The sequence below is a fragment of the Microbacterium sp. BWT-B31 genome, from assembly GCF_041379855.1.
Classification (GTDB): Bacteria; Actinomycetota; Actinomycetes; order Actinomycetales; family Microbacteriaceae; genus Microbacterium.
Genome location: NZ_JBFECU010000001.1, coordinates 285,745 through 343,415, shown reverse-complemented (window position 1 = coordinate 343,415; position 57,671 = coordinate 285,745). Strand labels below are relative to the sequence as shown.

Sequence of the window (57,671 nt, the reverse complement as noted above, 5' to 3'; positions counted from 1 at the left end):
TTGTAGATGTAGATACCTGGCACGTCGGTGACGAAGCCCGGACCAGACCCGGCCATGGCGACGACCAGGTCGAAGATCTTCAGGGCGACGTGCAGCAGGAGAACAAGGCACGTGACTGTCGAGGGCCACAGTTGCGGCAGAACGACGTGCCGAATCCGCTGCCAGGCGTTGGCGCCATCGACGTTGGCGGCTTCGAGGTGTTCGTCAGGAATCGAGGCGAGGCCCGCGAGATACATCGCCATGGCGAAGCCCATGAGCTGCCAGGCGGCCGCGATCACGATGGGGATAAGTGCAACGGGGATGCCGAGTTGGATTTTCAGCCAACTGCTGTCGTCGGGTGTCAGCAACTCCCCGCCGAGGATTCTGGTGTCGGTGGTCCAGCCGGGTGGGTCCGTGATACCGATCGCTCTGAGGATCTCGTTGATGCCGGTAGACGGTGCGAAGATCCAGCGCCACGCGACACCGGTGACGATGAAGGAGAGGGCGTACGGCAACAGGAAGATCGTGCGAAACAGGCCCCGGGCGACGGCAACGTGGTGCACCAGAAGCGCAAGCAGAAGTCCGCCGATGACTGCGGCAACGAGGAACAGCACCGTGAAGACGATGACGTTCCGGATATCTGCTTGGGCTCGTTGTTCCTGGACGATTTCGGCGTAGGTGGCCCCGAACGGCTGGCGGATATCGAGATCCTGATTCGTGCCGATCTTCCACTCCGAGAAGGAGATGTAGATCGTGAAGCCGATGAAGATGTAGACGAACACGAAGCTCAGCAGCAGCGTTGGAGCCAGGAATGCTGCCGCCTTGCGGTGGGTCTTGACGAGATGCGGTGTCCGCTTGTGGGGCATCGTTGATCCTCCGTAGTGCGGGGGTGTGCCTGCGTGCCAGCAGCCACACCCCCGACTGGATTGCTGCTATCCGAGCTGGCTGGCCTGCGCGCCGCTCAGGGTGGCCACGAAGGCGTCGGTGTTGCCATCGCCGTTGAACGTCGTCACTGCGTCCGCGTAGGTCTGCGAGAACTCACCAGTGGCGACCTGCCCGTGTGCCAGCGACGAAACCACGGCGGCCTTGGCGAAGCTCGCCGCAGCCTCCTGCTGGTACTCCGACAGGCTGGAGGTGTCCGCGGTGGTTAGCGCGGGGATGGAACCCTTCTTGGCGGCGAAGGCCGTCTGGACGTCGGGGTCCATGAGCGTCTTCAGCCACAGTTCGGCTGCCTCAGGGTTGGGAACGTTCTCCGCAGCGATCGAGAAGCCATCGCCGACGTAGTCGAAGATGTCCTCGTCACCCGGGAAGGTCACCCAGCCGAAGTCGGTCTTGGCTTCGAAGCCAGCGTTGATCAGCTCGCCGTATGCCCAGTCGCCCATCAGGTTGACTGCGCACTCGCCTGCGCCAAGCTTCTTGGCAGCCTCGTCCCAGGTGAGGGCCGAGTGGTCCGAGTTGGACAGCGAGAGGAGGAGCTTGTAGTCCTCCAGTGCCTGTCGGACCTCGCGCGAGTCGAACGAATAGTCATTCGTGAAGAGCTGGTCCCACTTCTCCGAGCCCAGTCGCGACATCAGAATCGACTCCAGGAGTTCTGCCGAGGCGAAGACGTCCTTGTCGCCGAGGCAGACCGCGGTGGTTCCGCTGTCCGCGACCTTCTGAAGCGAGTCGAGCAGGTCGTCGAGCGATCCGCCTGGATCGATGCTCACGCCGGCGGCTTCGAGGACGCTCGGGTTGGTCCAGAGCACGTTGCCGCGGTGGACGCCGATCGGCACGGTGTAGTACTTGCCGTCGACTTGCTGTGCCGCCGCAACGCCCTCGGGGACGTCAGCCTCCCAGCCGTTGTCCTCCCACAGCATGCTCAGGTCGCCGACCTGGTTGCCTGCGACGTAGCTGGCGAGCTGCCCTGCCGGGTGGAGCTGCCAGGCGTCCGGCGGGTCGCCGGCCTGGAGTCGCGCGGCCAGCGCTTGACGGGCGTTGGCGCCACCGCCGCCAGAGACTGCTGCGTTCTCGACCGTGAGGCCGGGGTCGGCCGTCTTGACCGCGTCGATGAGCACGTTGAGCGCGTCGGCCTCCGAACCGGAGGTCCACCACGAAGTGATCTCCAGCTTGTTCTCGCCGTCGCCGCCGCCCGGATCTCCGTTCGCCGCGCAGCCGCTGAGCGCTGCGATGAAGAGCGCCGTGGAGCCAAGCGCGATTGCGGCGCGCTTCGTTCGTGTGATGTGCATGGTTCCTCTCTCCGTTGAGTAGTGCGGTTCCCCTGCAAGGTGGTAGATCGATCTCACAATATGGGCAAATACACCGACTTGCGCATCGCCCTGCGTCTGATACTGTGACACCACATTCCCGGAATCGCAAGTTTCGAAGCGGTTCAACCCGGGAGTATCTCGATCTACCAAACAGGCTCGAAAACGCAGAATTCGGGCGACGAAAGCGGTGCCGACGATGGGACGAGTGACGCTCAACGAGGTCAGTGAGCGCGCAGGCGTATCGCGCGCCACGGCGTCGCTCGTGCTACGGGGCAGCCCCAAGATCTCAGTCGCCACTCGCGAGCGTGTTCAAAAGGCGATGGCCGATCTCGGCTACGTCTACAACCGCCAGGCCGCGAACATGCGCCAGAGCCGGTCGATGGCCATCGGGGTCGTCGAGACTGACATCCGCAACCCGTACTTCGCTGAACTGACCATGGCGATCGAGGAGGCTGTTCATCAGGCCGGCTTCACTCTCTTTATCGGCTACAGCCGAGACCGACTGGAGCGTCAGCGTGAGCTACTCGATGCGATGGTCCAGCGCCAGGTCGACGGAATCCTCCTCCTCCCGGCCATTGGAACCACGATGGAGAACGTCGGCCCGGTGACGGGCCAGTTCGGGCCACCGCTCATTCAGATCTCCCGCTACTTCACCGACCAGTTCGATTACGTCGGCCCAGACAATCTCGTCGCATCCGACGAGTTGGCCGAACACGTGTCGTCGCTCGGTTGCTCTACGGCGATCCTCGTCGGAGGACCCGATGGCTCGTCGGCCCGCCGGGAGCGTCTGGAGGGATTGCGGCGCAGTTTCGAGGCCACACCCACGGCTTTCGACGCCGATGACTCCGTGACGACGCTCAACAACGCCGATGATGGTGCTCGCGGGCTCGCCGAGGCGCTCGACCGCGGAGCGCTTCCCGACGCGATCATCGCCTACAGCGACGCAGTCGCCCAGGGCGTCTATGCCGAACTCCGGCGCAGGAACCTCACTCCCGGCACCGATGTCGCCGTCGCAAGCTTCGACGACATCCCCCTCGCCGCACTTCAGATGCCCCCGCTGACCTCAGTCGCAACCAGCGCCGATGAGGTCGGTCGGGCGGCATCCCGGCTGCTCCTGGCTCGCCTCGAGGGCGCCGGCGCCGAACACCAGTCTCTTCTCATCGAACCCACGCTGAAAGTGCGGGCGTCCACAGCGCTGTGGCGCCCCCGGATCTCCGGAGGCCAGTCGTGACCACCGCTCTTCGCTGGGCGCTCATCGGCGCAAGCGACATCGCGTCAACGCGAGTCGTTCCCGCCATGCGCGCGCTGGGCCACTCGGTCGACGCCGTCTACAGCGGATCTGCGGAACGCGCCCAACGGTACGCCGCGGACAACGGCATTGCATTCGGATCGTCCGACCTCGCTGAGCTGCTAGCCCTCGACATTGACGCCGTGTACGTGTCGAGCCACAACGACCTCCACCACTCGCAGGCGATCGCGGCGATCGCGGCGGGCAAACACGTCCTGTGCGAGAAGCCGCTGGCGCTGAGCATCGACGACGCTGAGAACATGGTGGCTGCGGCCGATGAAGCTGGCGTTGTCCTCGCAGTGAATCACCACCTGCCCTTCAGCCCGGTGCATCAGAGGGTTCGCGAACTCGTCCAGAGCGGCGCAATCGGCAAGGTGCTGTCCGTGCGCATCGGTCACGCCGTGCTGCTTCCCGAGCGACTCCGCGGCTGGCGGACGGGCGGCGCCCGCGGCGGTGGGGTTGCGCTGGACATCACCTGCCACGACGCATCCGTGCTCAACCCTCTCCTGGGCCGCGCGCGCCGCGTCACTGCGCTGGGCGTCAAGCAGGGCCCATGGGCTGGCGACACCGCCGACGCGATCATGACCGTCATCGAGTACGACAACGACGGCGATGCCGTCATTGCACAGACCCACGATGCGTTCACCATCGCGTTCGACACGACTTCGTTCACCGTTCACGGCTCTGAGGGCTCCCTGTTCGGTCGAAACGCGATGACGCAGGACTCGGCGGGAACCCTCGAACTCGTTGACGAAAGCGGCCGCTCCGAAGTGCCCCTCGAGCTCGGGCGGAACCTCTACGAGATCATCCTCACCGCCTTCGCCGCAGCAACACGGGGCGAAGGTGCCCCAACCGTCAGCGGTCGAGACGGCGTCGAGACGCTTCGCGTCGCGCTCGCCGCCCAGGAATCCATCACGACTGGCCAGACCATCCATCTGTGCTAACAGGGAGCAACATCATGCAAGCCGTACGAGTGCTCAGCGCACGTGAAGCCGCGGACCTCATTCAAGATGGCGACATCGTCACCGTCAGTTCGTCGAGCGGGCTCGGATGCCCCGACGCCGTGCTCGCGGGCATAGGGCAGCGATTCGAGGAAACCGCATCACCCCGCGCGCTGACAACCATCCACCCCATCGCCGCCGGCGACATGTACGGCATCAAGGGCATCGATCACCTCGCGCGCCCCGGGCTGTTGTCCAAGGTCATCGCCGGCTCCTACCCGTCAGGCCCATCTTCGATGGAGCCGCCGCGGATCTGGCAGATGATCGAGAACGAGGAAGTCGCCGCATACAACTTCCCGTCGGGGGTGCTCTTCCAGATGCACCGCGCGGCCGCCGCACGTCAGCCCGGAGTGTTCACCCAGGTGGGCGTCGACACCTTCATCGACCCGCGTCGAGAAGGCGGGCGCATGAACGAATCGACACCTCGGGATCACGTCCGAGTTGTCGATGTCGACGACCAGGAGTGGCTCTTCTACCCGAGCATCGTGCCCGACGTGGCCATCATCCGGGCAACCACCGCCGACGAGTACGGGAGCCTCACCTTCGAAGATGAGGGCTCACCGCTGGGTGCGCTCGACCAGGCCTACGCCGTGCACAACAACGGCGGGCTGGTGATCGCGCAGGTGCGCCGACTCGCCAAGGGTCGCAGTCTCCACCCGCAACACGTGCGCGTACCGGGCATCCTCGTCGATGTCGTGGTTGTCGCGGAAGGTCAGCTTCAGACCACCCAGACGCAGAACGACCCCACCATCTCCGGCCAACTGAGGAGTCCCGTCGGGCAACTGCCGCATGTGGACTTCTCGCTGGAGAAGGTGATAGCCCGTCGGGCGGCGAAGGAGCTTCAAGCAGGCGAGATCGTCAATCTCGGATTCGGCGTCTCTGCGCTGGTGCCACACATCCTCGTCGAAGAGGGGCTCGCCCAGGAAGTGAGCTGGGTCATTGAGCAAGGTGCAGTCGGAGGTGTACCGTTGCTGGACTTCGCGTTCGGCTGCGCGCAGAACCCCGACGCGATCATGCAGAGCGTCGACCAGTTCACCCTCCTCCAAGGCGGCGGATTCCACCGTTCGATGCTGTCCTTCCTGCAGGTAGACAGCCACGGCAACGTCAACGTCAACCTCCTCCCCGGCAAGCGACATGTCACCGCGGGAGTCGGCGGTTTTGCAGACATCACTTCGTCGGCACCCGAGATCGCGTTCATCGGATCCTTCACTGCCGGTCGTCGGGACATCTCACTCGACGGCGGGCAGGTCGACATCCGGTCTGACGGTGCGCACAAGTTCGTGAAGGATGTCGCATCTGTCACGTTTTCCGGCCAGCGCGCCCTCGCCCGCGGACAGCGCGTGAAATACATCACTGAACGCTGCGTGATCGAACTCACCCCGGACGGCCTGCGCGTCATCGAGATCGCGCCGGGTGTCGATCTCGACCGCGACGTCCTCGCGCAGGCGGACTTCGACCTCACCGTCTCTCCCAACCTTCGGTTGATGGACGACTCCCTCTTCGCACCTGCGCCGCTCGGCCTGGTGCTCTCACCACTCAGGCTCCATGACCGCGTGGACGCTCACGCCGCATTGGCAGTTCCCGTTCCCCAGCACGTCTAGTAAGACTCAGGAGAAAGCACCATGTCTACCGACCGATACGACTACATCGTCGTCGGAGCCGGGGCTGCCGGTAGCGCCGTCGCCAACCGCCTCAGCCAGGACCCGAACACGTCCGTCCTGTTGCTGGAAGCAGGTGGCAAGGACTCCTCCTTCCTGGTTCACATCCCCGTCGGCTTCACGAAGCTGGGCGGCCCCCGCTACAACTGGGGCTTCGAAACGGTTCCGCAGCCCGAACTGAACAACCGCACCATGTGGTACCCGCAGGGTCGACTGCTGGGCGGTAGCACGTCGATCAACGCGATGATCTACATCCGCGGCAACCGCTACGACTACGACCGGTGGGCGGAACAGGGCAACGACCAGTGGGGTTTCGAGCAGGTTCTCCCGTTTTTCCGCAAGGCTGAGCACAATGAGCGCCTGAATGACCGCTACCACAGCTCTGATGGCGCCATGAATGTGACCGAGCAGGTCGCACACAACGAGCTCAGCAAGGCATTTGTGCGTGCCGCCCAGGAGCTCGGGCTGCCATTCACCCCCGACTTCAACGGCGCCGAGCAGGATGGCGTTGGCTACTACGACGTCACCCAGAAGAAGGCGCGCCGCGAAAGCGCCGCGACCGCCTACCTGAAGCCGGCGAAGAAGCGCCGCAACCTCACCGTCCAGACGCAGGCGCTCGCCACCAAGGTGCTCGTTGAGAACGGTCGCGCGATCGGCCTGCGCTACACGGTGAACGGTCGCGAGCGCGTCGCCTACGCCGATCGCGAGGTGGTGCTGTCCGCAGGCGCGGTGAACTCGCCCCGCCTGCTGCTGCTGTCTGGCATCGGCCCGGCTGAAGAACTGAAGGCGCTCGGCATCGAGGTCGTCCACGACCTGCCGGGTGTGGGCAAGAACTACCAGGACCACATGGATGTGTATCTCACGGCGGAGACGACCCCGGTGAGCTACAACCGCTCCGACCGGCCGGTGCCTGCGGTTCTCGCCATGATCCAGTACATCCTCTACCGCACCGGGCCGATCACCGCCTCGGTATGCGAAGCGGGGATGTTCGTCCGCAGCAGCAGCGAAGTCCCTGCCCCCGACATCCAGATGCACTGCCTCCCCGCGTATGTGATCGACCACGGTCGACTCCGGGTCAAGGGCCACGGCATGACGATCAACACCTGCAACCTCCGGCCGAAGAGCGTCGGCTCGGTCACTCTGCGGTCGTCCGACCCTGCTGTGCCTCCGGCCATCGACCCGGCGTTCCTCAGTGACCCGTACGACTGGAAGATCTCGCTCGAAGGATTCAAGTGGGGCCGCGAGATGCTGGCGACGAAGGCATACGCGCCCTACGTCAAGAAGGAGCACATGCCTGGCGCCGATGTGAAGACCGACAAGGAGATCCGCGAATACGTCAAGCAGTGGTCCAAGACGGACTACCACCCGGTCGGCTCTTGCAAGATGGGTGACGACGAACTCGCGGTAGTCGACCAGCAACTCCGAGTGCACGGCATCGACAGGCTCCGAGTCGTCGACGCATCGATCATGCCCACCCTCATCAGCGGCAACACCCAAGCGACCTCGATCATGATCGGCGAGAAGGGCGCGCACCACATCCTGCACGGCCTGGAGCCGCTGACCACCGAGTCACTGTCCGCGGCAGGTGCGAGCAGATGACCGTCCCGGACGGAGAGATCACCCTCTCCATCTCCGGCGACGGAGAGGTCGCGACGATCTTGGTCGATCGCAGCCAGAAGCTGAACGCGCTCACGCTTCCCATGCTCGATCAGCTCAGCGCGGTGTGCGATGACATCGACCGGTCGAAGGCCCGAGTGGTGGTGGTGCGAACCGCCGGCGAGCGGGCGTTCTGCGTCGGTGCCGACATCACCAATTTTGAGAAGCTCGACTCCGTGGAGATGTGGTCCACGTGGATTACGACCGGCCACCGCGCGTTCGACAGGTTGGCGAACCTCCGTCAGCCGACTGTCGCCATCATCGACGGTGTCGCCGTCGGCGGCGGCCTCGAACTCGCGCTCGCCTGTGACCTCCGCGTCGTCAGCAGCAAGGCGCGCCTCGGCCTGCCCGAAGCCGGGCTCGGAACGGCTCCCGGCTGGGGCGGCACGATAAGGCTCCCTGAGTTGATCGGGCGGGCCCGCGCGCTCGACCTGATGCTCACCCGGCGCCAACTCACCGCCGCCGAAGCCATCGAGTGGGGGCTCGCCTCCCGCATCGCAGACCCTCACTACCTCGAATCGACCGTGGAATCGCTCGTCGGCGACCTGCTCGCATCCGCACCTCTCGCCTCGCAGTTCATCAAGCAGATCGTGGTCGCCGGTGGCACCGGAGGTCCTTCCTCGCGCGTACTCGAAGCATTCGCCGGCGCCCTCGCGGCACCTACATACGACCTCCGCGAAGGAATCGCCGCCTTCCACGAGAAGCGCGCACCGAAGTTCACCGGCGCCTAACCGGACAACCCAGAAGAAGGACGACATGACTACCGGCAAGGACTACACGACCGACGAGGTCGTCGTGTGCAACCACACTCTGCTCATTGACGGGAAAGACGTGGAAGCCTCTAGCGGCGACCGGTTCACCCGCACCAGCCCCGCGCACAACATCGAAGTCGGCACCTACGCCAACGCTTCGGCTGCCGACGTGGATGCTGCGGTGAAAGCCGCGCGCACTGCGCTCGATGGCGGGTGGCGCTTGTCGTCGGGCGCGGTCCGGTCGAAGCTGCTCTATCGCGTCGCACAGCTCGTCCGCCGCGACGCGGAGCAGCTCGCCCTCGCGGAAACCCTCGACACCGGCAAGCCGATCAGCCAGTCGCGCAACGAGGTCGAATCCACGGCGGAGCTGTGGGAGTATGCGGCAACGCTCGCGCGCCACTCGCAGGGGGATGCCCACAACGGGCTCGGTGCCGACACCTTCGCGCTCGTCGTCAATGAACCCGTCGGCGTCATGGGCATGATCACGCCCTGGAACTTCCCGATCCTGATCATCTCGCAGAAGCTTCCCTTCGCCCTCGCCGCCGGCAATACCGCTGTGGTGAAGCCGAGTGAGTTCAGCCCGACGACGACCATCATGCTCGGCGGCCTCATCCGCGAGGCGGGGTTCCCCGACGGCGTCGTCAACGTGCTGACCGGATCAGGAAGCCTCGGAACTGCCATCGTCAGCCACCCCGGCATCGACATGATCAGTTTCACTGGCTCCACCGAGGTCGGCCGCAAGATCGCAGGCACCGCCGGTGCCGACCTGAAGAAGGTTGAACTGGAACTGGGTGGGAAGAACCCCCAGATCGTCAGCCGGCACGCGGACCTTGCCGCCGCCGTGGACGCCGCAGTCTTCGGTGGATACTTCAATACCGGCCAGTGCTGCAACGCGGGAAGTCGCCTTCTGGTGCATCGTTCGATCGTCGACGACTTCACCGCTGCTGTCGCCGAGCGCACGAAGCTCGTTCCCGTGGGAAACCCCCTCCTCAGCTCCACCCAGGTCGGTTCGCTCGTCAACGCCCAGCAACTCGCCGTCGTCGAGCGCTACGTGGGCGAAGGTGTCGCCTCCGGAGCAACGCTCGTGACCGGTGGAGCCTCGTTCGGACCGGACTCGCTCTTCTTCGAGCCGACCCTGTTCACGAACGTCACGCCCGACATGAGCATCGCATCGGAGGAGATCTTCGGCCCGGTTCTGTCGATCCTCGCCTTCGACGAGCTGTCGGAAGCTGTTCGGATCGCCAACAGCACCAACTACGGTCTCTCGGCGGGTATTTGGACACAGGACATCGACGAGGCGCTCACCGCCTCCCGCGACCTGCGCGCAGGAACCATCTGGGTGAACCGATGGATGGATGGCTACCCCGAGGTCCCGTTCGGCGGCTACGGCGCCAGCGGAATCGGACGCGAACTGGGACGCCAGGCCCTCGCCGAGTTCAGCGAGGCCAAGACCATTCAGCTCCAGGTCGGATCTCGAATCAGCCGGTGGGTCGACGCCCCCGACGGAGTCGGAGCATGAGCCGCTCAGTACTCCCTACGATGCTGCCGGTCGTCCTCCCGCGCGACTACGTCGTGCCGGCGGGATTCGCCGACGTCGCCCGTCGAGTGTGGGACACCGCCGAAGCCAAGGTCGCCGGCCTCATCTCCGCACATCCCGACCAGTTCCCCCTGTACACCGAAGACGGAAAGTGGGTCGTTGATGGCGAGGTGTGGACCAACTGGTGTGAGGGCTTCCTCGGAGGGCAGCTCTGGATGCTGTCGCGCCGCGCAGGCGACCCCGCCCATCGAGACAGCTTCCGTTCAGCAGCCGAGCACTACTCCAGCCTCCTGGAAGAGCGACAGCACGATGACTCCGTTCACGACCTCGGCTTCATCTTCTGGTCGACGTATCGCCGTTGGTACGAGACGACCGGCGAGCAGTCGCTGAAGGACGTGCTCGTGCAGGCAGGTCGTACGACCGCCAGCCGGTACCGGCCCATCGGGAACTACATGCCAAGCTTCCGCGAGCCGGCGTCTCTGTTCATCGACATCATGATGAATATCCACATGGCGTTCTATGCGTCGCAGCAAACCGGCGACGACTCGCTCGCCGACGTCGCGACGCAGCACTGTCTGACGACTCGCCGCCACCTCATCCGAGGAGACGGTTCGGCGTCGCATGAAGCCATGTTCGACCTCGAAACGGGCGACTTCATCGCTCAGACGACCCAGCAGGGCTTCTCCGACACCGGCTCCTGGGCGCGTGGACAGGCGTGGGCGCTCTACGGATTCGGCACCGTCTACAGATTCACCGGCGACCGCCGCTTCCTCGACACAGCTCGCGCAACGGCCGATTTCTGGATCGAGAAGACCCGCACTCAGCTCGTGCCGCCGAACGACTGGGAGGAGCCGAACCCGGTGCGGCCGTACGAGAGTTCCGCTGCGGCCGCGGCCTCGGGTGGTCTCTGGCAACTCGCCGGGCTTGTCGATAACCCCGCGCTGGCTCGCGCGTACGCAGACCACGCTGTTCGCACCCTTGCGGCTCTTGCGGCCGATGATTTCCTCGCCAGCCCCGTCGAGGACTGGGAGGGCGTGCTGAAGCATGGCACCTATCACGAGGGCAAGGGCCTCGGCGTCGACGAGTCAGTCATGTGGGGCGACTACTGGTTGCTCGACGCAGTCGACACCATCCAGCAATACGCGGAGGGCGCGGAATGACTGGTACCGCAACGGAGGTCGAAGCGAGCGGTTGGGATTCCCCTGGCGCTGTCGCCGGCGAGACCATCGATACGGACGTCTTGATCGTCGGAAGTGGCATGGGCGGAGGCACACTCGCATACGCCCTTCGTGATTCAGGCTTCCGTGTCCTCATCGCCGAACGCGGACAGCGACTCCCGCGCGAACCGGAGAACTCCAGCCCCTCCGAGGTCTATCTGAAGCATCGCTATCAAAACGCCGACATCTGGTACAACGGCAAGACCGGGGCGCCGTTCAAGCCCGGTGTTTACTATTACGTCGGAGGCAACACCAAAGTCTACGGCGCGTGTCTTCCACGGTTCCGCGCGTCGGACTTCCTGGCGACACCGACCGCCGACGGTATCTCGCCGGCGTGGCCTTTCAGCTACTCGGATCTGGAGCCCTACTACTCCGAAGCCGAAGCGCTGTACCAGGTGCGCGGTGACACTGGTGCCGATTCGACCGAGCCACCGCGATCGCAGCCCTTCCCGCACCCGGCGCTCGACCACGAGCCTACGATCGCCAGGCTCGCTGCCTCTTTCGAGAGCCAGGGTCTGCATCCGTTCCGTATGGCGTCGGGCATGCAGCTCGACAGCCAGCGAGACCGAGAACTGTGCACGACCTGCGATGGCGCACCTTGCGAAACGGGGCACAAGTCGGACGCCGAAAACCGGGCCATCGACCCGGCGCTCACGTCAGCTTCAGTCACCCTCGAGACCGGCCTGCGCATCGACCGCCTAGAGACCGACAGCTCGGGCAGGCGTGTCGTCGCCGCGCTCGCAGTGAAGGACGATGGCACCCTCGTTCGCGTCGAAGCTCTCACTTTCGTGCTGGCCGCCGGTGCGGTCAACTCGTCCGTCGTCCTGCTCCGCTCTGCGTCAGAGGCACACCCGGCCGGGCTGGGCAACTCCTCCGGGCTCCTGGGTCGCAACTACATGGTCCACGACAGCACCTTCGTCGTCGCGCTGAACCCGTTCCGTCGCAACAAGACGGCCTGGCAGAAGACGCTCGGCATGAACGACTGGTATGAGAGCGGGCCGGGACGAAAGCACCCCCTGGGCAACGTACAGATGCTCGGTAAGCTCGCCGGGCCAATGCTTCGTATGGGTGCCCGCATCGTGCCGATTTGGCTACTCGATCTCGTCTCCAAGCGCACCGTAGACCTCTATCTCACGACGGAGGACTTGCCGCGCAAGGAGAACGGTGTCGTCCTCTCATCCGGACGGATCGAGATTCACTGGACACCAACCAACGTGAGTGCCCACCAGACGCTCGTCAAGAGGATGCGGACGGCGCTTCATAAGGCGGGATACCCGTTCGTTCTCACCAAGCGCATGGGAATCGAGACCAACTCCCACCAGTGCGGCACCGCAGTCGCTGGACACGACCCAGCGACCAGTGTGCTGACGCCGGAGTGCAGAGTTCACGACGTCGACAATCTCTTCCTTGCAGACAGCTCCTTCTTCCCCTCCTCGGCAGCGCTCAACCCTGCGTTGACGATCGCGGCGAACGCATTGCGGATCGCCCCCACCGTCGCCTCGTCCACGAAAGCGCTCTTGCGCGGAGGTATCAACGCGAGTTGACCGCTGGAGCCCCGAAGTAGGCGAGGAATAGGGGGCTCGCCTCTGTGGTGGAGGCGGGTCTCACCCTTCACCTGTACGGCAGTTCGAGCAGCTGTGCGCTCCAGGCCGAACTGTCGCACGCGCGCCAAATCGCCACGACGGTGTCGTCGGGATCCATCTCAGCTTGCATCAGTGAGTATTCGCTCTTCTGAGCGCCACCAGTATTGCCTTTGAGCGCCACCCCGCGATCTGCGTCGTTCGTCAGCTGAACGCCACCGCGTGCTGCACCTGCCGAGGAGCGCGGGGCGACCCGCGCAGCCGAGGGCCGGGCGCGTCTCGAGACACCTGAGCGGGGACAGTTCCGCTCACCGCGCACGCCTCGCCATGGCTGCCGCGGGCAGGCGGCGCCTGCCCTTGCCCTCGACGACGGGGACACGCGGTGGGGTCATCGATGCGTCCTGCAGCCGTTCGAGGCTCCGGTCGAGGCCGCGTCCAGCCGCGGTCTTGAGCACAGTCCTCGAGGGTGGTGCTCAAGAGCAATATTGGGTGGCGCTGAACGCGAATATCGTGTGGCGCCGAACCGCAATATCTGGTGGCGCTCAAGGGTCCAAATACTCACATCAGTAGGCCTGCTACTCCGCGGCGGATGTAGCGCCAATCGAGGCCCTGGGTCGGCGCCGCGCATTCGGGAGCTGCCGGGGTGAGATAACCCTCGGGGCGCGCGGCTGCGATCCAGTCCCTTACCTCCGCTTCGGGGCGAGCGAAGCGTGTCGAGAACGCTTGAGGAGGCCGACGCCGTCCGCTGCCTCTTCGAGGCAGGCACCGGGCGAGCCGCAGCCGAGGACGACGTCGTCGAGTTCGTACGGATCGAGCCCCGGCGCCGTGACAACGGCGGCGCGCTGAGGCGAAGGCGAGATCCTCGGGGCGTTCCGTCGCGGGCGTCCCCTTCTCGGCGCGGCCGATCGGGGTGCGGGCGACGGCGAGGCCGACGTTGAGGCCGGTCTTCATTCGAACGGCTTCGGTGATTGTGAAAAGGGCAGCGACTCCTGAGCCGACGGAAACGGGCGCGAGGAATCGCACTCTGTCGAACCCGTAGTTGATGGCGACCGTGTCCCGGACATCGATCACGCTGGGGAGTAGTCGGGGCAACAGGGAGAGGGTCGGCATGCCGGGGCGAAAGCACCTCCTCGCGCGCCGGTCGGGCGGGCTGGCGCCGCGGCACGGGTGCCGCGGGCCACCGGGGTCGGGCAGGCATCGCGTCCGGGGCGATCGGTAACCTTGCCGATATGCCGCCCATCGAGCCTTCGACCTCGCTCGAGCGCACCTACCGGTACCTGCGCATCGGCGTGGCCAGCTGCGTGATCGTCATCTTCGTGTCGGTCGCGGTGGCCGCGGCATCCGTCGGCTGGCTCACCTCGGTGAGCGACTACTTCTACACGTCCGCCCGCAACGGCTTCGTCGGCGCGCTCATCGCCGTCACCCTCGCCCTGATCGCCCTCTCGGGAAGCGGCGCCGAACGGTTCCTGCTCGATGCGGCCGCCCTGTTCGCTCCGCTCATCGCCCTCGTGCCGACCACCGTCGCCCCGCGCACGATCCCGGGCGTGACGGCGCCGTGCCGCTTCCGGTGCTTTCCTGCGGAATACGAAGCGGATGCCGCCAACGGCGTGACCACCTACCTCGTCGTCGGCACGCTCTTCGTGCTGGTCACCGTGCTGCTGATCGCCCTGCGGCAGGCATCGCTCAAGACCCTGTGGCTCTCGCTCGTCGTCACCGTCGCCGTGCTGGCCGCGGTCGGCCTGACGTGGACCCTCGCCCGCGACGCGTTCCTGCAGCAGGGGCACTTCGCCGCGACCATCGCGTTCTTCGGGCTGTTCGCCGCCGTCGCCGTCCGCAACGCGTTCCCCCGCCCGGGCACGGCTCCGGCGACCGTGTTCCGCGTGCTCTACACCGTCATCGCCGCCGCTCTCGGGGGCGTGCTCGTGCTCTACGTCGTGCTGCTGCCGCAGGCCGAGCGCAACGGCCTGCCCATCGTGCTGATCGCCGAAGCCGCCGCCCTCGCGCTGTTCTGCGCGTTCTGGGTGGTGCAGGGCATCGAGAAATGGCACGACGACGACCCCACGTTCGCGCTGCGCGACGCCGGAGCACGCGAACGGGTCGGCTGAAGCCGCCGCGTTGCGATAGGTCTCGGTCGCGATCGCCGTCGCCGTCACCGCAGTCGCCCTCCGCTGCCGCCCGATCACCGCAGACAGCATGCGAGAGCGCGTCGCGTGCCAACGGGGCTGATCGCCCACCCCACGCCACTGCGGGTGTTACTGCCGTGTGAACTCTTTGTTGCGCTATGCCCGGGCAGGTGTGCGCGCGCGGTCGATGCCCCCATGCTTGAAGGGACTCCTCTTCAGGCGGAGCGAACGACCCGTTCGTCCAAGCGATCGACCGAGAGGAAGACGAATGGCCGACGACCGCATCTGGCGCACACGAGCGAGCCGCCGGGCATTCCTCGGGCTCCTCACCGCCGCGCCCGTGGCCGCTCTGGCCGCGTGCGCCGCCGACCGCCCGCCGCTTCCCCACGCGGTGCCGGCCACCGCCGCGCCGACGCCCGGCACCGCGACGACCGGCGTGCCGACCGCGGCGAGCGCTCGTCCCGTCGTGGTGCCGTCCTTCGGCCCCAACGGCACCCACTGGCCCGAGCACACGCCGTGGCTCGGCGAGGCCGTCGCGCACATCATCGAGGTCGGCTGCACGTGGCCTGCGATCGCCACCGCCCTCGCCCGCGTCACCCCCGCGCAGGCCGCCGCGGGCGTTCACCTCAAGGTCCTGCCCGGAACCCTCACCGGCACCGGATCGTCGTCGGGCTCCAAGGCCGTGCTGCAGGGCCTGGGCAGCGCCGACTGGGCCAAGAACGTGCTGGTCTCCCCCCGCGACGGCCGCGGCACCGTGACGATCAGCGGCCCGGCGAGACTGCGCGACGTCAAGGGCATCACCTTCGCCCGCATCGACGCCGACGACCTGCTGCTGACCAACTGCACCCGCACCGCGTGGGCGCACGCGAAGATGTCCAAGGGCCTGCGCATGGCGTCTTCTTATAACTCGACGACCCGCGAGTGCGGCGCATACGAGATCGTCATGGCCGACGCCAAAGCCGACATCTCGGATCCCCTCGGGTACGCGGCCGGAGAGGGCTGCACCCTCACCGACTGCGTCTGGGACGGATGCTACGGCGCGCCGGTCTTCCGCCCGAACGGCGCCACCGACCACGTCGACACGCTGCAGATGTACGGCTCGGGGTGGTACCGGGGCCTCACCGTGCGCGACACGACGTTCTTCGGTTCGCTCAACTGCGCGCTGCAGATCGGCGGATCGCGGCCGGACGACCCCGGGCTCGGAACCGCGTTCCTCACCCTCGAGCACAGCATCATCACGTCGCAGGCGACCGCGATCCGCGTGCGCTACCCGGTGCCCGACGGTGCGCAGACCCCCAGCATGGACCAGGCGCTCAACGGCATCGGCGAGCCCGGCCAGCTGCACGCGAAGGACTCGTACATCTTCGGCTCGATGTACAAGAGCCAATGGGGCCGCGTGCAGAACACGCACGTCTCGTACGTCCGAGCCCTCGACAACAACCCGGTCGCCGACGGCGAATGGACCTACGACTCCTCGCTGGCGTCGTGGGGCGCCGCCGATTTCGACCGGCTCACGCCCACCCCGACCCCCGAGTTCCTCGCCTCGATCTGGACCTGAAGTGAGCGCATCCCCCACCCCCGACCAGGGCGCCGGCCTCGCCCATCGCGCGTCGCGCGGCATCGCCATCACGATGGGCGGAATGTGGTCCAAGACCCTCATCCAGATGGCTGCGATCGTGCTGCTCGGGCGCCTGCTGACCCCCGACGACTTCGGCCTGGTCGCGATGGTCACCGCCATCTCGGGCGTGCTCGACCTCGTGCGCGACTTCGGGCTCACCGGCGCGATCATCCAGGCGCGCGAGATCAGCGCGCGCAGTTGGCGCAGCCTGTTCTGGCTCGCCCTCGCGTTCGGCACGGTGCTCGGCGGAATCCTGGCCGCGTGCGCACCGCTCATCGCGGCCCTCTACGGCGATGAGCGTCTGATCGCGATCACCCTGGTGATCGCTCCCAGCCTCATCGTCAACGGGCTCACCATGCCCCTGCAGGCCCGAGCCACGCGAGATCTCGAGTTCGGGCTGCTCGCGCGCATCGACGTCGTCACGATGGTGGTGGGTGTGATCCTGGCGATCGCCGCGGGGCTGCTCGGCTTCGGCTACTGGTCGCTCATCATCATGGTCGGCAGCGGCCTGGTCGTGCGCCTGATCATGCTGTGGATGGCGATCCGGCCCCATCCCGGATGGCCGCGTGTGCACCGCGACGTGCTCCCGCTGCTGTCGCGCGGAGGCAGCATCTTCGGCGCCGAGCTGCTCAACTACCTCGAGCGCAACGCCGACACCGTGATCGTCGGCCAGCAGTTGGGCGCGGCCACCCTCGGCCAGTACTCGCGCGGCTACGCGCTCTTTCTCATGCCGCTGCAGCAGCTGAACGGGCCGATCGGCCGGGTCGCCCTGCCGGTGCTGAGCAAGCTCCAAGACGACCCCGAGCGCTACCGCCGCTACATCCGCGGCGCGCTGCTCGTGATCGGCTACCTCACGCTGCCGACGTACGCGATCCTCGCGACCGTCTCTCAGCCCCTGTTCGCGCTGCTGCTCGGACCCGGATGGGACCAGGCCGCCACGATCTTCAGCATTCTCGCGATCGCCGGCATCGCGCAGGGCATCGGCAAGGTGCGAGGCTGGCTGTTCATCACGATGGGCCGCTCGCACCAGCAGTTCGCCTACGACCTCGTCGCCCGCCCACTGGTGGTCGTCGGCTTCATCGTCGGGATCATGTGGGGCGGGATCTACGGGATGGCGCTGACCTACGGCATCCTGTCGGCGGTGCTGCTCGTGCCGGGATTCGCCTTCGCGATCCGCAAGACCTTCGTGCGCCCGGGCGATATCGTCTTCCCGGTGATGCGCCCGCTCGTGTTCGCGCTGCTCGCGTTCGCCTCGGCGTTCGCCGCGACCCGCGCCGTCGATGCCATCGCCGTCGTCGAACTGATCGTCGGCGGCGTCGCCGGGGGCGCGGTCCTGCTCCCCCTGCTGCTGATCCCCGCCTATCGACGCGACTTCGCGCAGATCTTCGGGTTCGTCAAGCAGATGCGTGCGCCCAAGCCGCGAAACCCCCAACCCGACGGCGACGCTCCCGAAGGCGGCGCTCCCGACGGCGGCGCGCACGCCGAGCCGCCCGCCCGGCAGGTCAGTCCGCGCCGGGCCCGGGCCGCTCGCCGATGACGCGCGCGGGCACACCGCCGGCGATCGCGAAGGCAGGGACATCCTTCGTCACGACCGCGCCCGCCGCGATCACCGCGCCCTCGCCGATCGTCACCCCCGCCAGCACGACCACGTTCGCACCGAGCCACGCGCCGGCACCCACGACGATGTCCTCTTCGACCTTCGGCTGATCCATGATCGCCACCGGCCCGCGTTCGATGCCGTAGTTGGACGCGGTGAGGGTCACATGCGGCGCGAAGAGGCACTTGTCGCCGATGAGGATGCGACCTGTGGAGTTGCCCGCCCAGATGACGCAGAACTCGCCGATGTGGGATCCGGCCCCGATGGCGATGCGCTCCGCGTTGCGGAACGACACGTTCGGGGCCATCGTCACCCCCTCGCCCAGTCGCAGGCGCCGCACCTGGCGGACGAACGAGTAGCTGCTGAAGTGCGCGAGGCGCAGCGCGTGCCCGAGCGTGCGCGGATCCAGCACCGAGCGCACGGCATCCTTCAGGCCCATCAGACCCTCGCGGGCCTCTCGGCCGGCACGCTCAGCGACCGCTCGATCGAACGCATCAGCGCGGACCGGTCGATCGAGTCGCGCACCGTCGCGCTCACGACCAGCTCGCGCCGGTACGCGCACGCGAGCACCGCGAGGTCGTCGCGCGGATCTCCCGCCGGCCACCCGACCAGGGTCTCAAGCGGCGCGTCGCCGAACCAGCGCTGGTCGCGGCCCAGCGTCACGAACGTGGCGAAGCCCACCCAGTCCTCGGCGCCCTCGACGATCGACCCGCCCGAGTCGACCGCGCGCTGCACCTGCTCGCGCACCAGCGGGAGCATCTCTTCGACGCTCGCCGAGGTCGGCACCGAGACCTTCACGATGCTCACGTCGTTGCGCACCTCGCCGTCGCCGCGCGCACGGCGCGAGATCGGCACGAGGATCGAGATGGACTCGGTCCCCTCGCGCTGGTCGGCGACGGCGCGCAGCGCCGCCGCCGCGAGGAGGTCATTGACGGTGCCGCCCAGGCGATAGGCGCGCTTGGTCGCCGCGGCGAAGTCGACCACGACGTACTCGGACGAACGGCCGCGCCGGGCCGCCTCGACCATTCCGGTGCGGGCGATGCGCGCGTTCTTCAGGGGGCGCAGCACCCGCCCGCCCCACCGGCGCAGCCGCATGCGGAAGGGCTTTCGCCAGTACGCCCGCCACGCGTCGCCGGCCGAGCCGTGCCGCCCTCGCCACTCGCGCCACGCGAGCCTGAGCACACCCAGCCCGGTGCGCGGCGCGATGCCGACGGCCTCCCGCTCGGCATCCCCCGGCACAGGCGCGGTGCTCTGCGCAGCGGTGCCGGCGAGCACATCGCCGATGCGCAGTCCGAACATCGCGTCGCCCACGACATGGTGGTAGCGCAGCACGATCGCCACCCGCCCCGACTCGAGCGGCACGAACACGAGATCCCACAGGGGCCGGTCCAGATCCAGCACCGGACTGTCGCGGCCGGTCAGGGCCTCGACGACGCCGGGGTCGTCGGGCTCGACGCCGGAGTGGAAGCGCACGTGGTACTCGAGGTCCAGGTGCTCCACGGGAACCCACGCCGGGGTCGTCGCTCGCAGCGGCGTGTGCACCAGTCGCTGACGCATCGACGGCGCGAACCAGCTCAGCCGTTCGATGCGGTCGCGGATCGCCGCACGGTCGAACTCGCCGTCGGGGCCGCGCAGCGACGCCCCGTCGACGATCAGGGTTCCGGCGGCGCACATCGACGCGAACACGACGCTGTCGGCGACGTACTTCTCGTCGAGCGACCTGATCAGCTGCGCACGCGGGCTCGGCTCTGTCACGATTCGTCTCCGCTCCTGCTCGGCACGTTCAGAACGATCGGATGCGGCGGGTCGTCGTCCACGAAGACCCGCCCGTCGCGCCGGAACCTCATCGCCTGGAACATGCCGCCGAAGAAGCCGCCGAGGAGTGCGAGATCGGCCCCGCGCCGCCGCGGGATGCGCCGGTTGCGGAACGCGCGCGACACGGTGCGCTTGAACACGATCGCCGCCATCAGCAGGCCGACCCCGAACCGCAGCCGCAGCCACTTGGCAGTCAGCGCCCCGAGCCCCAGACCGTAGCCGCGGTGGAGCGTCGCATAGGCGTCGTCCTCGCGGGTGTGCCGGTGGTGCACGACGCAGCCCGGATCGAACACGATCGCATGCCCCGCGTCGAGGATGCGGCAGAAGATGTCGAGGTCCTCGGCCCCCGCGAGGCGCCTGCCAGCCCCCAGGACCGGATCGAAGCCGCCCAGCTCGAGCAGCAGCTCGCGCCGGAACGCCATCACGGCGCCGTGTCCGGCATCCAGTCCCTCGATCGTGCGGCGATAGCGCCGCACCGGGCCGGGATCGCCGCCGCTGCCGATCATGCTGTGGTCGAGCATCGTCCCGGTCACGGCGCCGACCGTCGGATCGTCGAAGTGCGCGAGCGCGGCCTGCACCCAGCCGTCCACCCCCGTGCAGTCGTCGTCGGTGTAGAACACGATCTGCCGAGCGGTCGCCGCAAGCCCCGTGTTGCGGGCGATCGACAGGCCCTTGACGTCGGTGCGGACCGCCTCGACCCCAGCCGCGCGCGCCACCGCGAGCGTCTCGGGAGTCGTCGACGCCGAGTCCACGACGAGGATCTGCATCTCGGCGGGACTGCTCGCGCGGAAAGACGCGAGTGCGTCGCGCAGCATGCCCGGTCGCTCTCTCGTGCAGATCACGAGCGTCACATCATCGGCCCGGAGCATCTTCGAGCTCGACCTTCAGGTGTTCGGCGGCGAGGTAGGCCTCGACCTGCAGTTGGGCGGCCGCCGTCCAGCTCAGCTCGCCCGCGCGGCGCATCGCGGCCTCCTGCATCGTGCGCAGCACTTCGGGCTGGGTCACCAGCGCATCGAGCTGTCGTGTGAGGGTCGTAACGTCGCCCACGCGGTGCGTGAGGCCCGTCACCCCTTCGTCGATCACCGCGCCCGCGGCATCCGACACCATCGGCACGCACCCCGCGACCTGCGCCTCGTACGTCACCAGGGCGCTGCCCTCTTCGACGGAGGGAAGCAGCAGCACGTCAGCCTCGGACAGCACGCGCATCGGGTCGTCGGTCACGCCGCACAGGCGCACACCGGGGGCGGACAGCAGCGGCTCGAGGTGGCGCAGGTACTCGGCGTCGACGTGCCCGCACACGAGCAGGCGCCCGCCCTGCGCGGCGAGCGAGCCGGCCCATGCCTGCAGGGCGAAGTGCAGCCCCTTGCGAGGCTCGACCCGCCCGAGGAAGACCGCGGTGAACGGGCGCGCCGACGCGTCTCGCGGGTAGGGCGCGGCGTTCGAGCCGTAGCGATGCCGCAACAGCCGACGCGAGTCGAACCCGCGGTCGCGGAAGGTCTGGGCCACCGAGTCCGACGGCACCAGCAGCGCGGTCGCGGCGGCCCACTCGCGCTGCTCGGAACGCAGGTGCCGGGCGCTGCGGGTGTGGCTCGCGCCCTTGCGCGGCACCAGCCCGAGGCGCGCGATCTCGCGCTCGACGACGGCGTACGCATGCTCGGTGTGGGTGTTCGGCACCTCGCGGACCGACGCAATGCCCGCGCGCCGGGCCGCCTCGAAGGTGCGCTCCGCCGCGAGCGGCCACGCGTGCACGACGTCGATGCCGTGCCGATCGCCGCCTCGCGCCGCCCGCGCAACGATCCGCGCGGCGACGCGGTCGTGATGGCGCAGCGCGCGATCGCGCCCGACGGCCCGATGCGGGATCCGGCGGCCCGCCACCGTCAGGGTGGTGTGAACGGATGCCGCGCCCTCGACCGCCCGCGCGAGGCTGGCCACCACCAGATGCACGTCATGCCCGGCGCGCACGAGCTCGTTGGCCTGGTTCCACGCGGTCCAGCCGATCCCCGGTGCGCCGAGGGCGTGCGGAAAGCTATAGAGAACAGACAGTTCGCGCCCCCCTCCCCCGGTGGACAGCTCGGTCATGAAACGCTCCGTCCCTCATCCCTTCCCCCACTCTGAGCGCGAGCGAAAGCGCGGCACAACCCGAGCGGGCGAATGTCGCCCACTCTTTACACGAGTGCAACAAACCCGGGTCTCGACGTTAACAATGCGGCGCGACCATTGGATGGCCAGCTCCCGTTCGAGCCCGCGTCGGCGACCGTTCGAACACACGGAGACTCGCCCGACGGCGTGTGGGGGGAACGAGGCACGTGCGTCCGCGCGAGCCTCACGCCAGACAGAGGGGACGAGCACCATGGACACTCCCAAGTACTTGCAGACACTGTGGCAGTACAAGTGGCTTCTGCTGTTCGGCGCGATCGTCGCCGCAGTGGCCGCATTCTTCGCGGGCTTCGCGATCCAGAACGGCCAGGTCGTCTCGCGCGCCGAGACGACCTACTCCGCCGCCACCACGATGCTCGTCACGAGTCCGAACGACACCCTGTACCAGGCCGAGGTTCCCGGCATGCCAGTGCAGGAGGGCATGACCCAGCCTCAAGAGATCGACCTCGCCCAGAACGCGCTGCTGTACGCCTACCTGATCTCGAGCGACACGATCCTGCAGGACGTCGAGGCGGCGATCGGTCCGCTCGACGACGAGAAGGAGTCGCTCTCGGGTCTGCGGCGCACGACCCAGCCCGCCGGCGACGAGCGCTTCCCGGGTCGCTACGAGCTGCCTGTGCTCGAGGCGATCGGCATCGCCCCCACGCAGGCTCGCGCCGAGCTGATCTCTCGGACGGCCGCCGACGCGTTCCTGGCCTATCTCGCCCTGCAGCAGGACGAGCAGGGCATCGACCCCGCGCAGCGGGTCGAAGTCGAGCTGCTCGCCGCCAACGACGCGGTCGAAGGCGACGGATCCAACCCGGCGATCCCGATCGTGGTGACGTTCCTGGGCGTGCTGCTGGCGTTCGTCGTGCTGATCTATCTCATCGCCGGGGCCCGGTCCGGGGCGGCCAAGCGCAAGGCCGCGAAGGCTTCAGCCGCCGCGGACGATGTCGCGACAGGCGACGCGGCAGACGATGCCGAGCCCCCGGCCACAAGCGACGAGCCCGCGTTCGACGAGACCCTCGAACCGCTCCAGGGCGACCGCGAGCTCGTCACGACGAGCACCGGATCGCTGCGCGCACGTCGCGGCGCCGGCGACGGCCTCGTCGGGTGACGGCCGGCGCCGCAGGACACGCCGTGACCACGACCGAGTCTGACGCGCGCACCCGGGCGGCATCGGGCGAGCAGGCCGCCGCGCACACCGCCGAGGCGACCACCCCGCGTCGGCCGCGCACGTGGGCGATCGTATCGATCGCCCTCGGGCTGGCCGCTGTGGTGCTCGTCTCGGTCGTGTTCCTGCCCCCGCTCATCACCGGCGCGGTGCTGCTGAGCCTGTCCGCCGTCTTCCTGCTGCGGCGGGTGCTGTTCACCTGGCCGGCGCTGCTGTTCCTGCTCGCCGCGTCGATCATGTTCATCCCGGCCCGGCGCTACGCGCTGCCCATCCAGCTCGGCTTCGCGCTGGAGCCCTACCGGGTGATGATCTTCGTCGCGATCATCGCGCTGGCCGTCGCGTTCCTCGTCGACAGGCGACGCCGCTGGCAGCCCATCGCCTTCGGCTGGCCACTCGGGATCTTCCTCGCCACGCTGCTGGTGTCGTTCATCGCCAACGGCACGCGACTGGTCAACGCGGGGCTCGCGACCACGTCGTTGTCGGCCTTCCTCCAACTGGGCGTGCTGCTGTCGGTGCTGTTCACCGTGCGCCAGCTGCTCACCTCGGAGCGGCTGGTGCTGCAGTTCCTCATGTTCCTGTCGTGGTGCGCGATGATCGTCGGGTTCTTCGCGATCGTCGAGCGTGTCACCCGCATCAACGTGTTCTGGATGCTCTCGAGCTTTCTCCCGCTCGTCATGCTGCGCGACCAGGGAGAGGCCATGCGCGCGGGCGTCAACCGCGCGTACGGGTCGGCGCAGCATCCGATCGCCCTCGCGGTCATGCTGTGCATGATCCTGCCGATCCTGGTGTACTTGGCCAAGTACGCGCTCTGGCCGCGCCTCGAGATGAATCGCCGCATCTTCTACGGCATCGGCACGGTGCTCGTGTTCGGCGGCATCATCGCGGCGATCTCGCGCACCGCCGTCGTGGTCATGGGCGTGATGTTCCTGCTCGCGCTCCTGTTCGTGCCCCGGGTCGCGTTCGTGCTGCTGGCGTTCGCGGTGCCGATGGTCGTGCTCGCCGCGCTGGTCGTTCCCGCCCAGGTCGACTCGATGCTGCTGTCGTTCCTCGACGTCGACACGCTCATCGCGTCGCAGTACACCTCGGCGGGCATGCGCGGCGCAGGACGCCTCGCCGACCTGGCCCCGGCGATGGCCGAGGTGGCGAGGCTGCCGTTCTTCGGGCAGGGCTTCGGCAGCCGCATCGTCGTCGGCGACGAGGCGAACTCGTTCATCCTCGACAACCAGGTGCTCGGCATCCTGATGGAATCCGGGGCGCTGGGCGTGGCCGGCTTCGCCGTCTTCATGCTCGCCCCGGCCGTCATGCTGGTCGTCTTCGCGCTGCGCACGGCGCGCGAGCGTCGCCACGCGGCCCTCGCCCTCGCGATCGGGATCGCGATCACCGGCTACAGCGCGTCGCTGTTCTTCTTCGACGCGTTCGGGTTCTTCCAGTCGTTCCTCATGCACCTGATGCTGCTCGCCGTCGGCGCGTGGGTGCTCACGGCGACCCCGCGGCGGGCCTCGGCGGCCACCGTCGGAGCCGGGCCGTGAGCGTCCAGGCGAGCGTGGTGATCCCCGCGCACGACGAGGCCGCCGTGATCGACCGCCTGCTGTCCGGCCTCGCGCACGACCCGAGGGCGGACACCCTCGAGATCGTGGTGGTGGCGAACGGATGCCGCGACGACACCGCAGCGCGGGCCGCCGCCCATCGCGGGGTGCGGGTCGTCGAGATCGACCGCGCCTCGAAGATCGCGGCGCTCAACGCCGCCGACGCCGAAGCCGTCGCCTTTCCGCGTGTCTACCTCGACGCCGACGTCACCATCGACGTCGACACGATCCTCGCCCTCGCCGACGAACTCGACCGCGACGGCATCGAGGTGGCCTCGCCCCGCCTCGTCGTCGACACCTCGCACGCGTCGTGGGCGGTGCGCCAGCACTACCGCGTGTGGGAGCTGAGCGACTACCGCGCGACCGGTCACATCGGCTCGGGGGTGTACGCGCTGTCGGCGCGGGGGCGCGCCCGGTTCGACGACTGGCCCGAGGTCATCGCCGACGACCGCTTCGTGCAGCAGCTGTTCGCTCCCGCCGAGCGGGGGACGCTGCGGGAGCATTCCTTCACCGTGCGCAGCCCCGCCCGCTTCGCGTCGCACCTGCGCCGATCCACACGCATCGCGCGCGGCAACCGGGAGCTTGCGGCGACCGTTGCGCCGCAGACCCCCGGCCCCGACGGCGCCTCACGCGGGCGGCTCGTGCGGCGGGTGGCCGCGCGACCGCGCCTGTGGGTGCCGTTCGCCGTGTACTGCGTGAGCTGGACCCTGCCGAACGTGATCGCCGCGCGCACGATCGCGCGCGGCGACGCCCCCGCCTGGAACCGCGACGAGACGAGTAGGGCATCGACATGAACCGAACCAGGCGCCTGCGCCCCTCGAAGAAGCCGATCGCGTTCGCCGCGACGGTCGCGATCCTCGCGCTGACGGCCGCGCTGAGCGGATGCGGGTCGTCCGAGACCCCCGCCGAGGCGGTCGACCTGACCGAGATCGCCGCCCCGCCCGGCATCGGCGACATCGACACGATCGGGGTGCTGGGCGACTCGCTGTCGCTCGGAGTCAACGCGTGCGGCGAGGTCGGCCGATGCACGGCCGCTTCGTGGGCGTCCGGCGACGACCCCGCGGTCGCATCGATCGCCACCCGCGTCGCCGCTCTCACGGGAACCGAGCCCGAGGTCGTCAACCGCGCGAAGGACGGCGGGACGGTGGCCGATGCGATCGGCGAGCGCTCGGACGAGGTGATCGCCGCCCAGCCCGACCTCGTGCTGCTGTTCCTCGGCGGCAACGACGTGTGCAAGGGAGATGTCGCCTCGATGACGAGCGTGGAGGACTTCCGGGCGAGCTACACCGACCTGCTCGGCCGGATCTCGGCGGGGGCGCCGGACGCGCGCGTGCTCGCCCTCTCGGTGCCCGACCTGGGCCACCTGTGGCAGATCGGGCACGACAAGATCGCGGCCACGAGCGTGTGGGACCAGAGCCCGTCGTGCCGCAACCTGCTGGGCGACGCGCAGGCCACGGATGCGGCATCCGTCGACCGGCGTGCCGCCGTGACCACACGCAACACCGAGCTCAACGCGGTCATCGACGAGGTCTGCGCAGCCCACGAGAACTGCATCAGCGACGCGGGGGCGGTCTTCTCGTACCCGTTCTCGGCGGACGAGATCTCGACGGTCGACTTCTTCCATCCCTCGGTGGCCGGCCAGGCCGCCATCGCTGAGCTCGCCTGGAACGCGCTGGCAGGAGCGACACAGTGACGACTCTGCTGGTGGCGATCTCGGGCGGTCATCTGACACAGCTGCGGATGCTGGCCACCCGCGTCGCCGCCGAAGACGACGTCGTGTGGCTGACCGACGACACGCCGCAGAGCCGCTCGCTCCTGGACGGCGAACGCGTCTACCACGTGCCCACGCGTCCGCCGCGGGACCTTCTCGGCGTCCTGCGCGACACCCGGATCGCCCGGCGCGCGATTATCGATCACGACGTGGACCGGGTCATCAGCACCGGGGCCCAGATCGCGCTGTCCGCCCTGATCCCGGCATCCGTGCGACGCATCCGATTCACCTACATCGAGAGCGCGACACGCGTGACCGGGGTCTCGGCGACCGGCCGGGTCATGGAGCGGGTGCCCTGGGTGCGGCGCTTCGTGCAGTATCCGCATGCCGCGAACGACAAGTGGGGCTACGCGCTCTCGGTCTTCGACGGGTTCGACATCGCCCCCGCCGAGGCGCCCGGAGCGGTCCAGCGCGCCGTCGTCACCGTCGGCGGCAACGGCGACTTCGGCTTCCGCCGCCTGATCGAGGCCGCGATCACCGTCCTGCCGCCCGACGCCGAGACGCTGTGGCAGGTCGGCTCGACCGACGTCTCGGAACTCGCGATCGACGGCGTGCGAGCCCTGCCGCAGGCCGCGCTCTCGGCGCGCATGGCCGAGGCGGACGTGGTCATCGGCCACGCGGGAACCGGCACCGCTCTCGCCGCGCTCGCCGCGGGCAAGGTGCCGATCCTCTCTCCCCGCTCGGTCGCACACGGAGAGCACGTCGACGGGCATCAGCACGACCTCGCCGGGTTTCTCGCCGAACGCGGACTGGCCGTGGTGCGCGAGCCCGACCAGATCAGCGCCGACGACCTCGACCTCGCCCGCCGCTGGCACGCGGTCGCGGCATCCGGCCTTCCTCCCGTCCGCGTCTGAGGAGGTCTCGCGCCCATGACCAGCCCGCCCGACGTGAGCGTCGTCATCGTCAGCTACAACACCCGCGACGAGACGGTCGCCGCCGTCGAGTCGGTCTTGAGCGGCACCGACACCGTCGAGGTGGAGATCATCGTGGTCGACAACGGCTCGACCGACGGCAGCGTCGCCGGACTCCGCGCGGTGACGGGGCCTGTTCACGTCATCGACGCGCGCGAGAACCTGGGCTTCGCGCGGGGTGTCAATCTCGGCGTCGCCCACGCCCGCGGCGAGTTCGTGCTGCTGCTCAACCCCGACACGATCATGCTGCCGGGGTCTGTGGATCGGCTCGTCGCGTTCGCCCGCGCCAACCCGCAGTACCGCATCTTCGGAGGTCGCACGCTCGCGGCGGACGGGTCGACCGAGCCGAGCTCGTGCTGGGGGGCGCCGTCGCTGTGGTCTCTGACGATGTTCGCCCTGCTGCTGTCGACGGTGTTCAAGCGGTCGCGCGTGTTCGACCCCGAATCGCTCGGGCGCTGGGAGCGCGACACGATCCGGGAGGTGCCGATCATCACCGGCTGTCTGCTCCTGATCTCGGCGGAGGACTTTCGCGAGCTCGGCGGCATGGACGAGGACTTCTTCCTGTACGGCGAGGACGCCGAGTTCAGCATGCGCGCGGCGGCGCGTGGAATGGCGCGCGTGGTGTATCCGCCCGCGGCGATCGTCCACACGATCGGCGGCTCTTCGGGCGGCAGCGCGAAGGGGGCGATGGTCATGGCCGGCAAGGTGACCTATCTCAACAAGATGTGGTCGCCGCGGCGTGCGGCAGCCGGCCGGGCGCTGCTGCACACCGGGGTCGCCGCCCGCGCCGCGCTCGAAGCGGCCACCCGGCGCACCGACCGTCCGTGGAGTGCGGCGTGGCGGCGGCGGCGCGACTGGGCGGACGGCTACCCGCGGGCCGAAGAGGCGATCTTCGGGCGGCGGGTGGTCTCGGCCGGCTGAGTCTGCGCGGCGGCGGCCTGCGACCCTGCCGCGGGCCCCACCCATTCGCGGATCGCCTCGACGAATCGCTCCGTGTCGAAGGCGGCCGCGCGCGTGCGTGCCGCCTCGCGATCCACCGACCCGAGCCGCTCCACGGCCGCCGCCACCTCGCGCGGGTCGTCCGGGTCGACATGGAACCCGGTCACCGCATCCTGCACCGACTCCGCCGCGCCGCCGACGCGATTGACGATCACCGGGCACCCGGCCGCCATCGCCTCCACGGGGATGATGCCGAAGTCCTCCACCGGCGGGAACACGAACGCCAGTGCCCGCTGGAACAGCGCACGCATCATGGCATCCGAGACGAACCCCAGCATGTGCACCGGCACGCTCGCGGCCGCCGCGAGCGCGGTCAGGTGCGCGCGCTCGGGGCCGGATCCGGCGACGACGACTGGGATGCCGAGCCGGTCGCCCATGCCGATCACCGCGTCGTGGCGCTTGTAGGGCACGAGCCTGGAGGCAGCAAGGAGGAACCCGTGCTCGGGCAGCGACGCGAGCAAGTCCTGCTCCCGGGCGTCCAGACGCGCGCTCCACTGGCCGCCGGCGATGATCTCGCGCGCGTGCACGGGCGGATGGATGACGCGTGCGTCACGGTTCCACGAGCGCTGGATGCGGCGACGGACGAACTCGCTGTTGGCGGCGAGGTCGCCCGCGTGCGCGGCGGCGCGGCGATCGGCGCTCTTGAGCACCGCTCGCGCGGCGGCGAACACTCCCCCGGCGCCGCGTCCGTCGAGGGAGGGCTCCCACAGATAGCGCGCAGGCGTGTGCACGTACGAGAACTTCGGCACGCCCTGGGTTCGCGTGCCGAAGTCGGCGTGGTGCGCGAAGACATAGCTGCTGGTGAGCACCCAGTCCGGACGGGCGGGCACGTGCGCGTGGCGCCACGTGTGCGACATCAGGGGCAGCCCTAACGCCTTGTGACGCCGAAGCGGCGTGCGCGCCATCCACGACTGCGACACCTGACCCGCCGGAAAGCGGTCGGTGTCGTCGCTCCACAGCGCGTAGAAGCGCGAGTCGGGCAGCGCGGTGCGGAAGGCGTCGAGCACCTGCTCGGCGCCGCCCGACCGCTCGATCCATTCCTGGACGATCAGACCGGTCATCTTCGCCTCCCCGATTCCGTCGCCGGCGCCTCAATAGGCGCCGTCGCCCTTCAGCACCGCGCGGACGGTCTTGGCGAGAATGATGATGTCGCCGGTGATCGACCAGTTCTCCACGTAGTAGAGATCCAGCTTCACGCTCTCCTCCCACGAGAGGTTGGAGCGACCGTTCACCTGCCACAGGCCCGTGATGCCCGGCCTGGTGAGCAGCCTCCGGCTGACATGGGACTCGTACTGCTCCACCTCGGCGGGCAGGGGCGGCCTGGGCCCCACGAGACTCATGTCGCCGCGCAGCACGTTCCACAGCTGCGGAAGCTCGTCGAGCGAGAAGACCCGCAGCATCCGTCCCACTCGCGTCACCCGCGGGTCGTTCTTCAGCTTGAACAGCACGCCGTTGCCCTGATCGGCCTCGCGCAGCGCCTCGAGGCGCGCCTCGGCATCGACCTGCATCGAGCGGAACTTCAACAGCGTGAACCGCGAGCCGTTGGCCCCGACGCGCTCCTGACGGAAGATCGCGGGCCCCTCGCTGTCGAACCGCACCGCGAGCGCGATGATCCCGTACACCGGCGAGAGCACCAGCAGCGCCAGGGCGGAGAGCACGACATCGAATCCGCGCTTGACGACGTGGTTGAAGCCGGAGTACTGCGGCAGATCGACGTGGACCATCGGCAGGCCGCTGATCGGGCGCATGTGGATGCGGGGCCCGGCGACGTCGGTGAGCCGTGACATCAGGATCAGCTCGACGCGGGAGTTCTCGAGCTGCCAGCTGAGCTGACGGATCGCGTCGTTGCCGCCGGGAAGCGACCCCGCCACGATGACCGCCCGCGCCCGCGCACGCTTCGAGATCTCGGCGACCTCGCGCATCGGCACGAACGCGAGCGTGGCGGCATCGGGTCCGTCCGCCGCGCCGCGCACCGACGGGCGCTCCGGCATGCTGACCGCGATCGACCGGTAACCCACCCGGTAGTTGCGCTGCAGATCGCCGAGCACGCGCATGACATCGGGCTCGGCTCCCACCACTATCGAACCGGTCATACAGCGCCCATCTCGGCGCATCGCATGCAGGTAGGTCCGCCAGAGCGCTCGAGAGATGATCAGCAGCACCAGCCCGAGCGGCAGCGCGATGGCCAGGTACCCCCGCGCGATGTCCAGTTGCAGGAGGAACGCGACGATCGCGAGCACACCGAACGTGCCCAGCGTCGCCTGGAGCACCCGCTGATACTCGACCATGCCGGTCCCGATGTTGCGGTGCAGCCGACTGCGGGTCGCCGAGAGCGCGACGAGCCAGGTGGTGGCCAGCACCACGCTCATGATCGGATACGCCCCGTCGAACGGGCCCGGCCCGACCATCGCCCGTCCGAGCCCCGCACCGCCGAACCGCACGAGCTGAGCCAGGAGAACGGCGCCGGCGATCACGGCCGCATCGGTGGCCGCCATGCCCCACGACAGCCGGCGTCGCCACCCCAGACGGCGGGGCTGACGCGCGATGCCGGCATCGGCGGAGATGATCGGCGTCAGCGTCGCAGCGCGCGAGAGCGCGCCGATCGGCGTGCGAGGAACAGTGGATTCAGCAGACATCGGAGCCCCCAAGAGATCACAGCTCTAACGGACCACAAGCCCCGATGCTCGACCACGCGGCCCAGATTGCGCATGCTCTGAGTCCTCACCGTAGAACCCGGGCAGCGGGTGACCTAGAGGTGCGACCAGGTGTTTACAAAGGGTTCCGGTGCGCGTGACATGCGCGAAACACGCGCTGCCCGGATCAGGCCAGCGGCCGTCGCGCCGGCACGTCACGCCCCGCACGCGAACGCGATGACGCGCTCGTGACGCGCCGCCCACGAGTTGGCGGCGACGAAGGCGCGCCGGTCGGCCTCAGCCGCCGCGCCGAGACCGAGGGCGTCATCGACGACGTCGGCGAAGTCGGCGACGGTGTCCACCAGCAGGACCCGGTCGCTCACGCCGCGCACGGGCGGCAGGTCGATCGAGAGCACCGGGACACCCGCCGCCAGATACTCGTAGAGCTTGAGCGGGCTCATCGCCTCGGTCAGCGCGGTGCGCCGATGCGCCACCAGGCACACGTCCGCATTGCGCAGCGTCGCGATCAGCTGCTCCCGGCCGACGCTGGGATGCACGTGCACGTTCTCGGATCGCGCCAGAGCGGCGATGTACGTCGGATCGGGCAGCGGACCCAGCAGCACGATCTGCAGATCGGGACGGGCGCGCGCGAGGCTGGCGATCCCGTCGACATCCAGCCGCGAGTCGAGCGTGCCCACGTACACCGCACGCGGGCCGGGGATGCGAGCCAGCCATGCCGGGGGCTCGGGTTGCGGCCGGAGCCACTCGGCGGGTTCGACCCCGTTGGGAACGACCTCGGCGGGTCCGGTGGGCGCGATGCGCTCGAGGATTTGACGCGACACCGCGACCACTCCCCGACCGGACGCCGAGATGCGGGTGTACGCCTCGCGGAACGCCGGCCAGTAGTCCTGGCGGCTCGGCGAGCTGAGCCAGTCGTCACGGGCGAAGAAGGTCGACCTGCGCGCCCACGCCATGGGCGCGAACCCCGCCACGAGCGGGTTGGCCGTCAGCGCGACCGGAGAGCGCAGGCGCCTGCGCCGGACGCCGTGCTCGAGCGCGGCGTCATACGTCGTGTACTCCCTCTCGACCTCGACCGGGTCCAGCCGATCGGTGCGACGCAGCCGCGTCGGCGACAGCAGCCAGCGCCGGTCGGTCTCGGGAAAGCGCGCGTCACGGTCGACCAGTCCCGATGCCAGCACCCGCGGCATCCATCGATAGGGGTTCGCCACCAGCAGCCCGTCCACCTGCGGGCTCTCCATCAGGCTCATCACGATCCGGTCCGGCGGCCGCATCATTCCGCGTCGCACGGCATCGGCGTAGGTCTCGAACGAGAACGTGAAGACGACGTCGTCGCGCGGGGCGGGAGTCGGCTCGGACTGCGCGCGGCGCGTCTCGGGGCGGGTCGGAGTCATTCGCTCACCAGCTCCCGCACGACCCGCGCGGGCGCGCCGACGACGACCGTGCGCGCGGGCACGTCGTTGAGAACCACCGCGTTCGCGCCGACGACGGCGTTCGCGCCGACGGTGACGCCGGGCATGATGACCGCGTTCTGCCCGATCCAGGCCCCGCGGCACACCCGCACGGGCCGAGGCTCGGAGATCTGCTGGTCGCGGATCGGGATGTCCGCACGATCGAAGCCGTGGGCGTGGTCGGCGATGTAGACCCCGAAGGCGATGCCGACGCCCTCCTCGATGACGACGCTGCGCACCGCCGAGATCGAGGCGCCGCGCATGCGGACCCGGTCGTGGATGAACATCACCGGTCCCGGGGTCGACCGGGAGGGGACCATCAGCCAGGAGCCCGCGCCGATCAGAACCCCGTCGCCGACCGAGATCTTGTCGGCATTGCCGAGCCGAGTCGGCAGCAGAATGCGAGACCCACGGCCGAAGCTGTGGAAGCCCCCGGCCGCGAGGCGACTGAAGATCGAGTCCCTCGCCCGCTGGAGCACCAGAAGTGCCTCTAGTCCATTCACAGGTGCCGAGCCCCCGTTCCGACAGAAGGCGGCCGTCGCGCTGCGCTGGCCGCTCACTTCGCAGACTAGCCGCGAGTCCCGAGCGCACCGGAGCTGGTGCCGCAGAGTTAACGCGCACGTAACAGCCCTGACCCTTGCATCGGTCACGCTGAACATCAGGCGCCGGGGGGCGGTGCCTTCGTCGGCGTCCACCCGCTGCGGCAGGGGGAGTGAATCATGGCTTCACACATGGGATCCGCATTCGTGCGGGAGCTGCGACGCTCAGCGTCCGGCGCCGCCGGGCGCGGCATCCGGTTCTACGACTCGCCCGTCGCGTACGAAGACCTGTCCTACGCGGAGCTCGACAGGGACGCGCGTGCTCGAGCGGTCGAGCTGCGCGAGCGCGGACTGGTCCCGGGCGATGTCGCGGTGCTCGCGTTCGAACCGGGCCTGCCGTTCATCCGCGCGTTCCTGGGATGCCTCTACGCCGGGGTCGTGGCCACGCCGGCGCCCATCACGGCGGCGCGCAATGCCGACGCGGTGCGCGCCCGGCTCTTCGCGATCGCACGGGACGCCGGCGCGAAAGCGCTCCTGACCGAACCGGCAGCGCTGGCCCCGCTCGGCGTGCGCGACGACGAGGTGGTGGGCGAGGCACCCGTCCTCACCGTCGAAGGGCCCTCCGCGGGGGCGTACGACCAGTGGGCGATGCCCGCGATCGACGACACGGCGCTGGCGATCCTGCAGTACACGTCGGGCTCGACCGGCGTTCCCAAGGGCGTGATGATCTCGCACGGCAATCTGCTCGCCAATCAGCTCGCCATCCAGGGCGTCGTCGGCACGACCTCGTCGAGCGTGACCGTGGGGTGGCTGCCGCACTACCACGACATGGGGCTGATCGGCCAGATCCTGCAGCCGCTGTTCGCCGGGGCATCCCTCTATCTGACCTCTCCGTCGCAGTTCCTGCGGCGGCCGCTGCAGTGGCTGCGCCTCATGACCGAGCACCGCGCCACCCACACCGTCGGACCCGACTTCGCGTTCGCGCTGTGCAGCCGGCTGGCCACCGACGAACAGCTCGCCACCCTCGACCTGTCCAGCGTCGAGGCGATCATCACGGGGGCCGAGCCGGTGCGGATCCAGACCCTCCGCGACTTCACCGCACGCTTCGCACCGGCCGGATTCCGCGGCGAGGCGTTCGTGCCCGCGTTCGGCATGGCCGAGACCACCCTCATCGTGACCGGACGGCGCGGCACCTCCTCGCCTGTGCCGATCCTCGCATCCGCCGACGCGATCGAACGCGACGTCGTCGCACCGGCCGCCCCGGGCGAGCGCGAGCTCTCGCTGGTCTCATGCGGACCGCCGGTGAGGGGCATGACCGTCGCGATCGTCGACCCGAACACCTCGCTCCGGGTGCCCGATGGCGCTGTCGGCGAGATCTGGGTGAGCGGCACGAGCGTCGCACGCGGATACTGGAACCGCCCCGAGCAGACGCGCGAGGACTTCGGCGCGACGCTGCCCGAAGAGCCCGGCCGCGCCTACCTGCGCACGGGCGACCTGGGCGCCCTCCTCGACGGCGAGCTGGTGGTGACGGGGCGTCTCAAGGACCTCATCATCATCCGCGGCCGAAACATCTATCCGCACGATCTCGAGACCGCCGCCGGAAACCTGCTGGCGCCGGGATGCCTGAGCGTCGCGTTCGAGCTGCCGGACCACGACGCCGACGTCGGCCTCGTCGCCGAGATCGACCCGAAGGCGGCGACCGACCATGCCGCGCTCAGCGCGGATCTGCGGCGGCGGGTCGGCGACGAGTTCTCGCTTGCCAGTCTGGGCGTCGCCCTGATCCGCAAAGGGACCCTGCCGCGCACGACCAGCGGCAAGGTGCAGCGGTCGCTCACCCGCGCGCTGGTCACCCGGCAGCAGCTGCCCGTGCTCTACGCCGAGGGATTCGAGGCGGTGAAGGCGTGACGGGCACCACCTCGATCGACCTGCTCGCCTCCGTCCGCGAGTTCGACCGGTACCTGGGCGATCCCCGCGACGCGGCCGCGCTGATGCGCACCGATGTCGCGGTCCGGCTCGACGAGCGTTCGGCCTTCCCCGCCGACGCGCTCGCCGCGATCGACGCCTGGGGCCTGCAGCGGCATTACGTGCCCGCCGAGCACGGCGGCAAGCTCACCGATGTCACCGCGCCGCTGCTGATGATCCGGCACGTCGCCCGGCGGGACGTGACCGCCGCCGTGGGGCACGGCAAGACCTTTCTCGGATCGGTGTGCGCGTGGGTCGCCGGCGGCGAGATCGCCGCGCGGACGGCCGCGATCGCCGTCACGGGCGATCCCGTCTCGTGGGGGCTCACCGAGCGGGGCCGGGGATCGGATCTGTCCCGCTCAGCCACCGTCGCGCGCGGCGGCGGTCCGACGGTCCGCATCGACGGCGGCAAATGGCCGATCGGCAACGCCACCCGCGGCCGGGCGATGACGATCCTCGCACGCACGAGCGACGAGCCCGGACCGAGGTCGCTGTCGCTCCTGCTCGTCGACAAGCACGACGTCGACCCCAGCACGCTGTCGTACGAGCCGAAGGTCTCGACCCACGGCATCCGCGGAGCCGACATCAGCGGCATCCGATTCACCGGAACGACCGTCGGCGGTTCGGCGTTCGTCGGCCCCGTCGGTCACGGCCTCGAGATCGTCCTGAAGTCCCTGCAGCTGACGCGGACGCTGTGCACGGCGCTGTCGGTCGGCGCGGCCGACCAGGCGCTGGCGATCGCCCTGGACTTCGCGACCGATCACCGCGTGCACGGCGTCCGGCTCGCGGACCTGCCGGCCACCCGGCGCGCGCTCGCGGAGGCTGTCGCCGACCTGCTGCTGGCCGAGATCGTGATGTTCGTCGGGGCCCGCACGATGCACTCCGCGCCGGCCGAGATGAGCCCCGTGAGCGCGTTCGTCAAGGTGCTCGTTCCCGGAACGGTGGACCTGCTCGTGCGCGACCTGACAGACCTGCTCGGGCTCCATTCGCAGTTCGTCGGGTTCGCGGGCGCCGGTGCGTTCCAGAAGGCCGCGCGCGACAGCCGGGTGGTGGGCATCTTCGACGGCAACTCGGTGGTCAACCTCAACGTGATCATCAACGAGTTCCCCGCGATGGCGCGCCCCGCCCCCGCTCCCGAGATCTCGCGCGTCCTCGACCCGCTGCGCCCCGGCGCGCAGGCCGGGGCCCTGGCGCCCCAGGCCCTGCGGCTCGTCTCCCGCGAGGGGCCCCAGCTGCTGCGTGCCCTTCCGGAGCTCGTCGAGACCGCGCCACTGTCAGCGCCGGTGCGGGATGCCGCGCGACGCGTGCTCGCCGAGTACGAGACGGTGGTGCTCGAGGCGGCCGCTCTGCCGCGCGAAAGTCAGCCGCACCCCCGCACGTTCCAGGTCGCCGAGCGCGCGGCCCTCGTGTTCGGCGGCGCGTGCGCCCTCGCGTTCGGGCTCGCTCGCCGCGACGCGCTTCCCGTGCCGTTCGCGGGCGACGACGCGTGGCTGGCGGCGGTGCTGCAACGCGTCGTGCAGAGGCTGGGCGGGCCGCCGATCGACCCGGCGGTCGCCGACGCCGTGACCGGCAGCGCCCGCGGCGCCCGCGCCGCGGGCGCTGCGGTCACCGTCCTGTCGGACTGGGCGGGGTGAGGCCATGAGTTCGATGAGCACGAGATCGCTTCAAGCCGGCCCGGCGGATGCCGCGTCCGACCTCGAACTGCTGTTCGGCGACCCGCATGAGGACGGGCCGTTCGCACACACTGCGGTGATCGCCGACGACGACGCACGTCGGTCGAGCTCGTTCGCCGAGGCGATCCTCGACGAGTGGGGCGCGGCCGGTGAGTTCGTCCCCCTGTCGCTCGGGGGCCGGTGGGGCGACACCGCCGACCTCGTCGCGCGGCTGCGGCCCGTCTTCCGCCGCGACCCCTCCGTCGGATTCGGCCACGCCCTCGCGTCGCTGACCGCCGCGGTCGGCGTGTGGGTCGCCGGCAGCGCGCAGCAGCAGTCCGACCTGGCCCGCCGGCTGCTGCGCGGGGAGCGCATCGCGGCCGCCTTCGCCGAGCTCGAGCACGGCGACCGCGGCGCGGGCTGCATCGCCGAGGCTGTGGACGGCCGATGGCGTGTGACCGGAGGCGAGCAGATCGTCCTCGGCCGGGGTCGCACGGACTCGGTGCTGATCCTGGCGCGCACCGGCGACGACGCGGAAGCCGCCTCGCTGTCGCTGCTGCTGTGGACGGGAGCGGCATCGCCACTCACGACCGGCGGAGCGGACCGCGTGCTCACGGCGGGCCTGCGCGGCGCCGGCGCCGGCGCGCTGCGATTCGACGGCGCCGAGGTGCCGGCATCCGCCATGATCGGAGCGCCCGGCACCGGGGGCGATACCGCCCGGATCGCGACGCAGGTGACGCGCGCGATCGTGCCCGCTCTGGCGATCGCCTCGGTCGAGGCGGCGCTGCACGAGGCGATCCTGTATGCCCGTTCGCGCCTGCTGTACGGCGCCACCGTGCTCGACATCCCGCACGCCCGGGCCCTGTACGCCGATGCGCTCGCCGACACCCTGCTCGCGGATGCCTTCAGCACGGCGATCGTGCGCAGCCTGCACGACGCGCCGGACGAGAGCTTCCTGCTGAGCGCCGCCGGGGCGCATCTGATCCCGCGACTGCTCTCCGAGACGATGAGGCAGCTGTCCGTACTGGCGTCGTCGACGTTCTACGCCCGACTGGAGCCGTACGCCCTCATCGAGAAGCTCGTGCGCGACCTCGCCGGGGTGCAGGCGGGCCTTGCCGGCGGCGGGTCGGCTCTGCTCGACGTCGTCTCGATCCTGCCGACCTGGGCACGACAGCCACTTCAGACCCAGGAGCCCGATCTGCGACTGTTGGCCGCACCGCGCCAGCCGCGCGAACCCGACTTCGCGGCCCTCGGCCTCGATGCGAGCGCCGATCCGCTCGGCGCGACCCTCGAAGACCCCGGGGTGCGCGAGGCCCTGGCCGCACGCGCGCCCGGGCTGCTTCGGCTGGTGGAAGAGCTCGCCGAGCGATACGCCGCCGCCCGAGCGCTCGCACGGAGCCTCACCCCGCACGCGAATCCGTGGGCGGCGCCCGCCGCGACGTTCGACCTCGCGCGCGAGATCGCCCTCCACCTCTCGGCCGCCGCCGTCCTGGGCATGTGGGCGTCCTTGCCCGACTCGGGCGAGATCGGCGCGGATGCGCTCATCGCCGAGGCGTGCCTGCGGCGCGTGCTCGGGCGCCTCGACGGGCGCCATGAGCCGCTGCCCGACGAGGTCGTCGAACGCCTCGTGCGGCACGGCGAGCAGTGCGCGGCCGGTTCGCGCTCGGTGGGCCTTCACCCGGTGCCCGTGTACCCATCCGCGGGGCCGCATCCGGCCGCCGCAGACCCGACCGAAAGGACACGATCATGACCGTGCAACTCGCTCCCGCTCAGATCGAGGACTGGCTCGTGGGGCGCGTCGTCGCCTACGGCAAGGCCGCTGCGGACTCCTTCACCAACGACACGCCGCTGAGCGATCTCGGACTGGACTCGGTCTACGCGCTGACGCTGTGCGGCGACATCGAGGACGAGTTCCAGCTCGACGTCGACCCGACGATCGTGTGGGACTACCCGACGATCCGTGAGCTTGCGAAAGGGATCGCAGAGCTTGCCGGCCAGTGATGTGACGGCGCCGACCGCCACGTCGGTCGGCGTGCACCTGCGCGCCGGATCGTTGTCGCGTGCGCACGAATGGTCGCGAGCCGAGGCGGCGCTGCTGCTCGGGGAAGACGCCGCGTCGGCCGAGGGGCTGGCCGGTCGCCGCCGCACCGAGTACCTCACGACGCGTGCGTGGGTGCGCGAGATCGTGCACGACCGCTGGGGCCTGCCGTGGCGGGGCTTCGAGCACACCGCCCGCGGCGAGAAGCCCCGGCTGCGGCGCGCACGGCCGGCGGATGCCGGCATCGATGTGAGCATCGCCCACTCCGGCGGCGCCCTGGTGGTCGCCGTGGCACGGCATGGCCTGGTCGGAGTCGACATCGAGACGGTCGCGCCCGTGTTCGACCAGCCCGCACTGCGGCGCCGGCTGTGCACGCCAGACGAACGACGGCGCGCGGAGTCCCTCGGCGCCCACGCGAGACGGGCGTGGCTGACGCAGCTGTGGACGGTGAAGGAGTCGTACGCGAAGGCGCTCGGCACGGGCCTGGCCCTCGACTTCGCCTCGCTCGAGTCCGCCGACCTCCTGCGGAGGGCGCACTCGCGGAGCGTTCTTCTGCCACCATGGCGAAGTGCCTCGATGAAGGCCGCCGTGAGCTGGGTCGGTGACACCGACCGGCTCCCCCAAGCGCGCGTCTGATAGGAATGGATGCCGTCTTCCCTCTCCCGCCCTGTACCGAAACGGAGCCCCCATGCGCCTGACTGTCATCGGATGCGGATACCTCGGCGCCGTACACGCCGCGGCCATGGCCTCCATCGGCCATGAGGTGGTCGGCATCGACGTCGACGAGGGCAAGGTCGAGTCGCTCTCGCGCGGCGAGGCGCCGTTCTTCGAGCCCGACCTGCAGGAACTGCTCACCGCCGGCGTCGACTCGGGCGCGCTGCGGTTCACCACCGACATCGCCGCAGCCCGCGGCGCGCGCGTGCACTTCATCGCCGTCGGCACCCCGCAGCAGCAGGGCGGGTACGCCGCCGATCTCACGTACGTCGACGCTGCCGTCGAGGCGCTCCTGCCGCACCTGGCGCCCGGCGATATCGTCGCCGGCAAGTCGACCGTGCCGGTGGGCACCGCGGCGCGGCTCGCCGAGCTGATCGAGCCCACGGGCGCGGTGCTCGTGTGGAACCCGGAGTTCCTTCGCGAGGGATGGGCGGTGAAAGACACGGTCGAGCCGGACCGGCTCGTGGTGGGGGTCGCAGACGGGCCGGATGCCGGCACCGTCGTCGAGACGATGAAGGCGGTGTACCACACCGCGGTCGCCGCCGACACGCCGTTCCTCGTCACCGACTGGGCGACTGCCGAGCTCGTCAAGGTCGCCGCCAACGCGTTCCTGGCGACCAAGATCTCGTTCATCAACGCGATGGCCGAGATCGCCGAGGTCACCGGCGCCGACGTCACCCAGCTCGCCGACGCGATCGGTCACGACGCGCGCATCGGCCGGCGCTTCCTCGGCGCCGGCATCGGCTTCGGCGGCGGGTGCCTGCCGAAGGACATCCGCGCGTTCGCCGCCCGCGCCGAAGAGCTCGGCCGCGGCGAGTCCGTCGGATTCCTCCGCGAGGTCGACGCGATCAACCTGCGCCGCCGCGACCGCGCCGTCGAACTCGTCGTCGAGTCGCTCGGCGGCTCGGTGTACGAGAAGCGGGTGACGCTTCTCGGAGCCGCGTTCAAGCCCCACAGCGACGACATCCGCGACTCCCCCGCGCTCGACGTCGCGGTGCGGCTGCGCGGGCTCGGGGCATCCGTCACCGTCACCGACCCGGCCGCCATCGACAACGCGCGGCGCCTGCACCCGCAGCTGAACTACGTCGAAGACCGCGACGAGGCGCTGCGGGGCGCCGACGCCATCGTGCTGGTCACCGAGTGGGACGAGTACCGTCGCGAGCTGACCCCCGAGCACACCGCGACGCTCACCGACGGCCGGGTCGTCGTCGACGGGCGAAACGGGTGGGATGCCGCGGCCTGGCGCGCAGCCGGGTTCGCGTACCACGGAATGGGACGCCGCTAGGCCCTCCTGCTGGTGCTCTCCCCGCGGCGCGCGCGGGCTCGCCGCAGGCGCTGCACCAGCAGCACGAGAAGCAGTCCGAGCGTCGCGCCGAGCGTGTTGGCCACGACGTCGCGCACGCTGGGCGTGCGTTCGCTGAGCAGCAGCGCCTGCAGCGTCTCGATTGCGAGGGTCGCCGCGAACGCGATCGGCACGACCAGCCCCCGCGGGGTCACCACGAGCGCGAGAAGCCCGCCGAACGGCACGAACAGCAGCAGGTTCGCGGTCACCTCGATGAGGTCGTAGGTCAGCCACGGCACCGCGCGCGTGATCGCGTCGAGCAGCCCACTCGCCCCGCGGTCCACCGGTGTCGGCCAGAACGCCACGGCCGCCAGCGCGACGAGATAGGCGGTGAACCACGCGCGCGCATCCGCGCCGCCGCGCGGCGCGGGCAACACGACCCTCTGCGCATCAGTGTCAGCGTTCACTCGGCGTCGCCTCCCTCTGAGAGACGCTGCGACGCTGCGGCGCGATGGCTGATTGGTTGGTGAGAGCATACGCGCCCCCGCCGGCGCAGTCACCCTCACCGTGCGGCGCCGCGACGGAGGCTCAGGACGCCAGATCTGCCGCCCGCGCCCCCGCGGCCGGCTCGGTCACCTCTGCGGTGACCAGGATCGGCAGGTGGTCGCTCAGGCCCTGCGGGAGCGTCTGCACCTTGTCGATCGTGAACCCGACCGAGGTGGCGAAGTCGTAGTGACCGCGGAAGAACCGGTACCGCGTGTATGTGCGCGCGTCGCTCAGCGACAGCTCGTACCCCTGCTCGCGCACCTTCTGACCCAGATGCTCCTTGAACACCGGGTAGTTGAAGTCGCCGACCATGAGCGCCGGCAGTCCCGGTCCGAGCTCCTGAAGCTCCGACAGCGCGGTGCGGATCTGGTGGCGGCGCAACGAGTTCAGCGCGGTCAGGGGCGCGGCATGGAAGGACGCCACGATCACCTCGTGTCCTTCGTCGATGTCGTGCAGCCGCACGCCCAGCATGCGCTCCTCGGCGGGCTTCAGCACGCGATCGTGCAGCGACTTCTTGAGCGCGAGCGAGCGCACCTCGACCGCCCGATAGGTGTTCTCGCGAAAGTAGACCGCCAGCCCGAGCCGGTTGCGCTGCGTCGCCTCGGCGAGCCGCAGACCGCCCAGGGTGTCGGGCATGTCGGCGGAGTCGCACTCCTGCAAGCACAGCACGTCTGCCCCATGGCGTTCGACGAGGCCGCCGAGCTCGCGTGCGGCCCGGTGCTTGCGCAGGTTGTATGAGATCACCCTCATGTCGAGGCCAGCCTACGACCGTCGGGCATCCGGTGCGTGTCGAGCAGGAGCATCCAGCGTGTACTCACAGCATGCGTTCGGTGACGGTAGAGTCCGACCGTGACCGGCCCGCCGACGCCCCGTCGCGCCCCGTCCGCCCGCGGGCGCGGGCGGACGCTGGGCTGGGTGAGCGCCGCGGTCGCGGTCGCGGCGATCGCGGCCGGCGTCACGGCGGCCATCGTCTTCGCCGGAGGCGTCACGACGGACGACGGGGTCTCAGGCGACGACCGGCCGGTCCAGGCGTCCGCCCTCTCGAAGGCGGCCCTCGCCGCGGCGGACGCCGAGGCCGGCACGCCCGAGCACGACGCCGCCGCGTACCTGAGCGAGCAACCCACCGCGTACTGGCTCACGCCCGAGTCCACCCCCGTGACCTCGGTCCAGGCCCGCATCGGTCAGCTCGCGAGCGAGGCGCGCGACCAGTCCGCACGCCTTGCGATCGTCGTGTACGGGCTGCCTGACCGCGACTGCGGCGGGCTGTCGGCAGGTGGGCTCGACGACGACGCCTACGCGGAATGGACGGCCGCGATCGGCGAGGCCCTCGCCGGCGCGGGAGACCTCTCGCCCATCGTGATGCTCGAGCCCGACAGCCTCGCGCTCGCCCCGGAGTGCGGCGGCGTAGATGCGAGGGTGCGCCACCTGCGCGGCGCGATCGACGCGCTCGCCGCCCCCGCCACGCGCATCTACGTCGACGGCGGCCACTCGAATTGGCTGCCCATCGACGAGATGGCCGGCCTGATCGAGCGGCTCGACGCCGACGGCGAGATCCGCGGGTTCGCGACGAACGTGTCGAACTTCAACCGCACGGCCGACGAGGTCTCGTACGCGCACGCCCTCTCGGCGCGCCTGGGCGGACTGCACGCGGTGATCGACACCTCGCGCAACGGCGCCGGATCGAACGGCGAGTGGTGCAATCCGCCCGGGCGCCTGGTCGGAGACCCGGGCGGCACGATCGCCGACGACGTCGTCGACGCGAACCTGTGGATCAAGCCACCGGGCGAGAGCGACGGAGCGTGCAACGGCGGCCCGCCCGCCGGCGAATGGTGGCCCGAGGCAGCCGTCGAGCTGACGCGGCGAAACGTCGCGCGATGAGCAGGTTCTGTGCGGATCGGCGTGTGTAGCATCGGAACGAGCCGTGCCATCCGATGATCCTGGTCAGGAAGAGGAACCACGCCGCATGTCCGCATCCGGGGCCGAGTCGAAGACCGCGGTCATCATCGAAGATGACCCCGAGGTCCGCAGGCTGCTCGTCGAAGTGCTCGAGGCGGCCGGGTTCTCGACGGTGTCGGTGGGCAACGGCCTCGACGGCGTGCGGGCAGTGCTCACCTACCGGCCGCTGTTGACGACACTCGACATCCACCTGCCCGGCATCGACGGGTTCGAGTCCGCACGGCGCATCCGCGCGGCATCCGACACCTACATCATCATGCTCACCGGCCTCAACGAAGAAGCGGATGTCATCACCGGCCTGAACGCGGGCGCCGACGAGTACCTCGCAAAGCCCTTCCGTCCGCGCGAGCTTCGCGCGCGCGTCGAGGCGATCACGCGGCGAGCGAGCCAGCGGGGTCAGGTCGCGCCGCCTGCCGCCACCCCCGTCCCGTCAGGACAGGGCGACGTCGGCCCGACGTTCCCCGGAGTGCGCCCCGCGGCGGCGCCGGCACCGAACGCGCCGCGCCCGGATGCCGGCCAGCAGCCGAACCACCCGGCGACGCCCGCCGCCGACGCCGAAGACGTCGGATGGCTCGTCCACCGCGACCTGCGCCTGCATCCCGACAACCGCATCGCCATGCGCGGCGACGACGAACTCGACCTCACCCGCACCGAGTTCGACCTGCTGGCGACTCTGCTGGACTCCAAGCGGCGTGTACGCAGCAAGGCCGACCTCACGCTCATGCTGCGCGGCGAATCGTACGTCACCAGCTATTTCGTCGGCGACGCCGACAAGCGTGCGGTAGAGGCGCACATGACGAACCTCCGCCGCAAGCTCGGTGACAACCCGGCGAACCCGCGCTACATCGAGACGGTGCGCGGCGTCGGCTATCGGCTGACCTCGGCCTGACGCGCGCGGCCGGCCGAGGCATCCGTCATCGGCAACCGTCACACACGGTAGCCCTGCTGGCGACGCACCAGCTTGAAGAACATGGAGAGCGTCTGCAGCACTGTGACCACACCCACGATCGGCCAGCCGATCCACAGGATCGTCGACTGCACGACCGGGCCGAGCATGCTCCAGATGACCGCGACCGCGACGAGCACCGCGACGGCCACCACCAGCGGGATCCAGTGGCCGAAGCCCGAACCGCGCTCGGCCTTGGCCTGCAGCGCCCAGTTGTCGACGCGCTTCTTCGACAGGAATCGCGACCACGACCGCACGAAGAAGCTGAGCCGCACCCACATGTAGACCTCGGCGGGCAGGAACGTGACGGCGAACAGGATGTCGCGCGCCGACCGGGTCTGTATCGTCAGCGCCATGCGCAGGTTGAGCAGCATCGCGACCGCGACCGGCAGGAGCCACCAGGGCGAGAACACGAACGCGTTGATCGACAGCGACCCCGCCAGCAGGACGAAGAACGCGAGTCGCACGAAGAGGTTCGTCGCCATGCCGAAGTTCTCGAACCAGCGCACGCGCAGGTTCGGGTGGAACGGCTGCCCCTTGGTGTCGCCGCGCTGCCCCGGCCACATGAGCTCGATCGCACCGTACGTCCACTTCACCTGCTGCGCGTCGAGCGCACGCATGGTGGTCATGCCGCCGACGTCGGCGCGGGCGAGCGGACTGATCTTGGTGAGGTAGCCGGCGCTCTTGATCTGCAGCGACAGCAGCGAGTCCTCGACCTCGCTGTCCTTCACCCATGGGGTCGACTGGCGGTTCTCGCGCATGACGTCGCGCAGCGCCTGTGTCGCGAAGATCGAGAACTGGCCGCCGAGCACGGCCATGTTCCGACCACGCAGCAGGTTGTGCAGGTTGAACGCGGCGAACTGCGCGCGCTGCCCGGCGATGAGGAATTTCGCCGCGAACCCCTTGATCGGCTTGTCGTCGATCGTATAGATCGCCGAGATGCCGCCGATGCGGGTGTCCGAGATCGCCTCGGCCTCGAGGTATTCGACGGCGCGCGGGTCGGCGACGGTGTCGCCGTCCACACCCAGCAGGAAGTCGTAGCCCTCGACGAGCGAGTAGCCGTAGTTGAGCGCGCCGACCTTCTTGTCGGGGTTCTTGCCGATGTCGTGCACGAACACCTCGGTGAACTGGTCGCCGAGGTCCGTCGTGAGCTCGTACGGGCCGGCGTAGCGCGAGGCGATCCGCACCGTCGCGTCCGACGTGTTGTTGACGACCACGTGGATCGCGTCGGGCACGCGGGTCTGGCCGAGCAGCGACTCGATCACCGCGGCGATGGTCTCCTCCTCGTTGTACGCGGGGATGACGCATCCGATCGTCGACCGGTTCGTCGCGTCCTCCTCGAGCACGGCGGTGAAGTCGTCGGCGAGGCTGTCGGCGAGGCCCTCGGCAGGGTCGGGCTCGGGGATGCGCGTTTGCGGCTCGCCGACGCCGGCCGGGCGGAAACGCTGGATGTCGGTCGTGCGGGAGTATCGGACGATGTCGTTCATGTGGCTGTCTTCGGGTCGGGGCCCACAACGGGCCGGGGCGGGTGAGGTCACGCCCCGGTCGACGTCGGGACCGAGTGTTCGGGTCGCCCGGTCTGGGGATCTGCTCGACCGGGGCTGTGACGACGCCCCGAGCCCAGGCCGAAGGGTTCGGGTCGATTCGGCCTGTGCCATCAGCCTCTCCCACCGACCGCATCACCCCCTCCAGAGGGCCAGACGCCCGACGCAAGGTATGCGCAAGGAATCCGCAAGACCGACACCGCAGACGGGGCGTCCGACGAGCGCGCTGTCGCGTGGCATCCGGCTGGCTAGACTCGGCTCAGTCGCACACCCGGGGGACGTATGGCGAACGTCAGCTTGAGCAGGCCGGATGCGCGCACGCGGTCGATCTGGATGACTCAGCTCGGCCTCGGCGCCGCCACCCTGGCCATCAACCTCCTCGTGCTCGCGATGATGCCGCAGCTGTTCACGCGATGGACCTACGCCTTCGGGTTCGTGGTGCTGGTCGTCATCACCGTCGCGACCCTCGCGCTGCCGTGGTGGAGGCTGCCGGGATGGGCGGTGACGGTGGTGCCGTTCGCCGACGCCGTCGCGATCGGCGTGCTCGCGTCGGCCTCGGGAGGGGATCCGCAGCGCGGGCTGAGCCTGCTGTGGGTGTTCCCGGTCATGTGGATCGCGATGTTCGCCTCGTGGCGGACGCTGTTCCTGATGCTCGCGACGGTCTCTGCGGCTATCGTGGTGGACTCTCTCGCGCACCCGGGCGCGTCCAACGCGCTGCGGTTCCTGATCATCCTGCTCGCCCTCGTGTTCATCGGGCTGACGGTCCACATCGCCCTGTCGAACACCCGCGCGCTGCGCAAGGTCCTCGACCGGCAGTCCGGGCGCCTCACGAAGAGCCTCGAGCGTCGCGAGGGCCAGGAGCGCCGCATCCGTGAGATCGTGAACGAGGTCGACATCGGGATCGCGCGCATCGCGGTGGGTGAGGGCATCATCAGCGCGAACGACACGTACCTGCGGCTGTACGGACTGGACCCGGCCGACCTCAGCCAGCCCGCGCGGTCGATCGACTACTCGACGCTGCGGGGCGAGCCCATCCCCCTCGATCGTCGGCCGCTCGCGCGCGCCCTGCGGGGCAGGAGCTTCCAGGATGCCGTGGTGTGGCTGTTCACCGCGGACGGGGAGTGGCGCGCCCTCTCGGTGAGCGCGTCGCGGCTCGACCGCGACGAGGGCGTCGAGAGCATGCTGCTGGTCGCACAGGACATCACAGGCATCACGATCGCCCAGCAGGAGCGCGAGCGCGCGCTGGCGTTCGCGTCGCACGAGATGAAGAGCCCCCTCACCGTCGTGTTGGGCAACGCCGAACTGGCGCTCGAGGGCGACGAGCTGAGCGACCGCACCCGCCGGCGCCTCGAGACGATCCACGACGCCGGTGAGCGCCTGCTCGAGATGGCGAGGCGGGTGCTCGCCCAAGCCCGCACCGGCGACGCCGCCTCCGCCGAGTTCGGCGTCGTCGACCTGCAGCCGATCCTGCGCGACTCGATCGCGTCGTTCCGCATGGCGGCGAACCCGCGGGCGGTGACGATCGACGATCGCAACAGCGAGCCTCTCCCGGTCCTCGGCAACGCGTTCCGACTGCGCCAGGTCGTCGACAACCTGCTCAGCAACGCCGTCAAGTACACCCCCGACGGCGGGAGTGTGAGCGTGAGCACCGCGATCGAAGGCGACGCCGTCGCGCTGACGATCGCCGACACCGGCATCGGAATAGCGGCCGAGGACCTGCCTCGCCTTTTCGACGCCTACTTCCGCGCGAGCGGTGCCGCCGAGATGGCCGGCGGCACCGGCCTGGGGCTGGTCATCACGCACCAGATCGTCGCCGAGCACCGCGGCACGCTGTCGTTCCAGAGCGAGCCCGGAGTCGGCACGACCGCGACGGTGCGTCTGCCGCGCGGAGAGCGCGACGAGGAAGGCGGGCCCCGAGCATGATCGACCTGCTGCGCGACTCGTTCCTCGAGGTGGGGTTCCTCCAGGCGGCGATCGTCACGATCGCCACCATCGTCACGATCGGCGTCGCGTTCCTCGCAAGGCCCGGCATCGGGACGCTGTACTGGACCATTGCGTTCACCCTCATCCTGCTTGCGACGTTCGGGCTGATCGCGGGGCGCCTCATCGAGTCCGACCAGGCGCGGCACGCGTCGATGGGCGTGCTCTTCAGCGGCGCCGCCTTCCTGTGGTCGGGCTTTCGCATCATGTGGCGGCGGCACCCGTTCATCTCGGTCAGCGTGGCCTTCCTCGTCGTGTCCACCGTGGCACTCATGCTCTCTGACGAGACGTCGTTCCCCTTCTTGTATCGGACCGTGTTCCTGCTCTCGTCGCTGTTCGCGGCGTTCTTCGTCCTCGACTGGACACGCCGCCGCCCGACCCGGCGCGAGGCGTGCGCGATCCCGCTGGTCGTCGCCTCGATCGTGTTCTTCGGGCTGGGCGTGCAGGGCTACGTCACGGCGCTCCTGCCCGGCACGACCCCGGCGGATCTCGAGCTGCAGCAGGTGATCGCCAGCATCACGCTGGGCGTGTACGTCATCTGCGCCGTGATCGCCGCGGTGGGCTTCACGCTGCGCGACAGCCCGCTCGCGCACCGGACGATCGTCGCCCATGAGTGGCAGCAGTTCGAGCGCGCCGCCGCCGCTCGGGTGGCTGAGGCCGAGAGCGCAGGCGACCCCGTGTCGGTCGTGTGCCTGCGACTCGACGACGACGACGAACTGCGGCAGCTGACGGGCGACGAGGCGCTGTCGGAGCTGCTGGGTCTCTTCCGGTCGACTGCCGTGGCCGGCTTCGCCGCCGACCCCCTCGTCGGGTCCCCGCGCCTCGGGACGATCGTGGTAGTCACGGCGCAGCCCGATTCGACGATGCGCGCGGCCGTCGGCAAGACCCTCGCGCGCGTACCCGCCGTCGGCACCCGCTTCTCGCCGCTGATCCACACCACCGCGAGCGCGGGATGGGCGTCCGCGGCGGCGGTGGGCTACGACCTGCGCACGCTCGTCGCCGCCGCGACGGGCGCGGCGGAGCACGCGCGGGCGAGCGGAGGCGACGCGTGGGAGTCCGTCGGCGTCGAGCGGGTCGACACGGGCGTCATCCCGCTATCGCGATGGTGAGGGTGTCGGATGTCGCCTGCTTGGCGTAGTCGGTCGAGGTCGGCGTCGCCTGCACGAGGAAGTCGTACGTGAACTGCACCGCGACCGACACGGTCTCATCCGGCACTTGGCCGATGCGGAAGGTCTGCGAGTAGCTGTAGGGCGACAGCACGAGATAGCCGGGGCTCACCGTCGCGGTGTCGGTCTGCGCGTCAAGGGCGGTGAGCGGTCCGGACGTCGACGAGGGCACGGCGATCATCGTGACGCGCTGCAGGTACACCTTCTGCCCGTCATCCGGCGTGACCGTCGTCGTCAGCGAGAGGGTGACCGGCTTGATCGCGCTTGCGGTCCACTTGTCCATCGACAGATCGGACCAGTAGTCGACCGTCGCGGTCACGGCTCCGGCGGTGAGGGTGCGCTGCGTCGAGCCGGTCGAGAGGTCGTTGGGCACGGGGGTCGGTACGCCCGTCGACGCGCTCGAGGTCGGCGAGGCGGTCGGGTCGTCCCACGGCGCTGGTCCGCAGCCCGCCAGGGCTGTCATGACGGCGGATGCCACGACCACCGCGGCCACCCGACGCCTCTTCGTGTGCATCCATCCCCCCGGACCTGACGTGCCCGGAGGCCCGACGCGGTCAGTCTAGCCACGTGTGCGCACGGTGTCTGTGCATCCGGCCTCACGCGCCCGTGCGCGTCATTCGCTGTCGCGTCGTGCCCGCGTCTGCTCGGCGCGGGCAGCCAGCAGATCGTCGGCCGGATACCCGACCGCCGTGAGGGTGAGCCCGCGGGCGGCCAGCACCGTGAAGTCGCTCGTGCGCAGACCCTCGTCGCGGATCGCCGCGAGATCGGCGATGTCGAGGCGCCCCTGGCCGACCGCGACGCAGCCCCCGACGAGCGCGCGCACCATGCTGTGGCAGAACGCGTCGGCCTTGACGTTCGCGACGAGCACCCCCTCGGCGTCGCGGTGCCAGTCGTACTCGAGGAGCGTGCGGATGGTCGTTGCCTCGTCGCGCGGCTTGCAGTAGGCGGCGAAGTCGTGAAGGCCCGTGAGGGTGCGGGCCGCGGCATCCATCGCCTGCTCGTCGAGGTGTGCCCGCACGGTCGTGGTGCGCGCCCGCTCGAGCGGGTCGTAGCCCGTCGTCTGGTCGGCGATGCGGTACGAGTACCGTCGCCACACGGCCGAGAAGCGCGCGTCGAAGCCCTCGGGCGCAAGCGCCGTGCGATGCACCGTCACATCGGCGTACGCGCCCAGCACGCCGCGCAGGCGCCCGGCGAGCGTCGCGACCGGATCGGTGTGGCCGTTCCGGCCCGGGCGGCTGTCGAGGCGCCGCCGCTGCTCGTCGTCGAGGTCGAGGTGCGCGACCTGGCCGCTGGCGTGCACGCCCGCGTCGGTGCGCCCGGCGACCACCAGCCGCGGGTCCCCGCCCAGCACGCGCTGCAGCGCGCCCTCGAGCGCCCCCTGCACCGTGCGCAGCCCCGGCTGTCGGGCCCATCCGCGGAAGTTCGTGCCGTCGTAGGCGATGTCGAGGCGGATCCGCACGCAACCAGCCTATTGCGGCCGCTCGCGGCGCGCGCTTCTCGGCGACTCGCCGAGAAGGACGGCACTCCTCAGCCGAGCACGCGCCGGGTCAGCGGCATCCGCTCGCCGACGGCGGCCATCGCGGCCCTGGCCTGCTGCAGCCGGTTCTCGTTCTCGCGCACGATCTCACGGGCGACAGACGGATGCGTGCGCACGATGTCGTCGAGCACCGCGACCGGCAGCACCACGCAGTCGACCTCGCTCGTGGCGACCGCGCGCGAGATCGTCTGCGTGCGCGACAGCGCGGTAAGGCCCACCGCGTCGCCCGGCCCCAGCTGCGTCACCTGCACGAAGCCCTGTTCTTCGGTGGGGATGCCGAGCGTGACGGTGCCCTCAACGATGAAGCGGGTCTCGGTGGGGACCATGCCCGGCCGCAGCAGCGACTCGCCCACGCAGTAGCGCTCCAGCCGCGCCTTGCCGGCGAGCGCGTCAGTTTCGCCCGCCTTGAGGCTGAGAGCCGGACCGACCCGGCGCAGGGCGTCCTGCAGACGGCCGGGCGTGTGCCAGATGTCGGTGATGTCGCCGTCGAGGTGCAGTCCCACCCGCCGCGCGGCGTACCAGACGCGCGTGTGGAAGGCGTTCAGCACCGCGAAGCGGTCGCCGGGGCTGCGCAGCGGGATCCACACCGCGTAGCGCGACCCCGGCAGCGCCGACGCATAGGGCTCGGCATCTTCCGACACGAGCGAGATGTCGCGCGCCACCTGCACCAGAAGATCCCGCACCCGGCCCGGCGGGTCGTCGGTGGCGAAGAGCAACTCCGCCCCCGCCTCGTACGGCGACGAGCTGCGCGTCAGGTTCAGGAACGAGCCGCCCGCCAGCTCCGACGTCGGAATCACCAGGATGCCGTTGCCGGTGTCCAGGTGCACCGCGCGCCAGTTCACCTCGACGACCTTGCCGCGCTCGTCGCCCGTCTCGATCCAGTCCCCCAGCTCGAACGGCGACTCGAAGATGAGGAACAGTCCCGACACCACAGACCCGACCGCGTTCTGCAGCGCCAGGCCCACGACGATGGACGTGATGCCCAGCGCCGCGAAGACGCCCGCGACGTCGGCATCCCACACCCACCAGAAGACGGCCGCGATGCCCAGCACGATCAGCACGAACCGGATCAGGTCGCTGAAGATCGTGGGGAACCGGTCGCGCCACGACCCCTTCTCGGCCCGGTGGAACACCAGGTGGTTGATCGCGTTGATCGTCACGACGATCACCAGCAGCCCGAAGATCGTCCAGATCACGCGCGGCCACGTGCCCTCGCCCTGCCACGCCCCCGGCTGGCTGATCAGCACCAGCACGCCCGCGACCGGCACGAGGTAGTTGCGCACCAGCAGCACGATCGGCGCGGCGCGGCTGCCCCGGCGGGCGAGGGCGTTGTGGAACTCGGTCAGCCCGATGAGAACGAGCGGCAGGCCCACCGAGACGATGACGGCGGGCCAGAACCACGGCTGCGAGACGATGTCGGCCACGGATGCCTCACCCCCGCGCCGCCGAGCCGGGACTGTCGACCCGCCACACGCGCTGCGGCCCGCTCTGCGTCTCGAGGTCTCCGGCGGGCGTGAGCGAGATCATGTCCGGCAGCCGCTCGGCGACGCGCTCGGTCACGTAGATGCCCGGCTCCGCCGAATCGCCCTGCACGCGGAACGCGAGGTTGACCGCATCCCCCCACATGTCGTAGACGACCCGTGCACGACCGATCAGGCCGCTGGAGACCCTCCCCGAGTCCAGGCCCGCGCGCAGGTGCAGGTCGACGCCCTGCTGCGTGGAGTACCGCTCGAGGATCGAGTCCAGTTCGAGCGCGAACTCGACGGCGCGGCGCGCGTTGTCCACGCGGGGGTTGGCAAGCCCCACGCTCGCGAGGTAGCCCTGGCGCGTCGTGCGCACGCGCTCCACGCCGTACTTCTCGGCGGCCTCGTCGAATGCGCGGATGATGTCGTTCAGTCGCGAGACGGCTTCTTCTGAGCTGAGAGCGAGTGCGAGCTGCTCGAAGCCCACGATGTCGGCGAACACCACGGTCACATCGTCGCTGTCCTGCGTGATCGCCTCGTCGCCGTGGCGGTAGCGGCTGGCCATTCCCTCGGGCATGAACGACAGGATGAGCTGCTCGTTGGCGCGCTCCTGCTCGTCGATGAGGTGCGACTTGACCTGCAGGCTCCGGCTCATGTCGTTGAAGGCGCGCGCGACGTCGGCGAGCTCGTCGCTGGAACCCGCGTCGACCTGCACGCCCTCCTCGCCCGCGGCGATGCGCTGCGCGGCCTCCTTCAGGCGCCGCAGCGGCCGCACGAACACCTGCGCCAGCACGAGCGACAGCAGGCACACGAAGATGATCATGCCCGCCGTCGAGAGGATGAGGTTGCGCGTGAAGTCCTCGACGGGCAGCATCGCCTCCTGCGAGGTCTCCTGAGCGACGATGGCCCAGTTGAGCCCCTCGACGTTGAGCGGCCCGTACGCGGTGAGCGCGTCGCGGCCGAGGTAGTCCCGCTCGAGCAGCGTGCCGCTCTCGCCCGCGAACGCGCGCCGCACCGCGTCGCTGGCGACCGTCTGCTGCAGCAGCGTGTTGCCGTTGTGCACGCTCAGCGCGGCCGCCGCCGGCGACAGGCCCGCGGCGATCGCGTTCGCCTCGTACGCCCCGGGGTCGTCCTGCAGCTGGCGCGAGATCGACCTCATGAGACCGTCCCGGCCGACCAGGTAGGTCTCGCCGGTGCTGCCGAGACCGTTGATCGCGAAGTCGCCGTCGACGGTCATGACGCTGTTGATGCGGTCGATGGGAAGCTCCACCGCGAGCGCGCCGATGACCTCTCCGTCCACCGCGATCGGGGTGACCGCCCAGCCTGCGGGGCTGCCGAGGCTCGGGCTGTACGAGGCGAAATCCGCGATGACGACCTCGCCGACGATGTTGCGCGTCATCGCCTGACGGTAGGCGTCGGCGAGGTTCGAGAGTCGGTACGGGCCCTCCAGCAGGTTCGTGCCGAGGTCCACGCCCTTGAACGCCGAGTACACGACGTTGCCGTCGGTGTCGATCATGAGCACGTCCTCGAAGTCGTGCAGCTCGGTCATCGCGCGGAAGTACGCGTGGAAGCGCGAGTGCGCCGCCGACCACGCGCTGCCGTCTCCGGCGTCGTCGCTCTCGATCGCGTCCTCCCACGACGCGAACGGGATCACGTAGTGGTACTGCAGGTAGCGCTGCGCATCGTCGCGCGGCTCGAACGCCGAGCCGTCGACGCTCTGGCCGGTCGCCTCGGCCAGGTCGGTGGCGAAGCTGTCGGCGTAGTACCGCTTCAGAGCAGCCGATGCCGCGGCATCCAGTCTCTGGCTCTCGAGCTGGGCGAACCCGGCCGTGAAATCCCGCGCCGCCTGCGTGCTCGTCTCGTTGAGCGCCCCCAGCCGCACCGTGTTCTCGATGTTGCCGAACAGCTGGGACACCTCGCGCGCGCGGTTCTCGCGGATCTCGACGAGCTTCTCGTACGCGATCGCCCGCAGCGCCTCGGTGCCGTTGACGTAGCCGATGATGCCCACGACGATGCTCGACAAGACGCTCACCGACAGCAGCATGATCAGCAGCAGCGAGTAGATCGACAGCCCGGCGCGCCGACGCGACTTCGGGGTTCCCACCCACCCGGTGGCGCCCGCGCCTGCGCTCGACTCCGACATCGCCTGCTCCCCCACGACGGCCCGCTGCCGATTCCCGCGAGAAACCCCAGCCCCCGAGGCAATTCCGGGGTGCGCCCATGGTACGCCGCGCGCCCGCCCGCGAGATAGAGGCTTGCCCGCGCTACCCGCGGCTCACGCGTCCCGCGGGTGGGTCGTGCGGGCCCCGCCTGCGGTGAGCAGCGCCCGGCCGGCGACGGTCAGTACCGGCGGACCAGCGCGACCACCCGCTCGGTCGGCGCGAAACCGAGCGCCCCGTACAGGCTGTTCGCACCGGTCGGGCTCTCGGTGTCGACGTCCAGCACGGCCTTGTCGAGCCCCGCGTCGCGCGCGGCCTGCAGCAGAGCGGTGATGACCGCCGGGGCGAGGCGGCGGCCGCGGCGGTCGCGCGTGACGCCGATGAGGTCGATGTACACGCTGGTGTAGCCCTGCGCCGCCCAGTCCTCCTCGTTCACCGAGCCGAGCGCGAGCGCGACCACGCGGTCGCCCTCGGTCGCGACCCGGCTCAGGTCGGGGCGCAGGAAGGGGCCTTCGGCGAAGTGGTCCCAGCGCTCAGGCGGCGTCTCGAGGCTCCCCCAGTGGTCGCGGAACGCGTCGTTGCGGGCGACCCGCGTCGCCTCCTTGAGCGCGGGCTCGTACGCGCAGATCACCGCGTCGCCGGATGCCTCGACCGTCGGGATCTCGACCGCGAGGTCGCGCACCATGGTGGTGAACCACCGCTCGGGCGCGAACCCGCGGCGCTCGGCGAGGTGCTGCAGGGCGACGTCGCCCTCCTCGGCGTATGCGAACACCGCGGCGGGCACCGCGAGGTCGAGCTCGGCGAGCGCCTGGAGCGCCCGCTCCTCCTCCCACCGCAGCACCTCGCGTCCGAGGCCGCGCCCGCGCACCTCGGGGTGCACGCGGCCGGTCAGGTACACGTGCGCATGCACGTCGCGGGACGGGTGCACGATGATGCCGCCGATCGCGACCAGCCGGCCGTCGCCGTCGAACCCGAGCAGGGTGTCCCACGCGGGGTCGATCCACGACGCGTCGAACACCTCCTCGATCTCGTCGCGCGGAGTGAACCAGCTCGGGTGGTCGACGCGGTCGCACGCGCGGGTCAGCTCGACGATCGCCTCGAGGTCATCTCGTGCGGCGGCACGCCACGTCGAGACTTCCGGATGCCGCGGCACCGCGGGCTCGCGCACGTCGCCGAGCCTCTCGCTCAGGCGGGGCGGTGCCGGGGCGGCGTCGCCGGTGTCGCGGGGTTCGTGGGCGTCGACGGTCATCCGCTCACCCTACGCGGTGGCGGGGTCCCCCGAAAACGTTCAGACCCGCGTGCCCCGAAGGGCACGCGGGTCTGAACGTGCAGTGATTGCGAGGTGATTACGCCTTCTCGGCCTCGGCCTCGGCGTCCTCGGCGACGGCCTCAGCGGCGGCGCCCTCCTCGGGCGACTCGACGCCGGTCTCGGCAGCCTCGTCGACGGTCTGCTCGGCGGCCGCCTCCTCGACCGGCGCCTCGTCGGCGACCGGCGCGGCCTCGGCGGCGGGAGCGGCCTTCTTGGCAGCCTTCGCCTTCGGGGCGACCGGCTCGAGGACGAGCTCGATCACGGCCATCGGCGCGTTGTCGCCCTTGCGGTTGCCGACCTTGGTGATGCGGGTGTAGCCGCCCTCGCGGTCCGCGACCAGCGGTGCGATCTCGGTGAACAGGACGTGCACGACTTCCTTGTCACCGATGACCGACAGCACGCGACGACGCGCGTGCAGGTCGCCGCGCTTGGCGAACGTGATGAGGCGCTCGGCGAGCGGACGCAGGCGCTTGGCCTTGGTCTCGGTCGTCTTGATCGACTTGTGCGTGAACAGCGCAGCGGCGAGGTTCGCAAGCAGCAGGCGCTCGTGGGCGGGACCGCCGCCGAGGCGGGGACCCTTCGTGGGCTTGGGCATTCTCAGTTACTCCAGGATGAATTCGGTCGGGGGGATGCCGGCTCAGACGGTCTCGTCGTCGTAGCCGCCGTAGAAGTGCGCACCGTCGAACCCGGGCACCGAGTCCTTCAGCGACAGGCCGAGCGAGACGAGCTTGTCGCGCACCTCGTCGACCGACTTCTGACCGAAGTTGCGGATGTTCATGAGCTGCGTCTCCGACAGGGCGACCAGCTCCGACACGGTGTTGATGCCTTCGCGCTTGAGGCAGTTGTACGAGCGGACCGACAGGTCGAGGTCCTCGATCGGCATCGACAGCTCGTTCGAGAGGACCGTTTCGACCGGCGCGGGGCCGATCTCGATGCCCTCGGCCTCGACGTTCAGCTCACGGGCGAGTCCGAACAGCTCGGTGAGGGTGCGACCGGCCGACGCGACAGCGTCGCGCGGTGCGATCGAGGGCTTGGTCTCGACGTCCAGCACGAGCTTGTCGAAGTCGGTGCGCTCGCCGGCACGCGTCGCATCGACGCGGTACGAGACCTTGAGCACCGGCGAGTAGATCGAGTCGATGGGAACCTGACCGGCCTCGGCGTACTCGTTGCGGTTCTGCGTGGCCGAGACGTAGCCGCGGCCGCGCTCGATGGTGAGCTCGAGCTCGAACTTGGCGGTGTCGTTCAGGGTCGCGATGACCAGTTCGGGGTTGTGCACCTCGACACCCGCGGGGGCGGAGATGTCGGCCGCGGTGACCTCGCCGGCGCCCGTCTTGCGCAGGTACGCGGTGATGGGCTCGTCGCGCTCGCTGGAGACGACCAGCTGCTTGATGTTGAGGATGATCTCGGTGACATCCTCTTTCACACCCGGGATGGTGCTGAACTCGTGGAGGACGCCGTCGATGCGGATCGACGTGACCGCGGCGCCGGGGATCGACGACAGGAGGCTGCGACGCAGCGCGTTGCCGATCGTGTAGCCGAAGCCGGGCTCGAGCGGCTCGATGACGAAGCGGCTGCGGAACTCCCCGATCTTCTCCTCGTTCAGGGTGGGACGCTGTGCGATGAGCACTATGGGTTCCTTTCGATCACGTGCCCGCTATATGACACGTGCGGTGAATGGGTATTGAGTTTTGGTCAGCGGATGCCGGGACCGCCGCGCGTCGCGCGGGGCCCCGGCGTCCGTCGAATCAGACGCGGCGACGCTTGGGCGGACGGCAGCCGTTGTGGGCCTGCGGCGTCACGTCCTGGATCGAGCCCACCTCGAGGCCGGCGGCCTGCAGCGAGCGGATCGCGGTCTCGCGGCCCGAACCCGGACCCTTCACGAAGACGTCGACCTTCTTGACGCCGTGCTCCTGCGCCTGGCGGGCAGCGGACTCCGCGGCCATGCCGGCGGCATAGGGCGTCGACTTGCGCGAGCCCTTGAAGCCCACGCCACCCGACGACGCCCAGCTGATGACGGCGCCCGACGGGTCGGTGATCGAGACGATCGTGTTGTTGAACGTCGACTTGATGTGGGCCTGGCCCAGCGCGATGTTCTTCTTCTCCTTGCGGCGCGGCTTGCGCGCGGCGGACTT

At 69.7% G+C, this 57,671-nt stretch carries 48 protein-coding genes (2 of these 48 only partly in view); 27 read left to right on the top strand and 21 right to left on the bottom strand.

What is annotated here, in order from left to right; translation table 11 throughout:
• On the bottom strand, positions 1-845 hold the 5' portion of the coding sequence (locus tag AB1K54_RS01470) for a carbohydrate ABC transporter permease (protein ID WP_371200918.1). Its footprint begins 118 nt before the window's first position; only the first 845 of its 963 coding nucleotides appear in the window; the start codon lies at positions 843-845; its stop codon lies beyond the left edge, outside the window.
• Between the two features lie 66 nt (positions 846-911).
• Positions 912-2,351, bottom strand: a complete 1,440-nt coding sequence (locus tag AB1K54_RS01465) for an ABC transporter substrate-binding protein (protein ID WP_371200917.1) — start codon at positions 2,349-2,351, stop codon at positions 912-914.
• A gap of 79 nt (positions 2,352-2,430) precedes the next feature.
• On the opposite strand from AB1K54_RS01465, the gene AB1K54_RS01460 reads away from it, so the two are divergent.
• From AB1K54_RS01460 to AB1K54_RS01410, 11 genes are all read left to right on the top strand, one after another.
• Positions 2,431-3,456: a LacI family DNA-binding transcriptional regulator gene (locus tag AB1K54_RS01460; protein WP_371200916.1), complete on the top strand. Its 1,026-nt coding sequence runs from the start codon at positions 2,431-2,433 to the stop codon at positions 3,454-3,456.
• Complete coding sequence (locus tag AB1K54_RS01455; protein ID WP_371200915.1) at positions 3,423-4,457, top strand: Gfo/Idh/MocA family protein; 1,035 nt, start codon at positions 3,423-3,425, stop codon at positions 4,455-4,457. Before AB1K54_RS01460 ends, AB1K54_RS01455 begins: the two co-directional genes overlap by 34 nt.
• 29 nt (positions 4,458-4,486) lie before the next feature.
• Positions 4,487-6,115 (top strand): acyl CoA:acetate/3-ketoacid CoA transferase, encoded by a 1,629-nt coding sequence (locus AB1K54_RS01450; protein ID WP_371200914.1) that lies wholly within the window; start codon positions 4,487-4,489, stop codon positions 6,113-6,115.
• Positions 6,116-6,136: 21 nt separating this feature from the next.
• Complete coding sequence (locus tag AB1K54_RS01445; protein WP_371200913.1) at positions 6,137-7,771, top strand: GMC family oxidoreductase; 1,635 nt, start codon at positions 6,137-6,139, stop codon at positions 7,769-7,771.
• Positions 7,768-8,559, top strand: coding sequence for an enoyl-CoA hydratase/isomerase family protein (locus tag AB1K54_RS01440; RefSeq protein ID WP_371200912.1), 792 nt, complete (start codon positions 7,768-7,770; stop codon positions 8,557-8,559). The genes AB1K54_RS01445 and AB1K54_RS01440 overlap by 4 nt, the downstream gene beginning before the upstream one ends.
• Positions 8,560-8,584: 25 nt before the next feature.
• Positions 8,585-10,099, top strand: coding sequence for an aldehyde dehydrogenase family protein (locus tag AB1K54_RS01435; RefSeq protein ID WP_371200911.1), 1,515 nt, complete (start codon positions 8,585-8,587; stop codon positions 10,097-10,099).
• 20 nt (positions 10,100-10,119) lie between these two features.
• Positions 10,120-11,277, top strand: a complete 1,158-nt coding sequence (locus AB1K54_RS01430; RefSeq protein ID WP_371200910.1) for a glycoside hydrolase family 88 protein — start codon at positions 10,120-10,122, stop codon at positions 11,275-11,277.
• Entirely contained in the window at positions 11,274-12,878 is a 1,605-nt protein-coding gene (locus AB1K54_RS01425; protein WP_371200909.1) for a GMC oxidoreductase, read from the top strand. The genes AB1K54_RS01430 and AB1K54_RS01425 overlap by 4 nt, the downstream gene beginning before the upstream one ends.
• 1,265 nt (positions 12,879-14,143) lie before the next feature.
• Positions 14,144-15,019, top strand: a complete 876-nt coding sequence (locus AB1K54_RS01420; RefSeq protein WP_371200908.1) for a hypothetical protein — start codon at positions 14,144-14,146, stop codon at positions 15,017-15,019.
• Between the two features lie 286 nt (positions 15,020-15,305).
• On the top strand, positions 15,306-16,595 hold the full coding sequence (locus AB1K54_RS01415) for a hypothetical protein (RefSeq protein ID WP_371200907.1): 1,290 nt from the start codon (positions 15,306-15,308) through the stop codon (positions 16,593-16,595).
• A gap of 1 nt (position 16,596) precedes the next feature.
• Positions 16,597-18,192 (top strand): lipopolysaccharide biosynthesis protein, encoded by a 1,596-nt coding sequence (locus AB1K54_RS01410; protein ID WP_371200906.1) that lies wholly within the window; start codon positions 16,597-16,599, stop codon positions 18,190-18,192.
• Here AB1K54_RS01410 and AB1K54_RS01405 read toward each other — a convergent pair.
• From AB1K54_RS01405 to AB1K54_RS01390, 4 genes are read right to left on the bottom strand one after another with little or no spacing between them, the layout of a single operon-like run.
• Positions 18,158-18,691 carry a DapH/DapD/GlmU-related protein gene (locus AB1K54_RS01405; protein WP_371200905.1) on the bottom strand — a complete coding sequence of 178 codons (534 nt, stop codon included), beginning with the start codon at positions 18,689-18,691 and terminating at the stop codon, positions 18,158-18,160. The genes AB1K54_RS01410 and AB1K54_RS01405 overlap by 35 nt on opposite strands.
• A complete protein-coding gene (locus AB1K54_RS01400; RefSeq protein ID WP_371200904.1) occupies positions 18,691-20,007 on the bottom strand; it encodes a wax ester/triacylglycerol synthase domain-containing protein in 1,317 nt (438 codons plus the stop codon). Before AB1K54_RS01400 ends, AB1K54_RS01405 begins: the two co-directional genes overlap by 1 nt.
• Positions 20,004-20,936 (bottom strand): glycosyltransferase family 2 protein, encoded by a 933-nt coding sequence (locus AB1K54_RS01395; RefSeq protein ID WP_371200903.1) that lies wholly within the window; start codon positions 20,934-20,936, stop codon positions 20,004-20,006. Before AB1K54_RS01395 ends, AB1K54_RS01400 begins: the two co-directional genes overlap by 4 nt.
• Positions 20,920-22,146: a glycosyltransferase family 4 protein gene (locus AB1K54_RS01390; RefSeq protein WP_371200902.1), complete on the bottom strand. Its 1,227-nt coding sequence runs from the start codon at positions 22,144-22,146 to the stop codon at positions 20,920-20,922. Before AB1K54_RS01390 ends, AB1K54_RS01395 begins: the two co-directional genes overlap by 17 nt.
• A gap of 271 nt (positions 22,147-22,417) precedes the next feature.
• Between AB1K54_RS01390 and AB1K54_RS01385 the strand changes: the two genes are divergently transcribed.
• Genes AB1K54_RS01385 through AB1K54_RS01360 form a run of 6 tightly spaced genes read left to right on the top strand, consistent with a single transcriptional unit; the run spans position 22,418 to position 28,566 of the window.
• Positions 22,418-23,320 (top strand): hypothetical protein, encoded by a 903-nt coding sequence (locus tag AB1K54_RS01385; RefSeq protein WP_371200901.1) that lies wholly within the window; start codon positions 22,418-22,420, stop codon positions 23,318-23,320.
• A gap of 23 nt (positions 23,321-23,343) precedes the next feature.
• Positions 23,344-24,906 carry an O-antigen ligase family protein gene (locus AB1K54_RS01380; protein ID WP_371200900.1) on the top strand — a complete coding sequence of 521 codons (1,563 nt, stop codon included), beginning with the start codon at positions 23,344-23,346 and terminating at the stop codon, positions 24,904-24,906.
• Positions 24,903-25,757: a glycosyltransferase family 2 protein gene (locus tag AB1K54_RS01375; protein ID WP_371200898.1), complete on the top strand. Its 855-nt coding sequence runs from the start codon at positions 24,903-24,905 to the stop codon at positions 25,755-25,757. Before AB1K54_RS01380 ends, AB1K54_RS01375 begins: the two co-directional genes overlap by 4 nt.
• On the top strand, positions 25,754-26,656 hold the full coding sequence (locus AB1K54_RS01370) for an SGNH/GDSL hydrolase family protein (RefSeq protein ID WP_371200897.1): 903 nt from the start codon (positions 25,754-25,756) through the stop codon (positions 26,654-26,656). The genes AB1K54_RS01375 and AB1K54_RS01370 overlap by 4 nt, the downstream gene beginning before the upstream one ends.
• Positions 26,653-27,588 carry a glycosyltransferase gene (locus AB1K54_RS01365; protein ID WP_371200895.1) on the top strand — a complete coding sequence of 312 codons (936 nt, stop codon included), beginning with the start codon at positions 26,653-26,655 and terminating at the stop codon, positions 27,586-27,588. The genes AB1K54_RS01370 and AB1K54_RS01365 overlap by 4 nt, the downstream gene beginning before the upstream one ends.
• 15 nt (positions 27,589-27,603) lie before the next feature.
• Complete coding sequence (locus AB1K54_RS01360) at positions 27,604-28,566, top strand: glycosyltransferase family 2 protein (RefSeq protein ID WP_371200894.1); 963 nt, start codon at positions 27,604-27,606, stop codon at positions 28,564-28,566.
• Here the strand turns inward: AB1K54_RS01360 and AB1K54_RS01355 are convergent.
• From AB1K54_RS01355 to AB1K54_RS01340, 4 genes are all read right to left on the bottom strand, one after another.
• Positions 28,512-29,705 (bottom strand): glycosyltransferase, encoded by a 1,194-nt coding sequence (locus tag AB1K54_RS01355; protein WP_371200893.1) that lies wholly within the window; start codon positions 29,703-29,705, stop codon positions 28,512-28,514. The two genes, AB1K54_RS01360 and AB1K54_RS01355, sit on opposite strands and share 55 nt — an antisense overlap.
• A gap of 30 nt (positions 29,706-29,735) precedes the next feature.
• Entirely contained in the window at positions 29,736-31,280 is a 1,545-nt protein-coding gene (locus AB1K54_RS01350) for a sugar transferase (protein WP_371200892.1), read from the bottom strand.
• 212 nt (positions 31,281-31,492) lie between these two features.
• Positions 31,493-32,689: a glycosyltransferase gene (locus AB1K54_RS01345; protein ID WP_371200891.1), complete on the bottom strand. Its 1,197-nt coding sequence runs from the start codon at positions 32,687-32,689 to the stop codon at positions 31,493-31,495.
• Positions 32,686-33,225: a DapH/DapD/GlmU-related protein gene (locus AB1K54_RS01340; protein ID WP_371200890.1), complete on the bottom strand. Its 540-nt coding sequence runs from the start codon at positions 33,223-33,225 to the stop codon at positions 32,686-32,688. The genes AB1K54_RS01345 and AB1K54_RS01340 overlap by 4 nt, the downstream gene beginning before the upstream one ends.
• Before the next feature lie 252 nt (positions 33,226-33,477).
• On the opposite strand from AB1K54_RS01340, the gene AB1K54_RS01335 reads away from it, so the two are divergent.
• The 6 genes from AB1K54_RS01335 to AB1K54_RS01310 are packed head-to-tail and all read left to right on the top strand — an operon-like array spanning position 33,478 to position 40,936.
• Entirely contained in the window at positions 33,478-35,190 is a 1,713-nt protein-coding gene (locus tag AB1K54_RS01335) for a fatty acyl-AMP ligase (RefSeq protein ID WP_371200889.1), read from the top strand.
• Positions 35,187-36,881 (top strand): acyl-CoA dehydrogenase family protein, encoded by a 1,695-nt coding sequence (locus AB1K54_RS01330; RefSeq protein WP_371200888.1) that lies wholly within the window; start codon positions 35,187-35,189, stop codon positions 36,879-36,881. Before AB1K54_RS01335 ends, AB1K54_RS01330 begins: the two co-directional genes overlap by 4 nt.
• A gap of 13 nt (positions 36,882-36,894) precedes the next feature.
• Entirely contained in the window at positions 36,895-38,649 is a 1,755-nt protein-coding gene (locus AB1K54_RS01325) for a hypothetical protein (protein ID WP_371200887.1), read from the top strand.
• Positions 38,646-38,900 (top strand): acyl carrier protein, encoded by a 255-nt coding sequence (locus tag AB1K54_RS01320; protein ID WP_371200886.1) that lies wholly within the window; start codon positions 38,646-38,648, stop codon positions 38,898-38,900. Before AB1K54_RS01325 ends, AB1K54_RS01320 begins: the two co-directional genes overlap by 4 nt.
• On the top strand, positions 38,887-39,573 hold the full coding sequence (locus tag AB1K54_RS01315) for a 4'-phosphopantetheinyl transferase superfamily protein (RefSeq protein WP_371200885.1): 687 nt from the start codon (positions 38,887-38,889) through the stop codon (positions 39,571-39,573). Before AB1K54_RS01320 ends, AB1K54_RS01315 begins: the two co-directional genes overlap by 14 nt.
• Positions 39,574-39,625: 52 nt before the next feature.
• On the top strand, positions 39,626-40,936 hold the full coding sequence (locus AB1K54_RS01310) for a UDP-glucose/GDP-mannose dehydrogenase family protein (RefSeq protein ID WP_371200884.1): 1,311 nt from the start codon (positions 39,626-39,628) through the stop codon (positions 40,934-40,936).
• Here the strand turns inward: AB1K54_RS01310 and AB1K54_RS01305 are convergent.
• Together AB1K54_RS01305 and AB1K54_RS01300 are read right to left on the bottom strand one after the other, a co-directional pair.
• Positions 40,933-41,400 carry a VanZ family protein gene (locus AB1K54_RS01305; RefSeq protein ID WP_371200883.1) on the bottom strand — a complete coding sequence of 156 codons (468 nt, stop codon included), beginning with the start codon at positions 41,398-41,400 and terminating at the stop codon, positions 40,933-40,935. The two genes, AB1K54_RS01310 and AB1K54_RS01305, sit on opposite strands and share 4 nt — an antisense overlap.
• A gap of 121 nt (positions 41,401-41,521) precedes the next feature.
• The gene (locus AB1K54_RS01300; RefSeq protein ID WP_371200882.1) at positions 41,522-42,229 is read right to left on the bottom strand and encodes an endonuclease/exonuclease/phosphatase family protein; all 708 of its coding nucleotides are present in this window, start codon (positions 42,227-42,229) and stop codon (positions 41,522-41,524) included.
• A 99-nt stretch (positions 42,230-42,328) separates the two neighbouring features.
• Here AB1K54_RS01300 and AB1K54_RS01295 point away from each other — a divergent pair, with 99 nt between their 5' ends.
• Together AB1K54_RS01295 and AB1K54_RS01290 are read left to right on the top strand one after the other, a co-directional pair.
• Positions 42,329-43,357 (top strand): glycoside hydrolase family 6 protein, encoded by a 1,029-nt coding sequence (locus tag AB1K54_RS01295; protein WP_371200881.1) that lies wholly within the window; start codon positions 42,329-42,331, stop codon positions 43,355-43,357.
• An 85-nt stretch (positions 43,358-43,442) separates the two neighbouring features.
• On the top strand, positions 43,443-44,324 hold the full coding sequence (locus tag AB1K54_RS01290; protein ID WP_371200880.1) for a response regulator transcription factor: 882 nt from the start codon (positions 43,443-43,445) through the stop codon (positions 44,322-44,324).
• Between the two features lie 38 nt (positions 44,325-44,362).
• Here the strand turns inward: AB1K54_RS01290 and AB1K54_RS01285 are convergent, their stop codons facing one another.
• Positions 44,363-45,868: a glycosyltransferase gene (locus tag AB1K54_RS01285; protein ID WP_371200879.1), complete on the bottom strand. Its 1,506-nt coding sequence runs from the start codon at positions 45,866-45,868 to the stop codon at positions 44,363-44,365.
• Positions 45,869-46,258: 390 nt separating this feature from the next.
• Here AB1K54_RS01285 and AB1K54_RS01280 point away from each other — a divergent pair, with 390 nt between their 5' ends.
• Both AB1K54_RS01280 and AB1K54_RS01275 read left to right on the top strand, forming a co-directional pair.
• On the top strand, positions 46,259-47,848 hold the full coding sequence (locus AB1K54_RS01280) for an ATP-binding protein (RefSeq protein WP_371200878.1): 1,590 nt from the start codon (positions 46,259-46,261) through the stop codon (positions 47,846-47,848).
• Positions 47,845-49,014: a hypothetical protein gene (locus tag AB1K54_RS01275; protein WP_371200877.1), complete on the top strand. Its 1,170-nt coding sequence runs from the start codon at positions 47,845-47,847 to the stop codon at positions 49,012-49,014. The genes AB1K54_RS01280 and AB1K54_RS01275 overlap by 4 nt, the downstream gene beginning before the upstream one ends.
• Here AB1K54_RS01275 and AB1K54_RS01270 read toward each other — a convergent pair.
• The 8 genes from AB1K54_RS01270 to rpsK all read right to left on the bottom strand — a co-directional run.
• On the bottom strand, positions 48,992-49,564 hold the full coding sequence (locus AB1K54_RS01270) for a hypothetical protein (protein ID WP_371200876.1): 573 nt from the start codon (positions 49,562-49,564) through the stop codon (positions 48,992-48,994). The two genes, AB1K54_RS01275 and AB1K54_RS01270, sit on opposite strands and share 23 nt — an antisense overlap.
• 120 nt (positions 49,565-49,684) lie before the next feature.
• Positions 49,685-50,530, bottom strand: a complete 846-nt coding sequence (truA, locus tag AB1K54_RS01265) for a tRNA pseudouridine(38-40) synthase TruA (protein ID WP_371200875.1) — start codon at positions 50,528-50,530, stop codon at positions 49,685-49,687.
• A 68-nt stretch (positions 50,531-50,598) separates the two neighbouring features.
• The gene (locus AB1K54_RS01260) at positions 50,599-52,032 is read right to left on the bottom strand and encodes a mechanosensitive ion channel domain-containing protein (protein ID WP_371200874.1); all 1,434 of its coding nucleotides are present in this window, start codon (positions 52,030-52,032) and stop codon (positions 50,599-50,601) included.
• A gap of 7 nt (positions 52,033-52,039) precedes the next feature.
• Complete coding sequence (locus AB1K54_RS01255) at positions 52,040-54,214, bottom strand: adenylate/guanylate cyclase domain-containing protein (RefSeq protein WP_371200873.1); 2,175 nt, start codon at positions 54,212-54,214, stop codon at positions 52,040-52,042.
• Between the two features lie 197 nt (positions 54,215-54,411).
• On the bottom strand, positions 54,412-55,479 hold the full coding sequence (locus tag AB1K54_RS01250) for a GNAT family N-acetyltransferase (protein ID WP_371200872.1): 1,068 nt from the start codon (positions 55,477-55,479) through the stop codon (positions 54,412-54,414).
• A 97-nt stretch (positions 55,480-55,576) separates the two neighbouring features.
• On the bottom strand, positions 55,577-56,134 hold the full coding sequence (rplQ, locus tag AB1K54_RS01245) for a 50S ribosomal protein L17 (protein WP_371200871.1): 558 nt from the start codon (positions 56,132-56,134) through the stop codon (positions 55,577-55,579).
• A 42-nt stretch (positions 56,135-56,176) separates the two neighbouring features.
• Positions 56,177-57,166, bottom strand: coding sequence for a DNA-directed RNA polymerase subunit alpha (locus tag AB1K54_RS01240; RefSeq protein WP_371200870.1), 990 nt, complete (start codon positions 57,164-57,166; stop codon positions 56,177-56,179).
• Positions 57,167-57,284: 118 nt separating this feature from the next.
• Positions 57,285-57,671 carry the 3' portion of a 30S ribosomal protein S11 gene (rpsK, locus tag AB1K54_RS01235; protein ID WP_167038520.1) on the bottom strand. The gene runs 12 nt beyond the window's last position, so only the last 387 of its 399 coding nucleotides appear in the window; its start codon lies off the right edge, out of view; its stop codon occupies positions 57,285-57,287.

Coding starts and splice junctions, on each gene's coding strand:
- AB1K54_RS01445 (WP_371200913.1), top strand. CDS start 6,137: ATGTCTACCGACCGATACGACTACATCGTCGTCGGAGCCGGGGCTGCC.
- AB1K54_RS01440 (WP_371200912.1), top strand. CDS start 7,768: ATGACCGTCCCGGACGGAGAGATCACCCTCTCCATCTCCGGCGACGGA.
- AB1K54_RS01435 (WP_371200911.1), top strand. CDS start 8,585: ATGACTACCGGCAAGGACTACACGACCGACGAGGTCGTCGTGTGCAAC.
- AB1K54_RS01430 (WP_371200910.1), top strand. CDS start 10,120: ATGCTGCCGGTCGTCCTCCCGCGCGACTACGTCGTGCCGGCGGGATTC.
- AB1K54_RS01425 (WP_371200909.1), top strand. CDS start 11,274: ATGACTGGTACCGCAACGGAGGTCGAAGCGAGCGGTTGGGATTCCCCT.
- AB1K54_RS01420 (WP_371200908.1), top strand. CDS start 14,144: ATGCCGCCCATCGAGCCTTCGACCTCGCTCGAGCGCACCTACCGGTAC.
- AB1K54_RS01415 (WP_371200907.1), top strand. CDS start 15,306: ATGGCCGACGACCGCATCTGGCGCACACGAGCGAGCCGCCGGGCATTC.
- AB1K54_RS01405 (WP_371200905.1), bottom strand. CDS start 18,691: ATGGGCCTGAAGGATGCCGTGCGCTCGGTGCTGGATCCGCGCACGCTC.
- AB1K54_RS01395 (WP_371200903.1), bottom strand. CDS start 20,936: ATGCTCCGGGCCGATGATGTGACGCTCGTGATCTGCACGAGAGAGCGA.
- AB1K54_RS01390 (WP_371200902.1), bottom strand. CDS start 22,146: ATGACCGAGCTGTCCACCGGGGGAGGGGGGCGCGAACTGTCTGTTCTC.
- AB1K54_RS01385 (WP_371200901.1), top strand. CDS start 22,418: ATGGACACTCCCAAGTACTTGCAGACACTGTGGCAGTACAAGTGGCTT.
- AB1K54_RS01370 (WP_371200897.1), top strand. CDS start 25,754: ATGAACCGAACCAGGCGCCTGCGCCCCTCGAAGAAGCCGATCGCGTTC.
- AB1K54_RS01360 (WP_371200894.1), top strand. CDS start 27,604: ATGACCAGCCCGCCCGACGTGAGCGTCGTCATCGTCAGCTACAACACC.
- AB1K54_RS01355 (WP_371200893.1), bottom strand. CDS start 29,705: ATGACCGGTCTGATCGTCCAGGAATGGATCGAGCGGTCGGGCGGCGCC.
- AB1K54_RS01350 (WP_371200892.1), bottom strand. CDS start 31,280: ATGTCTGCTGAATCCACTGTTCCTCGCACGCCGATCGGCGCGCTCTCG.
- AB1K54_RS01345 (WP_371200891.1), bottom strand. CDS start 32,689: ATGACTCCGACCCGCCCCGAGACGCGCCGCGCGCAGTCCGAGCCGACT.
- AB1K54_RS01335 (WP_371200889.1), top strand. CDS start 33,478: ATGGGATCCGCATTCGTGCGGGAGCTGCGACGCTCAGCGTCCGGCGCC.
- AB1K54_RS01325 (WP_371200887.1), top strand. CDS start 36,895: ATGAGCACGAGATCGCTTCAAGCCGGCCCGGCGGATGCCGCGTCCGAC.
- AB1K54_RS01320 (WP_371200886.1), top strand. CDS start 38,646: ATGACCGTGCAACTCGCTCCCGCTCAGATCGAGGACTGGCTCGTGGGG.
- AB1K54_RS01310 (WP_371200884.1), top strand. CDS start 39,626: ATGCGCCTGACTGTCATCGGATGCGGATACCTCGGCGCCGTACACGCC.
- AB1K54_RS01300 (WP_371200882.1), bottom strand. CDS start 42,229: ATGAGGGTGATCTCATACAACCTGCGCAAGCACCGGGCCGCACGCGAG.
- AB1K54_RS01290 (WP_371200880.1), top strand. CDS start 43,443: ATGTCCGCATCCGGGGCCGAGTCGAAGACCGCGGTCATCATCGAAGAT.
- AB1K54_RS01285 (WP_371200879.1), bottom strand. CDS start 45,868: ATGAACGACATCGTCCGATACTCCCGCACGACCGACATCCAGCGTTTC.
- AB1K54_RS01280 (WP_371200878.1), top strand. CDS start 46,259: ATGACTCAGCTCGGCCTCGGCGCCGCCACCCTGGCCATCAACCTCCTC.
- AB1K54_RS01275 (WP_371200877.1), top strand. CDS start 47,845: ATGATCGACCTGCTGCGCGACTCGTTCCTCGAGGTGGGGTTCCTCCAG.
- AB1K54_RS01255 (WP_371200873.1), bottom strand. CDS start 54,214: ATGTCGGAGTCGAGCGCAGGCGCGGGCGCCACCGGGTGGGTGGGAACC.
- AB1K54_RS01250 (WP_371200872.1), bottom strand. CDS start 55,479: ATGACCGTCGACGCCCACGAACCCCGCGACACCGGCGACGCCGCCCCG.
- rplQ (WP_371200871.1), bottom strand. CDS start 56,134: ATGCCCAAGCCCACGAAGGGTCCCCGCCTCGGCGGCGGTCCCGCCCAC.